Origin of the sequence: Streptomyces tateyamensis, assembly GCF_003205575.1 — a bacterium.
Lineage (GTDB): Bacteria > Actinomycetota > Actinomycetes > Streptomycetales > Streptomycetaceae > Kitasatospora > Kitasatospora tateyamensis.
In genome coordinates, this window is sequence record NZ_PYBW01000043.1 from 122,994 (window position 1) to 169,222 (window position 46,229).

Sequence of the window (46,229 nt, forward strand, 5' to 3'; positions counted from 1 at the left end):
CGGCGCCGGGCTGACCCAGCTCCGCTTCTGGCAGGCCACCGGCGACAAGGAGTTTCGGGAACGCGCGGTGAGCGCCGCCGAGCACCTGCTGAGCACGGCGGCGAAGGGGCGGTCGGGCGTGGTGTGGCCGGTCCCGGCCGACTTCGACTCCGAGCTCGCCGGCATCACCCATCTCGGCTTCGCCCACGGCGTCGCCGGCGTCGGCACCTTCCTGCTGCTCGCCGGAGTCGCCGCGGAGCGGGAGGACTTCGTCCACGCGGCCCGGGCGGCTGCCGAGACCCTGCTGGCCACCGCACGCGTCCGGGACGACGGAGCGGGCTGGCCAGTCGACGATCGTCACGCGGATCGCGGCGAGCACCGGGGCGAGCACCGAGGCGGGAACCGTGGCGAGCACCGCGACGCCGAGGCCCCCGTCCACGCGCCGCACTGGTGCAGCGGTGCCTCCGGCATCGGCACCTTCCTGGTCCGCCTCTGGCAGGCCACCGGGGATCCCCGGTACCGCCGGAGCGCCGAACAGGCCGCGACCGAGGTGTACCGCTGGCGCTGGCGGAGCACGCCGGCCGCCTGCCACGGCCTCGCCGGCAACGCCGAGTACCTGCTCGAACTGGCGCAGGCCCTGAACGACCCCGCCCACCGGCGCCGCGCCGAGGAACTCCTCGCCTGCGCCCACGCACGTCACGTCGTCCACGACGGACTGCTCCTGATCCCCGACGAGACCCTGACCAGGGTCGGCGTCGGTTACGGCACCGGACTCGGCGGGCCGCTCGGCCTGCTGGTGCGGCTCCACCACGGCGGGCCACGCCCCTGGCTGCCCGCCCTCGACCTGGCCGGAAGGAGGTGACCACCATGACCGACGACGTCAACGCCCTGCAGCTGCTGGACAGCGAGGAGGAGACCACCACGGGCTACGTCTGCTACCCGTTCTCGATCTTCACCTGCGGGAACTGGAGCATCAACGACGCGTGAGCCCGACCGGGCGGACCTGAGTGCGGGAACCTCCCGTGACCGCGGACCGCCCCACGACGGCGCGGGTGACCGAGACTCCCCCTCGGCCACCCGCGCCGTCGGTCCGACGAGCACACGTGCACACGAGCACGAGCGCACGAGCGCACGGCGGTCCTGCCCCGGTACTTCGTGGCTGACTTCCCGTCACCGATAATGGGGCCACCCCAGCGAAAGGTGTCGTGCCATGTCCCACGAGGTCAGCGGAGTCATCGCCCCCGGCAAGGGAGAGCCGGTCCGGGTGGAGACGATCGTCGTCCCTGATCCGGGCCCGGGCGAGGCACTGGTCGCGGTGCAGGCCTGCGGCGTCTGCCACACCGACCTGCACTACCGCGAGGGCGGCATCAACAACGACTTCCCGTTCCTGCTCGGCCACGAGGCCGCAGGGGTGGTGGAGGCGGTCGGCGACGGCGTCACCGAGGTCGCCCCCGGCGACTTCGTGATCCTCAACTGGCGTGCGGTCTGCGGGCAGTGCCGGGCGTGTCTGCGCGGGCGTCCCTGGTACTGCTTCAACACCCACAACGCGAAGCAGCGGATGACGCTCGCCGCCACCGGCCAGGAGCTGTCCCCGGCCCTGGGCATCGGCGCCTTCGCCGAGAAGACCCTGGTCGCCGCCGGCCAGTGCACCAAGGTCGACCCCGCCGCCTCCCCCGCGGTCGCCGGCCTGCTCGGCTGCGGCGTGATGGCCGGCATCGGCGCCGCCCTCAACACCGGCGGCGTGAGCCGGGGCGACACGGTCGCCGTGATCGGCTGCGGCGGGGTCGGCGACGCGGCGATCGTCGGCTCCCGGCTGGCCGGTGCGGCGAAGATCATCGCGGTCGACATCGACGAGCGCAAGCTGGTGACGGCCCAGCGGATCGGCGCCACCCACACGGTGCACTCCGGCGAGGCCGATGTGGTCGAGGCCGTCCGCGAGTTGACCGGCGGCTTCGGCGCCGACGTGGTGATCGAGGCGGTCGGCCGCCCGGAGACGTACCGGCAGGCCTTCTACGCCCGCGACCTGGCGGGCACCGTGGTACTGGTCGGCGTTCCGACCCCCGAGATGAAGCTGGAGCTACCGCTGCTGGACGTCTTCGGCCGCGGTGGCGCGCTGAAGTCCTCCTGGTACGGCGACTGCCTGCCCTCGCGCGACTTCCCGATGCTGATCGACCTCTATCTGCAGGGCCGCCTGGACCTGGGGGCCTTCGTCACGGAGACCATCGCGCTGGACGAGGTCGAGCAGGCCTTCGAGCGCATGCACGGCGGCAACGTCCTCCGCTCGGTGGTGCTGTTCTGATGGCGGCCCGCATCGAACGCCTCGTCACCTCGGGGACCTTCTCCCTGGACGGCGGCACCTGGGAGGTCGAGAACAACGTGTGGCTCGTCGGCGACGAGGTGCAGGTCCTCGTCATCGATCCGGCCCACGACGCCGAGGCCATCGCCGCGGCCGTCGGCGACCGGCAGGTGACCGCGCTGGTGTGCACGCACGCCCACAACGACCACGTCAACGCGGCGCCCGCGCTCGCGGACCGCACCGGCGCGCCGATCCTCCTCCACCCGGACGACCTGCCGCTGTGGCAGCAGACCCACCCCGACCGCGCGCCCGACGGCCGCCTCGCCGACGGTGGCCTCCTCACCGTCGCGGGCACCGAGGTCCACGTCCTGCACACGCCCGGCCACGCGCCGGGCGCGGTCTCCCTGCACGTACCGGCCCTGGGCACCGTCTTCACCGGCGACACCCTCTTCGCCGGCGGCCCCGGCGCCACCGGCCGGTCCTTCTCGGACTTCCCGACCATCATCCGCTCGATCCGCGACCGGCTCCTGGTCCTCGCGCCGGACACCGTCGTCCACACCGGGCACGGAGACTCGACCACCATCGGCGCCGAGGCCCCCCACCTGCCCGACTGGCTCGCCCGCGGCCACTGAGGCGGCGGGTCTCCGGCAAGGCCGTTCCGGGGACGTCAGGACAGGGCAGCAGCAGCCCGACCGGCCCGGGCACGCTCCCCCGTGGCGTGCCGGGCCGCCGACTCGTGCCGGCCCTCGGCGCCCGGCCGACCGGTCGGGCGCGAGTGGGCAGGCGACGTGCCGCCGCGTTCTTGGTCGAGGATGTCAGGGCGCCGTCGGGTCGTGTTGGCGCTGCGTCGACAGTTCCTTGGCGCTGCGTCTACTCAGCTACTCGCTCTCGCCCCCGGACAGCGCTCGCTGCCGGTGCTCGGTGGGTGAGAGGCCGTACGCGGCACGGAAGCCGCGGCTGAAGTCGGCGGCACGGGGGATGCCCCAGCGGGCGGCGACGGCGTGCACCGGCAGGGTGCACAGCGCGGGGTCCGCCAGGTCGCGGCGCGCCTTCTCCAGCCGCTGCCGACGGATCCAGGCGGCGACCGTCTCGCCCTGCGACTCCTGGGTGAAGAGCCGGTGCAGGTAGCTGACGGAGATGTGGTGCGCGCCGGCGATCGCGGACGGCGACAACTCCGGATCGTGCAGGTTCCGTTGGATGAACGCCGCAGGCCGGGGGTCGGGCTGGACGGTCACCTTCCTCGGTGGCGATGGCGGGCGGCGCCGGTGCGGCGTCCGCCGAGTCCGCAGCGTGGTGCCGGCGAAAGCGGACCCGGGCAGCAGGCTACCGGCCCCCGGTCCTCGGCCAGGTGGTCGAGGACCGCAGGCATCCGGTGTATCGGAGTGTGCGGTCGGCCGGGCCTCGGCCGACCGCACACCACTCGAGCCTGGTGCCGTCCTGGAGCGTGGGGCTACGCGGTCAGCCGAGGTGCCACTGCTGGTTGCTGCCACCGTGGCAGGTCCAGAGTTCGACCGGGGTGCCGTTGGCGGTGGCCCCTCCGGTCACGTCCAGGCAGAGCCCGGACTGCACCCCGGTGATGGTGCCGTTGGAGTTGAACTGCCACTGCTGGTTGCTCGCCCCGTTGCAGGGCCAGATGATCACCTTGGTGCCGGCGCTGGTGCCCTGGCCGTTGGCGTCCAGGCAGTCGGTCGTGCCGTTGTTGGTGACGGTCAGCTGGTTCGACGGGGTGTGGGTCCAGGTCTGGTTCGTCTGCCCGTTGCAGCCCCAGATCTGCAGTTGCGTGCCGCCGGTCGTGGTGCCGTTCGGGTCGTCCAGGCACTGGCCCGCGCCGTCCGCGTGCAGGGCCCCGGTGGTGGCGCCGCCACCACCGGCGGGGGCGTATCCGGCGGCGGTGATGTTGGCCTGCACGGCGTTCTCGGTGGCGTCGGAGGGGTAACCCGCCGTCATCGCGCCCTCGTAGAAGGTGCCGGCGGCGCCGTTGCTATTGTCGCCGCCGATGCCCAGCAGGATCGCACCCTCCTTCTTCATCGGGTTGTAGCCCGCCGGACGCGCTCCGCTGAAGAGGGTGGACAGGCCCCCCGACTGGGCGTCACCGCCGCGGAGCGCCCACTGGTTCGACTCGCCCTTGACCACCGCGGTGGTGAACCGGTGACTGATCGACGGGTTGTTGGGGTTCTGGCTGTTCACGTTGGAGCCGGAGAACAGGCCGTTCTCCAGGTCGGCCATGACCCACGGGCCGTTGCCGGCGCCGGTGTCCCAGTACGTGGCGTTGCCGAAGTAGAGGGCCTCCATGGTGCCGTTGCCGTCGTCGTTGTTGGTGGTCTCGGCGTTGCCGTAGTCGAAGCAGCACTGGTTGTTGTAGTGCGTGCCGTCCACGATGCCGTAGATGCCCTCGGGGCTGTCCCCGGTGGCGACGCCGTTCGTGCTGTCGTCGCGGTAGCCGACGCCGGGGGAGATGAACACGCCGTACGCCTTCTGGCCGCCGACGGTGACCGGCGCCGAGGTGGCGTTGGCGGGGTTGTCGGGGGTCTTCACGTACCCGCCGGCCGGAGCCGGTGTCAGGTTGTTGCCCCGCCCGGACTGGTCGTAGATCACCGTGATCACACAGCTCGTGCCGGCGCAGAACGAGTCCTGCGCGGCCGCGTTGGCGACCCCGCCCTGGGCGAGCAGGCCGATGTTGGCGGTCGCCCCATCCGAGGCGCGCTTGACCTGGTACAGCGCACCGGAGTAACCGGCGTACAGCGCCCGGGTGGTGCTGTGTGCCGCCACGCACGGCGTGCCGCCGGCCTGGTAGATGTCACACGGCCCCTGCGCGGCGGCCTGCGCCGCGCCGGTCGAGGCCGCGGTGCCGACGAACGCACCGAGGATGACCACCATCGAGGCGCCGAGACTGCCGAGCTTCCGGCGGCCACCCCATCCGCTTGCCCTCATGCCGACTCCCTGCTCTACGTTGAGCCCGTCAGTTGTTAGCGCTAACATCCTGTCCCGCACTGCACCACCGAACGAGGCAGGCGGCTGGAGGCGGGGCGGATGTTCCGTCACAAGACGCTGCCCGACCCTCCGCTGCCTGTCAAGAGACATGACAAGCAGCAGTGGTCCCGGCCTGACGCGCCCTCGGCGGACCACCGGATCACGTGCCGGAGCCCGCTGCCCCTCCGCCTGGAGGCGGTGGAGGGGCAGCGGGCGACGGGTGACCTACCGGCAGGTCAGCTCCAGGGCTGGTCGACCAGCCAGCTGGTGTCGTCCTTCCAACTGGTGCTGCTGTCCCAGGCGTTGCTACCGCCGTTGCTGGCGATGTAGACCGTGAAGTCGTAGTGGCGCAGGTACTTCGTCGGGTAGTTGGCGGACTGGAACGAGAAGCCCGTACCGCTGTTGCCCGTCCCCGGGCAGAAGGTGGCGTCCTGGGCGAACGCGGCACCGCCGTCGTCCGGGCTCAGGTGGAGCTGGAAGTTGTAGTGCCGCAGGAACTGGCCGGGGTCGTTCGCCGACTCGAAGGACAGGCAGGAGCTGTTCGCCAGCCCGGCCCGCACGATCCAGGACGCGTCGGCCTTGAGGGTGGACGAGCTGGCGGAGTTGACGGCCGAGATGACGACATTGTTGTCCGCGTCGTCGTGCGTAAGGTAGTCGCCGGTGCAGCAGGCGGTGGTGGCCTGCAGCGAGACGCGGGAGCCGGGCGTCAGGGTGGTGCCGGCGGTGCTGGTGCTGCTGTAGCCGGCCGCGGTGACGTTGGCCTGGACGGCGTTCTCGGTGGCGTCGCTCGGGTAGCCGGAGGTCATCACGCCCTCGTAGAAGGTGCCCGAGGAGCCCTTGCTGTTGTCACCGCCGATGCCGAGGATGATCGCGCCCTCCTTGTGCATCGGGTTGTACCCGGCCGCGTTGGGCCGCGCCCCGCTGTAGAAGGTGGACAGGCCGCCGGACTGGGCGTTGCCCGCGCGGATCGCCCACTGGTTCGGCTCACCCTTGACGATCGCGGTCAGGAAGCGGTCGCTGATACTGGGGTCGTTGGCGTTGAAGCGGGTGTTGGCGCCGGAGAACAGGCCGTTCTCCTGGTCGGCCATCACCCAGGGGCCGTTGCCGCTGCCGTAGCCCCAGACCTTGATGTTGCCGAAGTAGATGGCCTCCATGTGGCCGTTGCCGGTGTCGTGGTCGTTGGTCTCGGCGTTGCCGTAGTCGAAGCAGCAGCCGCCGTCGTAGTGCGTGCCGTCGAGGATGGCGTACATGCCCTCGGGCTGGTCACCGGTGGCGATGCCGTTGGTGTGGTCGTTGCGGTAGCCGGAGCCCGGGGCGATGTAGACGCCGTACGCCTTGTGGCCGCCGACCGAGATCGGCGCCTCGACGGCGTTGGCCAGGTTGTCGGGGCCGCCGGCGGCGCCGCCGGCGGGCGCCTGGGTGAGGTGGTTGCCCTTGCCCGACTGGTCGTAGATCACCGTGATCACGCAGCTGGTCGCGGCACAGAACGAGTCCTGCGCGGCGGCGTTGGCGTAGCCGCCCGCGCTCAGCAGGCCGATGTCCCTGGTCGCCCCGTCCGAGGCGCGCTTGACCTGGTACAGCGCGCCGTTGTAGGCGCCGTACAGGGCGCGCGTGGTGCTGTGCGCCGCCACGCACGGCGTGCCGCCGGCCTGGTAGATGTCGCACGGCCCCTGGACGGCGGCCTGCGAGGGCGTAGCCGTACCGGCGATCACACCGGCGGCCAGGGCGAGGGTCGCCCCGACCCCCATCAGGGTGCGCCGGACCTGGCGCACCCACAGTCTCATGACCATGGTTGAACTCCTCCGAGTGGGAAGGAAATCGGATTGAGCGGTGGGGGATGGAGAATAGTGAGCGCTAACAATTCGGCGCGGCCCGGCGGGCCTGCGGCTGCCGGGGAGGCGGCCCGGTGGGGTGCGGGAGAACCCGGCACCCCCGTGGAGCAGCCCCCGGGAGCCGCACGCCCGCCGCGAGTGTCGCGGCGGCAGGCCAGTAGCGGCGTCAGGCCCGTCGCGGCATAGCGTCAGCTCGGCGTCGTGTCAGTTGCGGCGTCCTGCCGTTTGCGGCCTCGGGCCCGTCGCGGCGTCGGGCCTGGAGGCGTCCGTCAGGCCTGACACGAGGTCAGGCCTGTCATGACGTCAGGCCCGGCTGGAGAAGTGCTTGGCGCGGAGCCGGTCGGCGAGGATCGCGATGCCGAGCACACCGCCGAGGACGATGTTGGTGTAGTTCGAGTTGATCTGCAGCGTGGTCAGGCCGTTGGTGATCAGCTCCAGCAGCACGGTGCCCGCCACGATGCCGAGGATCCGCCCCTGCCCGCCGGTGAGGCTGACACCGCCGATGACGGCGGCCGCGATGGCCTGCAGCTCCCACCCGACACCGACCCCGCTCGCCGAGCCGACGCCCATCCGGCCCAGCACCAGCATGGCCGCGAAGCCCGACAGCAGCGAGCTGGTCACGTACATCGACACGATCCGCCGGTCGCCGCGGATGCCCGCCAGCCGCGCCGCCTCGGGGTTGCCGCCGACGGCGTAGACTTGGCGTCCGACGAAGGTGCGCTCCAGGAAGAACCAGGCCGCCCCCGCCACGATGACGAAGAGAATCAGCGGGACCGGTAGCTGGGCGATGTACGACTGGCCGATGTTGCCGAAGAAGCCCGAGATGCCGACGATGGACGTCCCGGAGGTGATCGCCAGGGTGATGCCCTGCGCCACGGTGTAGGTCACCAGCGTGACCACGAACGGGGGCATCTTCAGCCTGGTGACCGCCAGGCCGTGCCATAGGCCGATCAGCCCGGTGATGGCCAGGGTGGCCAGCATCGCGACGCCGGCCGGCAGTCCGGCCCGCACGTTGAACCAGGAGATGAGGATCACCGAGGTGCCCAGCAGCGCGCCGACCGACAGGTCGATGCCGCCGGTGAGGATCACCAGCGACTCGCCGATCGCGATCAGGCCGTACTGGGCCAGGTCGAACCCCATGCCCTGCAGGTTGACCGCACTCGCGAAGGTGTCCCTGGCCAGCGCGAGCGCGATGAACACCGCCGCGCACGCGACGACGACGCCCACCTCGGGAGTCTCGACCAGCGAGCGCAGCCGGTTGCGCGAGGTCACTCCTGCCCCCCTGGCGGCGGGGGTGGTCTGCGTGGTCATGCCGTTGCCTCCGAGCCTGCGGTCAGCGGCTGCGTGCCTGCCGCCGCTGTCATGATCCGTTCCTTGCTGAACTGCTCGCGCGGCAGGTCGGCGACGATCCGACCCTGCGCCATCACGACGATCCGGTGGCACATCCGCAGCAGTTCCTCCAGCTCCGAGGAAGCCACCAGGACCGCCAGGCCGTCCTGCGCGGCGTTGTCGATGAGCTGGTAGATCTCGGCCTTCGCCCCGACGTCCACACCCCGGGTGGGCTCGTCCAGGAACAACAGGTCGGGGTCCGCGTGCAGCCAGCGCCCGAAGACGACCTTCTGCTGGTTGCCGCCGGACAGGTCGCCGATCGGCTGCTCCTGCGAGTGCATCCGCACCCCCAGGTCCTTGACGATCCGTCGCGAGCGCTCCTTGTCACCGCCGGGGGTGAGGATGCCGCGCCAGGAGTCGCGGCGCAGGGTGGCCAGGGTCGCGTTCCACCGGACCGGGTGCTGGAGCAGCAAGGACTGCTCCTTGCGGTCCTCGGGGACCAGGCCGATCCCCGCCGCGACCGCGTCGGCCGGGTGCCGCGGACGGAACGGCCTGCCGTTCAGCTCGGTCTCGCCGCCGGTGCGCGGTTGGGCGCCCATGATGGTGTGCAGCAGGCGGCTGCGGCCGGAGCCCATCAGGCCGGCGACGCCCACGATCTCACCGGCCGTCAGCTCCAGGTCGACCGGGCCGAGGCCGTCGGCGGTCAGCGAGCGGACGACCAGGACGGTGCGGTCCGTCCGGGAGTCCGGCGGAGCCCCGTCGGAGTGGGCCAGCTCGCTGCCGACCATCTCGCGGATCATGCGTTCCTCGGTGGCCTGCTCCGGGGTGAGGTCGGCCACCAGCTTGCCGCCGCGCAGCACCACCACGCGGTCGGCGATGTCGCGGACCTCGTCCAGGCGGTGGCCGATGAACAGGACCGCTCCGCCGCTCGCGGTGTGCCGGCGAGCCAGGTCGAGCACCTTGCCGGCTTCGACGGGACCGAGGGAGGAGGTGGGCTCGTCCAGGATCAGGACCAGCGGGCGGTTGCCCCAGCCCTTCGCGATCTCGATCATCTGCCTTAGCGGTACCGGGAGTTGCTCGACCGGGCGGTCGACGTCGATGCCGTCCACCCCGACGTCCGCGAGGAGTTCCCTGGCCTCCTGGCGGGTTCCGGAGCGGTCGAAGAGCACCCGCCGCAGCCGGCCTGCCTGCTCGGCGGCCCGACTGTGGCGGCCCAGCAGCAGGTTCTCGGCGACGCTGAGTCCGCCCACCAGGGGGAACTCCTGGGCGACCATGCTGACGCCGAGCGCCTTGGCGTGGTCCGGCCGGCCCGGCTGCAGGGCCTGCCCCGCGATCAGGATCTCCCCCGAGGTCGGGGAGACGGTGCCGGAGAGCACACCCATCAGGGTGGACTTTCCGGCGCCGTTCTCCCCCACCACGCAGGTGATCTGACCACGCTTCAGCTCGAGCTCGGGGATGTCCAGCACGGTGACCGGCCCGTAGCTCTTCTGCACCGCGCGCAGCACCACGGCCGGCCCGGTACGGTTCGGGGAAGCGTTGGTGATCACCTAGCTCACCCCGTGATGCCGAGCTGGGTCTGCTTGGCCTGGTAGTCGCTCTGGTTGCCCTGGGTGACCACGCCGACGCCGGAGCTCAGCGTCGTCCCGTCGGACTCCAGGTACTGCTTGACCAGCGCCATGGTGGCGTCCTTGCCGAGCACCTTGAGCGCGGCCAGCAGGTAGGCACCGGTGTAGCCCTGCTGGTAGGGCGACTGGACCACGGTGGCCTGGATGACGCCCTGCTGGATGAACTTCAGGGTCTGCGCGTCGGAGTCGTCCGAGATGACCTTGACCTTGCCGGCCTTGCCGGCGGCCTGCACGGCCTGGGCGGCGGAGGGACCGTCGTAGGAGTAGACGCCGTAGAGGCCGGCCACGTTCGGGTCGGTCTGGATGGCCGTCTGCGCGTTGGTCAGGGCCTTCGAGGCGTCCATGTTGTCGGACAGCTTGTTGACCACCTTGATGTCGGTGCCCTTGAGCGAGTCCTCGAAGCCCTGGATCCGCTGCACGGCGTTGGACGCGGTCAGCGAGCCGACCAGCACCACGACCTCGCCCTTACCGCCCAGCGCGGCCTTCATCGCCTCGCCGGCCTTCTGCCCGGCCTGGTAGTTAGGGGTGCCCAGGTAGAGCGCGGCACCGTCCTCGGGGGGCAGCGGGGAGTCGATCGCCAGCACCGGGATGCCGGCCGAATTCGCGTCCTGGATCGGTGCCTTGATGGCGGTCGGGTCGATCGCCGAGACCGAGAAGGCGGATATGTTCTGGCCGCGCAGGGTCTGGATCATCGACAGCTGCTGGTCCAGCCGGCCGTTCGCCGGGGCCTGGAAGGTGCCCTGGACGCCGAGGTCGGCCAGGCCCTTGTTGAAGCCGACCTTGCCGGCGTTCCAGTAGTCCACCGAGACGTTGACCACCATGGCCAGGTCCAGCTTCGACAGGTCCTTGCCCTGGAGGGCGCCCTTGAGCGCCTCGTCCAGCTTGGACAGGTTCGCGTCGTTGAACGTGATGTCGCCCTGGATCACGGGGGCGGCCGCGGCTCCGCTGGAGCCGGAGCCACTGCCGCTGCTGCTGCTGCTGCTTCCGGCCCCCTGCTTGGAGCAGGCCGTCGCGGTCAGGGCGAGTGCGGCGACGGCGGCGATGGCGGCGAGGCGGAGGCCTCTGTTGGAGCGGATGCTGGTGGCGGGCATGGTGTCCTCTTCTGGTCTTTGCCGGGTGGTGTGAAGGGGTGGGTGGAAAGCGGGTGGTACGGCGGTGTTCCGGTCTTCGACCCGGCTGCTGCGCGGACCGAACGGATTCGCATCCGACGGAGGTCAGCGGCCGGGCCTGGCGCTGCTGGCTCTGACGATCAGCTCGGGAGCGACGACGGCCACCTGGTGGGCGCCGTCGACCCCTGCGGCTTGCGGGTCGGGGAACTGGACGCGGCGCAGGAGCAGTTCGAGACCGCAGCGGCCGAGTTCCCCGAAGTGCTGGCGGACGGTGGTGAGCGGCGGGGTGAGGAACGCGGCCTCGGGGATGTCGTCGAACCCCACGACGCTCACGTCCTCCGGCACCCGCCGCCCCGTTTCGTGCAGGGCCCGCACGACCCCGAGGGCCATGTGGTCGTTGGCGCAGAAGACCGCGGTCACCCGCGGGTCGTCGACCAGTCGCAGGCCTGCCCGGTATCCCGACCGTGCCGACCAGTCCCCCGGTAAACTCTCGGGCACCGGCCGCTCGTGGTCCTCCAGTGCACGGCGCCAGCCCGTTCGACGGGCCTTGGCCTCCAGCCAGTCGTCCGGTCCCGCGACGTGGTGGACCGTGCCGTGCCCCTGGTCGAGCAGGTACCGGACCGCGGTCCGGGCGCCGGCCTCGTTGTCCACACCCGCGCCGGGCAGCCAACCCGGGTCGGTGGGGCCGACCGTGACCATGGGGACGGTGGCGGTCTGGCGTGCCAGCGCCGCCATCGCCGAGACGCGCGAGGCGATCACGGCGATTCCCTCGACGGCCTGGTCGCGGAGCCGGTCCACGGCTTCGTGGACGGACCGGGCGTCGTGGTTGCGCAGGCTCGCGATGGTGATGAAGTAGCCTGCGCCTCGAGCGGCCTGCTCGATTCCGTAGAGCATCTGGGAGGGCCCGTAGAGAGTGGTGTCGAAGCTGATCACACCGAGGGTCTGGGAACGGCGGGTGACCAGCGCCCGGGCCGCGGTGTTGGGACGGTAGTCCAGCTTCTGAATTGCCGCAAGCACCCGCTCCCGGGTCTGCGCCCGCACGTTCGGGCTGCCGTTGAGCACCCGCGAAACGGTCTGGTGGGACACACCGGCCAGCGCGGCCACGTCCGCCATCACCGGCTGTGCGCCGCTGGCGGTTCTAGCTTCCGGCATGGCCTCTCCCGAATCAGGGCTTGCGAGTTTCTCAAGAACGGTGCGCGGGCGGCCTGTTGCCGCCCGTTCCGACGTCCGTATTGTTAGCGCTCACAAAACCTTCCGTCAATGGGGCGGGTGGGTCACGTTTGGGTCACTGCTACCCCTCCGCCCAGGGCCGGCCCATGGCCCCACGGGGCGCGCGCACGGAGGACGGGGGGCTCGACGGCGAACGGCCGGCACGCCCGGGGGCGCGCCGGCCGTAGCGGGCGGAGGTGGGTTGCGTGCGACGTTGCACGCCCTCCACCCACTTGCCGGACCTGCCGCACACACATGGCGACAGGACCGCTGCCGGTGGCCGCTGCGGGAAGCGGGGCAGCCATGGGCCACCGGCAGACACTCGGGTACTCGACAGCCAGGCCCAGCCTCGACGGCGGTCCCGCCATCAGCCCCAGCAGGGGCGTTGACCGGGGGCGACCCCGCCCCTGGAGGGCCTGCAGCAACGCGCGGCCAGGGCCTGCAAATTGTTAACGTTAACAGCTGCCCGAGTCAACCCACCGTCAGCTGACCCCGCAGCAGATCGGTCCGGCGCACGGCCGCCGGCCGCGAGGACTCCCCGCGCCGGGCGAGGGTACGCCCGCCACGGCCTCCCGGGGGTGCGCGGGCTTCCGCGGCCCGCCCCGACGCGCGTCGCGTGCCGCGGGGTCCGCCCGGGCCGGGTTGAGTAGGCTGCGCTGGGCAGCTGGTTCGTGGGTGCCGCAGTGGGACAGAGCCGTGGAGGGGCATGTGAGCGAGGCCGCCGACAGGCGCGCGCCGACGATGGCGGATGTCGCCAAGGTGGCGGGCGTGTCCCACCAGACCGTGTCACGCGTCCTCAGCGATCACCCCAACGTGCGCGAGTCCACCCGCGCCCGGGTGCGGGAGGTCATCGCCGAGCTGGAGTACCGTCCCAATCCCGCCGCGCGCGCCCTGGTCACCAAGCGCTCCCGCACGCTGGGCGTCATCGCCGCGAACACCACCCTGTACGGGCCGGCCAGCATACTGGCCGGCCTCGAGCACGCCGCTCGCGCCAAGGGGTACCTGATCGCGGCGGTGAGCCTGGACGAACTGAGCGAGACGGCGCTGCGCAAGGCCCTGGAGCACCTGGCGGCCTGGGGGGTCGAGGGCGGCGTGGTGATGACGCCGCACGAGCGGACGGTCGCCGCCCTGCTGCGGCTGGCGGCGCCGTTCCCGATCGTGACCGTCGAGGGCGGCCACGACCTGGACGTGCCGGGCGTGGCACTGGACCAGTACGCCGGCGCCCGGATGGTCACCGAGCACCTGCTGTCGCTCGGTCACGCCTCGGTGTGGCACGTCACCGGGCCCCGCGAGTGGCTGGAGGCGGAGGGCCGCTTCCAGGGCTGGCGCGCGGCCCTCGACGACGCGGGAGCTCCGGTCCCCCAGTGGCTGGGCGGGGACTGGAGCGCCGCCTCCGGCTACCGGGCCGGGCAACTGCTCGCGGCGGCCCACCGCAGCCTGGACCAGGCCTCGAAGCCGACGGCGGTGTTCGTCGCCAACGACCACATGGCCCTGGGGGTGCTGCGGGCCCTGCGGGAGGCCGGGCTGCGCGTCCCGGAGGACCTGGCCGTGGCGGGGTTCGACGGACTGCCGGAGTCGGAGTACTTCGCCCCGCCGCTGACCACCGTCCGCCAGGACTTCGCGGCCGCCGGCCGGGCGGGGATCGACCTGCTGCTCCAGCGGATCGAGGACCCCTCCGCCACTCCGGTGCACACCACCCTGATGCCGGAGCTCGTGATCCGCTCCAGCACGGCTGCCAGACCCTAACCCACCGGAACGGTGCCGAAGCGGTAGACGGTGGTGGAGCGGTACCGCTCCCCCGGGCGCAGGACGGTGGAGGGGTAGTCGGGGCGGTGCGGGGAGTCGGGGTAGTGCTGGGTCTCCAGGGCGATGCCCGCGTGGCGTCCGTGCGGCGCGTCGGCCGGCCCGGTGGTGCCGTCGAAGTGGTTGCCGGTGTAGACCTGCACCCCGGGCTCGGTGGTGTGGCACTCCAGGCGGCGGCCGCTGGCGGGGTGGTCGAGTTCGGCCACCAGGCGCGGGCCCCCCGCGTCCGGTCCGGGGCGCAGCAGCCAGTTGTGGTCGAACCCTCCCCCGGCGAGGCGCAGTTGCGGGTGGTCGGCGCCCAGGCGGTCGGCCAGCCGCACCGCCCTGGTGAGGTCGAACGGCGTACCCGCGACCACGGCGGGCGGCCCGAGCGGGATCAGCTGCGCGTCGACGGGCAGGTACGCGTCCGCGTGGACCCGCAGCGTGTGCTCGCCCACCGTCCCGCCGCCCGCGAGGTTGAAGTACGCGTGGTTGGTGAGGTTCACGACCGTGGGGGCGTCGGTCACCGCGCCGTACCGGATGGTCAGCGCACCGAACGCGTCGAGCAGGTAGCTGACCTCCACCTCCAGGGTGCCGGGGAACCCCTGGTCCCGGTGCGGGCTGGTCAGCTGGAACCGCACCCCCGCGCGGTCCTCCTCGTGGATCGGGCTGCCCCGCCAGACCCGGGTGGCGAACCCGTGCGGGCCGCCGTGCAGGGTGTGGCCGGTGGCCTGGCGGTCCAACTGGTGGACGGTGCCGTCCAGCGGCAGTTCACCCCTGGCGATCCGGTTGCCGTACCGGCCCACGGTCGCCCCGAAGTACGCTCCGGCATCGAGCAGTTGGTCCCACCCCTCGGCGCCGAGCAGCACATCGGCGGTGCGGCCGTGCCGGTCGGGGGCGCGGACGGCCTGGAGCCTGGCGCCGAACTCGTGCAGTTCCGCCGTCACACCGGACGGCGAACTGACGGTCCAGCGCGCCGACACACGCCCGTCGGGCAGCGGATCCGTGCCCGTCCGGTGCACGGTGGGGCTTCGGTCGGACATGGGCGCGGTTCCTCGGGGTGTCGGTGTCTGGTGGGAGGGAGGCCGCCCGGGCCGGTCCGGAGGTCGGGGCGGAAGCACGGACCCGGCCCGGGCGGCAGACGGGGTGGGGCTAGAAGCCCTGGGCGAGGCGGTAGTAGGCCTGGTTCCAGCGCAGTTCGCGGGTGAACCGGCGGATGCTGGTGCTCTCGTCGATGACGACGAGCTCGACGGCGAGCATCTCCGCGAGGTCGTCCAGCGCGTCGACGCCGAGGGCCCGGGTGAGCACGGTGTGGTGCGGGGCACCGGCGGTCAGCCAGGCCTCGGTCGAGGTGCGCAGGTCGGGCTGCGGCTTCCAGACCGCGCGGGCCACCGGCAGGCTGGGCAGCGGTTCGGCGGGCTCGACCACGTCGATCGCGTTGGCGACCAGCCTGAACCGCTCGCCCATGTCCGCCAGGCCCACCACGACGGCCGGGCCGGGCTCGGCGTCGAAGACCAGGCGCACCGGGTCCTCGCGGCCGCCGATGGAGAGCGGATGGATCTCGCAGGAGGGGGTCCCGGCGGCGATGGAGGGGCAGACCTCCAGCATGTGGGCGCCCAGGATCAGCTCGTTGCCGGGCTCCAGGTGGTACGTGTAGTCCTCCATGAAGGAGGTGCCGCCGGGCAGGCCCTCGGCGGCGGCCTTGAGGGTGCGCAGCAGCACGGAGGTCTTCCAGTCGCCCTCGCCGCCGAAGCCGTAGCCGTCGGCCATCAGGCGCTGGACGGCCAGGCCGGGCAGCTGCCGCAGGCCGCCGAGGTCCTCGAAGTTGGTGGTGAAGGCGCGGAACCCGCCGTCGGTCAGGAAGCTGCGCAGGCCGAGCTCGATCCGCGCGGCGTAGCGCAGCGCGTCGTGGCGCTCGCCGCCGGCGCGCAGCTCGGGGGCCAGGCGGTAGAGGTCGTCGTAGTCCTTGACCAGTTCGGTGATCTGCGCGTCCGCCACCGCGTCCACGACCGCGACCAGGTCGTTGACGCCGTAGGTGTTGACCGAGACGCCCAGCCGCAGCTGCGCCTCGACCTTGTCGCCCTCGGTGACGGCGACGTCGCGCATGTTGTCGCCGAAGCGCGCCAGCTTGAGCGTGGCGAGTTCGGCCCGGCCGGCGGCAGCGCGGGCCCAGTCGGCGATCCGGGCGGCGACGGCGGGGTCGCTCGCGTGGCCGGCGACGGTCTTGCGGGGGACGCCGAGGCGGGACTGGATGTGGCCGAACTCGCGGTCGCCGTGGGCGGCCTGGTTCAGGTTCATGAAGTCCATGTCGATGGTCGCCCACGGCAGGTGCGCGTTGGCCTGGGTGTGCAGGTGCAGCAGCGGCTTGCGCAGCGCGTCCAGGCCGGCGATCCACATCTTCGCCGGGGAGAAGGTGTGCATCCAGGCGATCAGGCCGATGCAGGAGTCCTGGGCGTTGGCCTCCAGGCAGATCCGGCGGATCGAGGCGGCATCGATGAGGACCGGCTTCCAGATCAGCCGGACCGGTATGCCCGCGAGGGCGAGCTGGTTGACGACCTGGCGGGACTGCTCGGCGACCTGCTGCAGCGTCTCGTCGCCGTACAGGCCCTGGCTGCCGGTGAGGAACCAGACCTCACGCCCGGAAAAGACTTCAGTCACTGGGAGTTGCTCCTTCAGCGGGCAGCGGGCTGCTGGCCGTAGACGTTCTGGTAGCGGAAGTTCAGGCTGTCGATGTCGGCCTGGGCGATGGGCAGCGGCTCGCCGAGCTGGCGGGAGATGTGGACCGTGCGGGCCACGTCCTCGCACATCACGGCGGCCTTGACCGCGGCCTTGGCGTCCTTGCCGATGGTGAAGACGCCGTGGCTCTTCATCAGGACGGCGGGCGAGCGGTGGCCGCGCAGGGTCTCGACGATCCCGCGGCCGATCGAGTCGTCGCCGATCAGGGCGAACGGGCCGACCGGGATCTCGGCGCCGAACTCGTCGGCCATCGCCGTCAGCACGCACGGGACGGCCTCGCCGCGGGCGGCCCAGGCGCAGGCGTAGGTGGAGTGGGTGTGCACCACGCCGCCGACCTCGGGCAGGTGCCGGTAGACGTAGGCGTGGGCGGCGGTGTCGGAGGACGGGCTGTGCCCGCCGGCGACCACGTTCCCGTCCAGGTCGCAGACGATCATGTTCTCCGGCGTCAGCTCCTCGTAGGGGACGCCGCTGGGCTTGATGACGAACAGGTCCTCGCCGGGGACCCGGCCGGAGACGTTGCCGGCCGTCCAGACCACCAGGCCGTAGCGGACGAGTTCCTGGTGCAGATTGCTGACTTGACGGCGAATCAGCTCGATGGCGTCGGTCATGGCCGGTCAACCTCGCAGTTCGGGGTCGCTGGAGGCCTGCTGGGCCTCGCTCAGGGCGGCGTTGCGGATGGCGCGCAGGCGGTGCAGTTGCTTGTCGGGGCCGGTGCCGAAGTGGTCGTGCAGCAGCCGGTACTCCGCGTAGAGGGCGTCGTAGGCGTCGGCGCGCGCGGGGTCGGGCAGGTAGGCGTGGCGCTCGACGCTGCCCATCGCGGCGGCGGCGGTGCGCACGTCCGGGTAGGCCCCGGCGGCGACCGCGGCGTGGATCGCGGAGCCGAGCGCGGGCCCCTGCTCGGAGGCGGCCAGGGAGACCGGGCGCCGCAACACGTCGGCGTAGATCTGCATCAGCAGGGCGTTCTTCTTCAGCCCGCCGGCCACCACGAACTCGGAGACCGGCACCCCGCCCTCGTGCAGGGCCTCGACGATGGCGCGGGTGCCGTAGGCCGTGGCCTCCAGCAGGGCCCGGTAGACCTCCTCGGGCCGGGTGGCCAGGGTCAGGCCCACGACGACGCCCGACAGGTGGTGGTCCACCAGGACCGAGCGGTTGCCGCCCATCCAGTCCAGTGCGACCAGGCCGTGGCCGCCGACCGGCTGGTCGGCGATCTTGCGGGTGAGCAGCTGGTGCGGGTCCTCGCCGGTGGCCTGCGCCTCCTGCAGGTAGTCGGCGGGCAGCCCCTGGCGCAGCCACCAGGCGAAGATGTCGCCGACCGCGCTCTGCCCCGCCTCGTAGCCCCAGGCGCCCTCGACGATCCCGCCCTCGACCACGCCGCAGATGCCCGGGACGTCCGCGAGGGTCGGGCCGTTGACGACGTGACAGGTGGAGGTGCCCATGATGGCCAGCAGCTGGCCGTTGTCCACGGCGCGGGCGGCGGGGGCCGCGACGTGGGCGTCCACGTTGCCGGCCGCCACCGCGATGCCCTCGGGCAGGCCGGTCCGGGCGGCGGCCTGCGCGCTCAGCGATCCCACCCGGGAGCCCAGCGCGGCGAGCGGGTGCTCCAGCCGGGTGCGGGCGAAGTCGGCGAACTCCGGGTGCAGCGCGGCCAGGTACTCCTCGCTCGGGTAGCCGCCGTCCTGGTGGATGCCCTTGTAGCCGGCGGTGCAGGTGTTGCGGCTCTCGGTGCCGGTGAGCTGCCAGACGATCCAGTCGGCGGCCTCGATCCAGCGCTCGCAGGCGGCGTAGACCTGCGGGTCCTCCTCCAGCACCTGCAGCGCCTTGGCGTACTGCCACTCGGCGGAGATCCGGCCGCCGTAGCGGTGGATCCACTTCTCGCCGCGGTCGTGGGCCAGGGCGTTGATCCGGTCGGCCTGCGGCTGGGCGGCGTGGTGCTTCCAGAGCTTGGGCCAGGCGTGCGGGCGGTCGGCCCACTCGGCGGTCTCCGCCAGCGGGGTTCCGTCGGTCCGGGTCGGCAGCACGGTGCAGGCGGTGAAGTCGGTCGCGATGCCGATGACGGCGGCGGGATCGACGCCGGCGGCGGCCACCGCCGCCGGCACGGCGGTGTGCAGCACCTCGCGCCAGTCCTGCGGGTGCTGCAGTGCCCAGTCGGGCGGCAGGGGCCGGCCGGTGCCCGGCAGGCGGTCCTCGATCACGGCGTGCGGATAGTCGTGCACGGCGGTGCCCAGTTCCGCGCCGTCGCGCACCCGCACGACCACGGCCCGGCCGGAGAGCGTCCCGAAGTCGACGCCGACCACGTAGCGATCGTCCTGGTCGTCGGCGCCGGTGGCCCGGGCGGAGGTCGTCTCGGTCACAGTTTCGTCCTTCGTGCGGGGCGGGGGTGGTAGGCGGCCGACCGCCGAACGGTCTGGCACGACGGTACGGCGGCCGGCCTGGAGTTCCGCCGCCTCACCCTCATAAGGCGCGGAACCACGACCGCCGGCACCGGAGCGGCCAGGAAGGGGCCGCGAGCCGGCCGGCGGGGTGGGCGGGACGGCAAGGAGCGGGGCGGTCAGGGTTGTTGACACGTTCCCCGCGCTCCGAACCGCGGGATCAGTGAGGATGTTAGCGCTCACAATAACCCGGCACAAGAGCTTGTTCCGCGGGTCCGGCGGCCCGGGCGGCGCGGCGGAGCCGACCGGCGGGAGTCGGCACCGCCGCCGCGACGGGGCGCACCGCGTTCTCTTGACGCCTCCGAGCTCCCCGTGGACACTGCCGGGTGCCCATTGTTAGCGCTAACGCTGCTCAGGATGACGCAGCCCGACGGAGGTCTCATGCGTCGCCACACACCTCGCCGGATGCTGTTCCCCCTGCTCGCGGTCGCGCTGGCCGCCGTGCTGCTCCCCGGCCTGACACCGGATCAGGCCACGGCCGCCACCGGAGCCTCCGTCCTCGACGAGGACGCCGTCCTCGCCGCCCAGGGCCTGGCCGAACCGCAGTGGTACAAGGACAACATCCCCTTCCTGGACACGCCGGACTCGAACATCAACGGCGTCTACTACTACCGGTGGAGCACCTACAAGCGGGCCCTTCGCTACACCGCGCCGGGCACCGGGTACATCGCGACCGAGTACGACCAGCCCGTCTGGTACTCGGGCGGCGCCTCGTACAGCGGCCTGTCGGACGCGGCCGGCTACCACATCCTCGACGGCCGCTGGCTGCGCGACCCGACGTACCTGGACGACTACCTGGACTACTGGCTCCGCGGGTCCGGCGAGGCCGGCGCCCGCGGCTTCAGCGAGTCGATCACCAGCGCCGCGTACCAGCGGTACCTGGCCACCGGTGACGCCACGCAGCTCGAGGCGGACCTGCCGCAGCTCATCGCGCTCTACGACAAGTGGAGCAGCAACTACACCCAGAACATCAAGGTCGACGGAGCCCAGACGTCCGACAGCCTGTACTTCCAGTCGCCGGTGTCCGACGCCACCGAGTACACCGAGACCTCGATGCACAGCAGCAACTGGTTCTCCGGCGGCACCGGCTACCGCCCGACGATCAACAGCTACCTGTACGCGGCGGCCCAGGCCATCAGCAAGGTCGCCGCGATGCCCGGGGACAGCGCGACCGCGAACACGTACGCCGCGAAGGCCGCCTCGCTCAAGGCCGGGGTGCAGGATGCCCTGTGGGACCCGCAGCGCAAGTTCTTCATGCAGGTGTACAACGACAACTCCACCAACAACGGCCTCGCCTGGACCCGCACGAGCTGGCGCGAGGCCATGGGCTACACGCCGTGGGCGTTCGAGCTGCCGGACCCGCAGTACTCCGCCGCCTGGCAGTACGTGGCCGATCCGCAGCGCTTCGCGGCGCCCTACGGACCGACCACGCTGGAGCGGACGCACGACTTCGAGGCCGAACAGGCGGCCGTCGTCCATGCGAACCTGCACAGCAGCCCGAGCGCCTCCAACGGCGGGTACGTCGGGCAGATCGACTACCCCGACAGCTCCGTCTCGTTCACGGTCGACGCCCCCGGCGCCGGCACCTACCCGGTGACCGTGTACTACGCCAACGCCACCGGAGCCCCCTCCACCCACAGCCTGACCGTCAACGGGTCCACCGCGCCGATCACGGTGACGTATCCGCCCACGCCCGCCTGGGGCTCGTTCGCCGGCACGCAGGCCGTGACGGTCCAGGTGCCGATGAACGCCGGTGCCAACACCCTGAAGTTCGGCAAGGGCACCGGCTTCGCCGAACTCGACCGGATCGCCGCGAATCCGTACTTCGACTACCAGGCCGTCCCCGCCGTCCAGAACCACAACGACGCCAACTGCTGCCACTGGAACGGCCCGAGCTGGCCCTTCGACACCTCCTCGATCCTCACCGGGATGGCGAACCTGCTGCAGGACTACCCCGCGCAGGGCTACGTCACCAAGCAGACGTACGACACGATGCTCAGTCAGTTCGCCACGCTGCAGCACAAGAACGGCAAGCCGTACGTCGCCGAGGCGGCCGACGGCGACACCGGCAACTGGATCTACGACGCCTCGGACTTCAGCGAGAACTACAACCACTCCAGCTTCAACGACCTGGTGCTGACCGGCCTGCTCGGCATCAAGCCGCAGGCGGACAACACGCTGGTCCTCAAGCCGCTGGTGCCGGACAACTGGAACTACTTCGCCCTCCAGAACCTGCCGTACCACGGCCACACGCTGACGCTCCTGTGGGACAAGGACGGCACCCACTACAAGCAGGGCTCGGGCCTGCAGGTCTTCCAGGACGGCACCCGCATCTACCAGTCGGCCGGTCTCGGAAACGCCACGATCCCGGTGGCCGCCCCGGTCCGCCCGGCGCCGGCGACCCGGTTGGAGAACGTGGCCGCCAACGCCTGGACCGCCGACCAGGAGTGGTTCAAGGCCTGGGACAACCGCAGCTACACCCCCACCTACCCGAAGGCGTTCGCCTCCTACACCAACACCGCCGCCAACGGCCTGCGCTGCCGCAGCGCCGACAACCCCCGCTGCACCCAGGCCTACGACTCGCCGTTGAAGGCCATCGACGGCTTCACCGGGTACGACCCGATGCCCGACGACCGGTGGACCAATGCGGGATCGCCGAACAGCACCGACTACCTCGGCGTCGACTTCGGATACCAGCGGCCGGTGGACGAGGCGAAGATCTACACGTACGACGACGGGCAGAACGTGCGTGCGCCGCAGAGCCTCGACGTGCAGTACCTCTCGGGCGGCAGCTGGATCTCGGCGCCGGGGCAGACCAGGAAGCCCGCCGCTCCCGCTGCCAACGGGCCGGTGGAAGTCACCTTCCAGACGGTCACCACCTCCCAGCTGCGGGTCGTCTTCACCCCGCAGCCGGGCAAGTCCGTGGGCGTGACCGAGCTCGAGTCCTGGTACCCGCGGACCACCGTGCGGCTCGTCAACAGGAACAGCGGCCTGCCCCTGGGCGTCTCCGGCGCGTCGACCGGTTTCGGTGCCGCCGTCGTCCAGCAGGCGGCCGGCAGCGGTCTCGACCAGCAGTGGCAACTGGAGCCGGCCGGGAGCGGCTACTACAAGATCATGAACCGGAACAGCGGCCTCGTCCTGGGAGTCTCCGGCGCCTCCACAGCCGCCGGCGCCGCCGCCCTGCAGTGGGGCGACAACCTGACCCCCGACCACTTGTGGAGCCTGGTCGACGCCGGCGGCGGCTACAGCAAGCTGGTCAACAAGAACAGCGGCCTGCTGCTCGGCATCCAGAACGCCGCCACGGCCGCCGGAGCCGCCGCGCTCCAGTGGAACGACAACGGCACGCCCGATCACCTGTGGAAGCTGGAACCGGCCGGCTGACGGACCGCCGGGACGGCCACCCCCGCAAACCAGGACCCGGGCAGTGCTCCGCTGCCCGGGCCCTGGCGCGCAGACCCGCTCCCGACGAGAACAACCCCGCCTCGCTGCATCGCGGCGCCGCGGGCGGACCGGCTCAACGGCCGTGCCGGCGCCGGCGGTCGGTGCCCCCGTGCCGGCGCCTGGGGACCAGGGTGGCGATACCGGCCGCGGCTGCCAGGGCCACGGCCACCGAAGCGAGCACCTCACGGCCCTGGCCGCCGTGGGCCGCCGGGGAGCCGGCGGCGGTGGACCCCGCAGGGGCTGAAGCGCCGGTCCGGCCCGGAGGCGCGCTGGTTGCGCTTGCCGAGGCCGAGGCCTGGGCGCCCGCCGCCTGGGCCGTCAGCTCGAGGTGACCGCCCGTCCGGGCGATCGAGAAGACCGCTCCTCCCACGCTGAGCGTGTCGCCGGAGACCTCCACCTCCTGGGAGCCCACGGTGAGGCTTCGGGCTCCACCGGGCAGGATGACCTTGGCGCCCGTGACCACGTCGAGCTTGCGCAGCGTCGTCGACGATGCCGCGCCGAGATCGAGGACTGCCGACCCGTCGGTGAGGGCGACGCCACTGGACGAGGAGAGCGACGCGCCGACCACCGCGAGCGTCCCCCTGGCCACGGTGGTGGCGCCGGTGTAGGAGGCGGCGGTCAGCGTCGTCGTGGCGGTGCCGTCCTGGGTGACCGATCCGGAGCCGGACACGGCCGGCAGCGTCACGGGTGTCCGGACGTTCTGCACGATCAGCGAGCCGTTGTCACTGACCGCGTCGAGCGAGCCCTTCGCATAGAGACTGCCGTCCGGTCCCGCGGTTCCGGATCCCAGGCGCAGCGTGGCGCCCTGCTGGATGGTGGTGGAACCGTCGTAGAACTGGGCGGCGGCGAAGGTCACATCGTTCCCGGCGGTGCCCGCGATGACGATGTCGCCCGCCCCCGGAGCGGCCAGGGTGTCGTGGAACCTTCCCCCGCCGATGGGCAGGCCCAGGGTGACGGGGCCGTTGTAGTCGAAGGTCAGCCGCGAGCGCTGCGAGTTGGCGTGCAGGTTCACGTAGGCCGTTTCGGCCGTGCCCGGCATGAAGATCTGGTGGGTGGTGCCGTCTCCCCAGTGGACGTCGGCGCCCTCGATGTTGGTGCCGCGCTTGTTCAGCTGGTGCGCGACCGTCACCCAGTTCAGCTTGCTGTCGCTCAGGGCCGGCACGGTGGTGCCGGTGTTGTCGCTGTAGCTGTAGGTGCCGGTCAGGACGACCTTGCTGCCGGGCCGGGAGTGGACGTTGACGTCGTTGCCGTATTCACGGCTGAAGAAGTTCTGGCGTTGGACGACCGTCTGGTTCAGCGGGGTGTCGATGATCCATGAGCCGCGGTTGACCACCGCGCCCGCGTTCGGCAGCTCCGCCGCGCAGGTGGTGCTCGCGTAGTTGGCGCCGGTGCCGATGTCGAACACCCCGGAGAAGGGACTGCTCCCGCACAGTTGGAGCGTGCCCCACATGCCGCGGGGCTGGACGATCGTCCCGGAGCCGCTGATGGTGCCCAGGTCGAACAGGCGGGTGAGCGACAGGTTCAGGGTGCCGTCCACCCTGATGTTGTCCTGGTTCTGCTGGTAGCCGGGCGAGTTGTAGGGGAAGGCGCCGACCAGTCCGGTGGTGCCGCCGTTGCCGTACTGCAGCGTGGCCCCGGCCTCGACCGTGATCGCGGGCTGGTCGGGATTGCTCACGACCACGTAGGGGTGGTTCCCGCCGGGGATGCTGACGGACTGGTGCTGCTGGGAACCGGGAAGCGTGAAGGTGCTGTCCTTGGTCAGCACCAGGGTGCCCGTGCCGGAGATCCGCAGGGTCCCCTGCCCGCTGATGACCCCCGCGTACGTGTGGGTCCCGGGCGGTACGTTCACGACGGCGTTCCCGCCGAGGACCACGTCACTGTCGGCGAGTATCGACGAGGTGATGTCGCCGTCGGCCGCGACGGCACTCGCGGGTGCCAGGGCCGCGGGAACGGTCGTCGTCCCCGCCACCACCGCGGACGCCAGCAGTGCATGCCATGGACGCTTCATCGAGAGTGCTTTCTGGAGTGCTGAGACGGGTTCCCGGGACAGGCCGAAGGCCCGGCGCGCCCCCACTGGCGGATGGGTGCTGCTGCCGGGCCGTCGGCCTGACGGTGTGCCACCTACGGTCACTGCCCGTACTGCGGATCCTTGTTGATCAGCAGCCCGTTCGGGCCTGCGCCGCAGGTGCGCACGGCGTGCGGCGGTGCGTGCGGCCCTGCCGCGAGGGCTGTTTGGCGGTGGTCGGGTCGTCAGGTGACACGGGTGGCTCCCGATCGGAGGTGCGTGGATGCGGCCGGGCGGGGCGGCCTGACCGCGGCTCGCCCTCGTCCGTCACCCCTCAGTGGCCGCCCGGCGCGAAAAGGTTGCCGTCCGAGCGGAAAATTTTTGAGCAGTGGCTGCACGGGAGCCCCCCGGCCCCCGTGCGGCCGTCCTCCTCGCTACTGCCGGCCCCACTTCTGGTTCGTGCCACCGTTGCAGGTCCACAGCTGGACGAGGGTGCCGTTGGCGCTACCGGCGCCGGAGACGTCCAGGCACAGTCCGGACTGGGCGCTGGTGACGGTGCCGTCGCTGTTGACGTTCCACTGCTGGTTGCTGCCGCCGTTGCAGTCCCAGATGACGGCCTTGGTGCCGGGGGAGGTCCCCGCGCCGTAGGCGTCCAGGCACTTGCTCCCGTAGACGCGCAGCTCCTTGGCGGAGCTCAGGGTCCACTGCTGGTTGCTGCCGCCGTTGCAGTCCCAGATCTCGGTCTGCACGCCGTTGGTGGTGGCGGCGTTGGGCACGTCCAGGCAGCGGTTGGACCCGGCGCCGCGCAGCACGGTGCCGGAGCCGGAGCCGCCTCCGCCGCCCGGGTTGGTTCCGGTGCCCCAGCCCCACTGCAGCCGGTCGAGGCCGGACTGGTTGGTGACGGCCAGTGAGAGGTTGGTGCCGCTGCCGTTCAGCGAGGTGATGGCGCACGAGGCGTTCTCGCACGGGCCGGGCCCCTGCGTCTGGGTCGGCCCCTTGACGCCGGTCCACAGCACGGAGCCCATGCCGAGGCTTCGCACCGTGTCGGTGATGGCGTAGAGGTAGGACAGGTCGTTGTTGCCGTCCTTGGGCCCGTTGTAGTTGGCGCCGGTGTTCATCGGGACGCCGAACTCGGTGAGCACGGCCCGGTCGGCGTGGCCGCAGAGGGCGCCGGTGAAGTCGTTGACCCAGTCGGCCTCGGTGGTGTGGCTGTCGCCGAACATGCCGTAGATGTGGATCGACAGCAGGGTGCCGGACAGCCGGGAGTCGGAGCCGACGGCGCACAGGTTGCCGTCGGACCACAGGCCGGGCACGACCACGTGGCCACGCGGGAGACCGGGGTAGCGCGCCAGCCAGTTGGCCTCGAAGTCGGTCAGGTCGGTGGCGCTGTAGCCGTAGGGCTCGTTCATGATGTCGAAGTAGAAGTTGCCGTGCGAGCCGTACTTGTTGACGACCGTGTCCCACATCTTGTTGAAGGACGCGAGGTCACTGACCTTGCCGCCCTGCAGCCAGGGCGCGACGATGACGTTCATGCCCAGCGCGGTGGCGGCGTCCAGCGCCGCGGTATAGCTGTTCCACCAGGACCCCGACGTGGTCGCCGAGTTGAAGCCCAGGCGGACGGTGTTGGCGCCGAGGGCCTGGAATCCCTTGAGGATCGCCGTGGACTTCGTGTACGTCGTCGCGTAGTCGTCCGAAGTCGACAGGCCCACGGGCACGTTGGGGCCGGTGATGAAGTTGTCGTCGGGGTCGGCCCAGTTCACGCCGTGGAACTGGCTGGTGGCGGATGCCGCCGGGCCCGGCTGTGCCGCCGGCACGGCCTGCGCCGCGCCGGCGGTCCACAGGCCCGACAGCGCCAGGGCCGCGGCCGCCAGGCCGGCGACCAGGTGTCGGGCGGCCCGCCGGCGGCTGCGGCCGGGGCGCGGTCGGGGCTCGCGGAAGCGGTTGCCTGTCGTGGTGTCCACGCAGTCTCCTTGGAGGTGGGGTGGGAGCTCGGCAGAGCGGAAGGTGAGCGTTAACAGTGCGGCCCGGGCGGGTCACCCGGCCGTGCGGGCAGGGCGTTCAGGTCACCCGGCGGTCAGCGCCGTCCACTGCTGGTTGGGGCCGCCGTTGCAGTCCCACAGCTGGAGTTGGGTGCCGTCGGTGGCGGAGTAGCCCGGATCGTCCAGGCAGCGGCCGGAGACCGGGTTGCGGTAGCTGCCGTTGTAGGGCCGCCAGACCTGGTTGGCACCCCCGTTGCAGGTCCAGAGCTGCACCTTGGTGCCGTTGGCGGTCCCCTGGCCCGCGGCATCCAGGCACTTGCCCAGGGAGCGCAAGGTGCCGTCGGTGTACGCGGACCAGAGCTGGTTGGCGCCGCCGCCGCAGCTCCAGATCTGGACGGACGTCCCGTCAGCAGTGTGCGCGCCGTTGACGTCGAGGCACTTGCCACTGATGCCGGAGCGGACAGCGGCGGCAGCGGGCGCCGGATTCCGCAGCCACCCGGCGCTGTCCGCGGCCTGGATGCCCCGGTGGAAGGCGTCCGCCATCTTCTGGTAGCCGGCGTCGTTGGGATGCAGGGAGTCGGCCAGGTCAGCCGTTGTCAGCGTGCCCATGTCAACGTATCCGACATGCCTGCCCGCCGCCTGCTCGTTGCTCACGATGCCCGGGACGGCCTGGTTGTACGCCGCGCGGTACGGCTCCTCGCTGGAGCTGGTGGACACGATCAGCGAGGCGACCAGCACGGTGGCGTCCGGGACATCGGCGGCGATCTGGTCGATGAGGGACTTCAACCGCGCACTGACGGTGGAGAGTTGGTAGTTCTGGTTGAGATCGTTGGTGCCGATCTCCAGCGTCACGACATTGGGCCGGTACCGGCCCAACGAGGCGTCCACCAGCGGGGCGATCTGGTCGATGCGGTATCCGGAGTGCCCCTCGTTGTCCGGGTCGGGCATCGAGCCGTTGCGTACCGTGCCGACGAAGTCCAGCGGGTGGCCGTCCGCCGCCAACTCTTTCCACAGCGGCCCGCGGTAGCCGTTGCCCGTACTGCTCCCCACGCCCCAGGTGATCGAGTCGCCCAGCGGCATCACCCGTAAGGGCGTGTCCGGCGCGGCGGAGGCCGGGGCAGCGCCGGTGGTCAGACCACCGAGCACGGCGACCAGGAGCGGGACTAGGAGCCGGGCGAGGACTGCCGTCCGGGGCTTTCTCATCAGATGTCCTTCTCTGTCGGCGGATCCTGAGTGGGGCCGGACCTGTTGGCGCTCGCATCGTAGAGATATCACGCCAACCAGGTCGGTGAACATCCCATGTATGCCGGAACTTCGGGCTCCGTGACAAGGGGACGATCCGGCAGATCTCATTCCACCTTGCTTACTTCAGCCATGCGGCCTGGATCGACGGCTCCACCCGCCAGCCGGGATACATCCCATGTATCGGGACAGCCAGCTCATCCTGTCCGATGTCTTGACAGTCGCCCTGAGGCTGCCAGAATCGGCTGGGCCCCGGTCCTGTTATCGCTCACATCGCGCTCCTGCGCGCTGCAGGCCGTGCCGAGCCGCACGATCCGCGCCACCCGAGCCCCGGTGTCGTGGACCGGCACCTCCCCCACCCAAGGACGAAGGATCCAGCCATGGCGATCAGCAGACGTGCGTTCCTGTCGAGTGCCGCCGGCATCGTTGCCGCCGCGACCGCGAATCTGACGATCGGTACGGCGCGGGCCCTCGCGGCTCCGTCGTCCTACTCGCCCACCTGGGCCTCGGTGGACCAGCACCCGGCGGCGCCGGAGTGGTTCCAGGACGCCAAGTTCGGGATCTACTTCCACTGGGGCGCCTTCAGCGTCCCCGCCTACGGCAGCGAGTGGTACCCGCGGAACATGTACATCGGCGGGAGCGACGTGAACAACCATCACATCGCCACCTACGGGGACCCGTCGGTCTGGCCCTACAACAACTTTCTCGACGGGGCCCGCGACAAGGCCGGCAACTGGGTGCAGTTCGCGCCCAAGCTGGCCTCCCAGGGCGGCAGCTTCGACCCGGACGCCTGGGCCCAGCTGTTCGTCGACGCCGGCGCCAGGTTCGCCGGACCGGTGGCGGAGCACCATGACGGGTTCTCGATGTGGAACAGCTCGGTCAACGAGTGGAACTCGGTGCAGCGCGGACCGAAACTGAACCTCCTGCAGATCTTCCGCGACTCGATCCGGGGCAAGGGCCTGAAGCTGCTGGTGGCGATGCACCACGCCTACAACTTCAACGGCTACTACGACCACGCGCCGGCCCAGCCCACCGCCAGCCTGCAGAAGCTCTTCGGCCAGTTGGGCAGCACGGCGGAGAACCAACTCTGGTACGCCAAGCTCAAGGAGGTCATCGACCTGGCCCAGCCGGACATCCTGTGGGAGGACTTCGACCTCTCCAGGGTCGACGAGACGCAGCGGCTGAACTTCCTGTCGTACTACTACAACCAGGCCCTGGGCTGGGGCCGGGAAGTCGTCGCCACGTACAAGGACGGCTACGACAACCTCGGCGAGGTCTTCGACTACGAGCGCGGCGGCCCGGGCGACATCGCCAACCCGTACTGGCTGACCGACGACAGCATCAGCAGCTCCAGCTGGTGCTACACCGTCGGCATCGGCTACTACTCCACCCAGCAGATGCTGCACTCGCTGATCGACCGGATCAGCAAGAACGGCAACATGCTGCTCAACATCGCTCCGATGGCGGACGGGACGATTCCGCAGGGCCAGAAGGACGTCCTGCTGGGCATCGGCGACTACCTCGGCCGGTTCGGCGAGTCCCTGTACGCCACCCGGGCCTGGACGGTCTACGGGGAGGGGCCGACCAAGATGGGAGGCGGCTCCTTCACCACCCCGGTGGCGGGAACGAACAAGGACTTCCGGTTCACCCGCAACAAGGCCGGCACCGTGCTGTACGCCACGGTGCTGGGCTGGCCCGGGAGTTCCACCACCATCAGCACGCTGGCGAGCGGCCGGATCGACCTCAGCTCCCTGACCTCGGTCCAGTTGCTGAACTCGACCACCGGCACGTACCTCGGCCTGCCCGCCCCGACCCAGGGCAGTGACGGCCTGCACGTCACCCTCCCCTCGTCCTCGGCCCCGTTCGGTGCCCTCGCCTACGTACTGAAGTTCACCTTCTCCGGTCAGATCCCCGTTCTCCAGGCCGGGGGCACCGGCGTGGTCACCGCGTACAGCGACGTCTCGTACGCGGGGACGGCGGCCGGGCTGGTGCTGGGCACCTACACGGCCGCTCAGCTGCAGAGCGCGGGGCTGAGCCCGCGGACCATCTCGTCCCTGCGGGTTCCGGCCGGCTACCAGGTGACCGGCTACTCCGGCGACAACTTCACCGGGACGGCGTGGACCTTCGGCGCGGACAACGCCGACCTGCGCAACACCGGCAACAACGACGCCATCACCTCGCTGAAGGTGGCCTTCGATCCGGCCGCCTACTTCCGGATCAGCAACGTCACCGACGGCCTGGCGCTGGACAGCGGCGGCAACGTCGCCTCGGGCAGCAACCTGAAGCAGTGGAGCTGGAACGGCAGCACCAACCTCCAGTGGCAGGCCGTCGACCTCGGCAACGGCTACTACAAGCTGGTCAACCGCACCAACGGCATGGTCGCCGACGGCTGGGGCTCCACCGCCGACGGGTCGCCCGCGCAGCAGGCGGCCTGGAACGGCGGCAACAACCAGCAGTGGCAGATCACCAACCGCGGCAGCGGCCTGTACAGCATCGCCAACCGCACCACGGGCCTGGTCCTGGACGGCGGGGGCCAGGTGGCCTCCGGCTCCGTCACCAAGCAGTGGAGTTGGAACGGCAGCCCGAACCTGCAGTGGTCCTTCATCGCCCAGTAGGCCTCGGCAGCGCGGCAGGCGGCGCCGAGGGCCGGCCCGGCAACGGCCGGCACTCGGCACCGCCGCCTTCACCCTTGTTCTCCCACCGCTCCATCGCTCCTGACACCGGGCCGGTGCCGCCGCAGCCGGGTGCTGCCGCGGCACCGGCCCGGCGGAACGAAGTTGTGGCACCGGTCGGTCGTGGCACAGATCAGGAGAAGGTCCACGTCTGGCTGCCGGCGCTCTGGCTCCCACCGGGCTCCTGGTCCACCGCCGCGCCCTGGACGGTCGAGCCTGCGAGCCCGATGTTCAGGCCGCTGCCGATGCTCACCAGCAGGTAGGTGCTCCCGGTGTAGCTGCCGGTCAGGTCGAGGGCCCACTGCTGGTTCGTCCCGCCGTTGCAGGTCCACTGCTGCAGCTGGACGCCTGCGGTGGTCGACCTGCTCGGCACGTCCAGGCAGAGCCCGCTCTGCACGCTCGTGAGCGTGAAGATGTTGTCCGCCACCCGCGTCAGCGTCCACTGCTGGTTGGCGGCACCGGTGGACGCCCACTGGATGATCTTGCCGCCGTTCGCCGTGGAGCCGCCCGACACGTCCATCAGCATGGCGGTGCCGACGTTCTTCAAGGTGTGGACCCCGGCCGACGGGATCCCACCGCCTGGCGTCCAGGTGCCGGCGGCGGCATCGAGGGACCAGCTGGGGTACTGGCCGAGGTTCACCGTCGTGCCGCGGATGGTGAGCGGCAGCCAGATCAGCTTCGAGGCACCCAGGTCGGCGGTGTCCCAGCGGTCGCCGGCGTACACGTAGGTGGTGCCGGCGGTGCCCTGGACGGTGATGACGTTCGCCGTCTGGCTGCCGTACGTGTGGGTGCCGGGAGCGGCGAAGTCGCGCAGCGGCGACCACGGCCCGCTCAGTGAGGTGGCGGTGGCGTAGATGTTGTCGTTCAGGTTCCAGCTCGTCAGGTGGGAGCCGAGGACGTAGTACCTCCCGTCGCTCTTCACCATGGCGGGCGCCTCGATGCTGCCGCCGCTGCCGCCGCTGCCGCCGCTGCCCAGCAGCGCCACCGCGCTGTCCACGGAGAGGTAGTCGGCGGCGAGCCGGTAGACGTGCAGGCCGTTGTTCCGGTCCTCGCTCAGGAGGTAGCCGGTGCCGTCGGTGTCCTGGAACAGGCCGAGGTCGCGACTGAGGTTGCCCATCGGCCGGAAGCTGCCCCGGTAGGTGTAGGGGCCGCAGGGGGTGCTGCTGGTGGCCACGCCGACCTTCGCCTCGGCGTAGTTGGTGCTGTCGATGTGCGCGTACATCACGTACGTGCCGGTCGACGCGTTGTAGATGACCTTCGGCCGCTCGACGATCCGACCGGGGCCCAGCTCCCCGTCGCTCTGCCTGCTCAGGGCCTGGCCCCGGTAGGTCCACTCGGCGAGGTCGGTCGAGGTGTAGCAGGGGATGTCCTGGAAGGACGTGTCCGCCGCCGTCTCGCCGGTCTTGTCCTCGCCGAAGCCGTACCAGGTGTCGCCGGCCCTGACGATGCCCAGCCCGTGGAGCTGGAGGGCGTTGCCGTTCTGGTCGGTCCGGGCGGCGCCGGTGGTGAAGGTCACCGCGGCCGCCCGTGCCTGGGCGGCGGGCACCAGCAGGGCGGCGAGGCAGCCGACCAGGGTCAGCAGGGCGGCGGCGCCGGTCCGCCAGCGGCCGTGCGGTGACTGTGCGCGGCGCGAGGTGGTGAGCGCCGGACTCGCCTCCTGCGGAGGACGGTTCATCGGGTCTCCTCGGTACGGGTGAGGTGGTAGAAGGCGCTCGCGGTACCGGCGAGGATCGCCGAGGTCTCGTCGGCGGAGCACCCCTCGATCAGGACGTCCACGGTGGCGGCCCAGCGGTTCCAGCCCCCGGCCAGGTTCGCCACCGGCCAGTCCGAGCCGAACATCAGCCGGTCGGGGCCGAAGGCGCTCAGCAGCACGTCCCACACCGGCCGGATGTCGGCGACGGTCCAGGCCTGGTGGTCGGCCTCGGTGATCAGGCCCGAGACCTTGCACACCACCTGGGGATGCCGGGCCAGCCGGCGCAGCCGGTGCTCCCACTCCCCCAGTTCGCCGCCGGCGATGTCCGGTTTACCCGCGTGGTCGAGCACCTGGGGCAGGCCGGGGAAGCGCTCGGCGAGCCGGACCGCTTGGTCGAGCTGGTGGCTGCGGACCAGCACGTCGTAGCCCAGCCCGCGCTCCTCGATCGCCGCCAGCCCTCGTTCGACGTCGGCCCGTTGCAGCCAGTGCGGGTCCGGCTCGCCCTGGACCAGGCTGCGCAGCGACCGGAGGTAGCTGCCGCCTGGCCCGGCGAGCAGCCGGTCGAGCTCGTCGCCGACCGCGGCGGACCTGAGGTCCACCCAGCCGACCACGGCCCCGATCAGCGGCTCCTGCGCGGCGAGCGCCAGCAGGTCCTCGGTCTCGGGCACCTCCGGGACGCACTGCACGGCCACCGTGCGGTGCAGCCGCCGGCCGGCCACCGTCCGGGTGGCCGTGGCGCGCAGGTCGTCAGGGGTGAACCTGCGGCGGATCGAGGCCAGGGCCGGGTCGTCGAGCCAGGGTTGCGGGCGCTGTGCGAGGTCCCACAGGTGGTGGTGGGCGTCGATCAGCACCGGCGGCGGGCTGGGAGTGGTCACGGGAGGCTCCGGGTGGGGTTGTCGGGGTGGACCGTCAGCCGGCGGCGGGCCCGTCGGCTTCGCCCAGGTGCCAGACCTCGGTGAGCTCCGTCCACTGGCGGGAGTCGCCCCGGTCGGGCCAGGGCTCCTGGCAGGGGTCGGTGAGCTTCCACCACTCCTGGGTCACGGGGTCGGCCTCGAGTTCCGCGATGTCGGCGTCGAAGTCCTCGCCGTGGTACTCGAAGTACCCGAACAGCACGTCACCGTGGAGGTAGATGCTGTAGTTGCGGATCTGTGCCCGGCGCAGGGCCGCCTCGACTCCGGGCCAGACGGCCGAGTGGAGTCTCAGGTACTCCTCCCGGTGCTCGGGGCGGAGCCTGATGCTCTGTGCGAAGCGCTTCATGCGGATTCCTCCGGTGTCTCGGTGTCCGCCGCGTCGGCGAGGGTGCCGAACGGCGAACGGTAACTGGGGGTTCGGGTGCGCAGTGCGAGCCGCAGCGTCAGCCGGATCCGGGTGGAGGCGGGCAGACGGACCGTCAGGTACGGTCCGTCACAGACCGCCTCCACCTGACGGACCACCGGTTCGGTGTGACCGTAGTCGTACAGGTCGCCGATCCAGCCGTCGTCCGTACAGGTCGTGTACCGGACCGAGCTGATGGTGTGCTCGGCGAGGGCGCCCGCCTGGACGATCACGGTCCGCTCCTCCCCGGGCGAGAGGTTGACCAGTTCGACGGTGGTCGCCGCGGGATCGATGGAGGTGACCAGGGCTGCCACGTCCTGCGGCAGGCCGGCCCGGCGGGCCCGGGCATCGTGGTAGCGCAGCCGGGCCTGCTGGAGGCCGCCGTTGTAGAGCACCTGGGGGCCGCCCCAGGTCAGCTGGACCAGGGCCTCGGTAGCCACCGGGTTGCACTGCTGCCACACGTGGATGTCGGCCTCCGCCACCTCCAGGCCGCGGTAGCGGTCGATCCGTCGCAGCCGGTGGCGGACCTGGGCCTGGGCGGCGGCGAGGATCCGCTCGGGGTAGCCGGGGTCGTCCCCGGCCAGGAAGGCGAACCACGCCTTCTCGTGCCCGGACTCCTCCTTGGCCCGGAACGACCGCACGGTGCTCCAGTCGAGCCCGTCCGCGGCGCGCAGCTTCTCCAGCCGGGTGCGGTCGGCCTCGGAGCCGGTGTGGTGCCACAGCGCCACGGGCACCGGAAGGGTGACCGGGTTGTAGTCGAACCAACCCGAGTCGTTGTGACGGAACGGCAGATGGAGCGTCGGCCGGTCGAGGTCCGAGGCGAGTTCCACCGCCCACTTGGACTGCAGGCTGGAGTCCGCCTCGGTGAAGGGCATCAGTACGGCGCGGGAGATCAGGGCGTCGAGCGAGGTTCCCACCATCGAGAGCCAGTCGTCCTCCCCGGTGGCCACCGCCGCGGCGAGCGCCGCCACGCAGGCCGCGTGGCCCACGCTGTGCCAGCCGTGCGGCCAGGACCAGCCGTAGTGGCCGCCGTACCAGCGCCCTTCGAGCAGGCTGCCGACGACGCCGTCCGGACCGACGTTGTCCGGCAGGAGACCGCCGTTCGCCTCGGTGCGCTCCCGCCAGGCACCGACGTACTCGGCGATCCAGTCGCGGTAGCGCTGCTCGCCGGACAGGACCCAGGCGTTGAGCACCAGGCCGGCCGCCGCCAGGTTGACCGCGGTGTCGCCGGCGCCCATCCGCTCGCGCATCTGCGCGCCCAGCCGCGGGTCCGCGTCGAGCGGGAACGGGCCGCCCTGGGCCTGCGGAAGCCACTCCAGCGGGTAGCCGTAGGTGTCCGCCTCCTTCGGCAGCCACGGGTAGACCTCGCCGTCGGACAGGCCCTGCCGGTCCGGGTCGCTGCCGTTGTGCGGACGGGTGATGATGCGGTGCACGGGGTCGTAGTTCCCGTTGGCCGGGTCGACGAACAGCTCGGCGAACCGCAGGGCCCGCTCGGACCAGCGCTCGGGGTCGGCCATGCACAGGAAGTAGAACAGCAGCAGGCTCTCGCCCTGGTGGAACCAGTCGTAGCCGCGCTCGTACTCGTCGCGCAGCATGTCCAGCTCGGTAAGGTGCCTGGTCACCCCCTCCCAGTGCTTCTCGACGGCGGCCAGCAGGTCGTCGGCACCACCGAGCAGGTAGAGCTGCGGCCAGTTGAAGAACACCTCGTAGAAGTCGTCCACCCCGTCCCTGGTGGTCAGCCGGCCGCCGTAGTCCAGCCGGCCGTCGGGGCCGGTGAAGTCGCGGGCGAAGCGGCGCCAGCTGTGGTCGAGCAGGTCGAACAGCGCCCGCTGCGCCACCGCCCAGCCGGGCGGTTCGAGCAGCGGCACCCCCGCCTGGATCTCGAGTCGGGGCGCTGCGGCGTGCTCGCCCGCGGAAGGGTCGGTGGAGCTGGGTGACATGACGGGGATCTCCGATCGGGGTATCGGCGCGAGCGTCATTCCTTGGTGGCGCCGGCGAGCATCCCGCTGACCAGGAAGCGCTGGGCGAAGAGGAAGACCACGAGCACCGGTGTGATGGCGACCAGGGTCGCGAGAGCCAGCTGCGGGCGTTCGATCGCGAGTGAACCGACGGTCGGGTTGAACTGCGGCACGCTGCTGAGCAGCGTGCCGATGCCCACCTGCACCGGCAGTTGGCCGCTCTCGGGAAGCATCACGTAGGGCAGGAAGTAGTTGGTCCAGTTGGCGACGAAGCTGAAGAAGCCGACCAGCGCGATGACCGGGGTCGCCAACGGCAGTGCCACCAGGCGGAAGACGCCGAACTCGGAGCAGCCGTCGATCCGTGCCGCGGCCAGGAGGTCCTTGGGCACGGCGGTGGAGAAGTAGATGTACGTGAGGTACACGCCGAAGGGGTAGAACGCGTACGGCAGGACGATCGACCACATGGTGCCGATCAGGTGCACCGCGTTGAGCTCCATGAACAGCGGCACCACCAGGGTGGCGCTCGGCATCAGCATGACGACCAGGGTGGCGACCAGCAGGGTCTTCCGGCCGCGGAACTCGGTCATGGCCAGCGCGTAGCCGGCGGGCACCGAGAGGCAGAGCGTGATGACCAGCGAGACGACGGCGTACAGGGCGGAGTTGCCCAGCCAGAGCAGGATCGCGCCGTCCTGGAATCCGGTCAGCGCGTGCCAGTTGTCCGCCAGGGTGCTCCAGGAGCCGAAGGAGAGCGGCTGACCGTGGACCAGCTGATCGTCGGTCTTGGTCGCCGCGAGGAGGAGCCAGAGCACCGGCAGGACGAAGAACACCACGAACACCGTCAGGACCGAACCGGCCAGCAGCCGGTACGAGGTGCGGCGTGCGGGTCGGCGGGGCCGCCGCGAAGTCCGTTGCTGCGCGCGGCTCATGGCGCTCCGTTCCCGTTCGGTACGTGGCGCGGCGGCAATCGGGTGGGCGGGAGTCTCAGTCGGCATCGAAGAACCTCGACCGGGCGATGAAGATGCCGGCGACCGACACGCTGACGACCAGCAGCTCCAGGGAGACCGCGGCGGCCCCGTTGATGTCGTTCATCTGGAAGGCGAAGTCGTAGGTCAGTTGGTTGAGCGAGTAGTCGCGGCCGGCCACGCCCACGCTGGCGAGCGAGAGCAGCTGCGGCTCCACGAAGAGCTGGGCGCCACCGGCGAAGGCCAGGATCACCATGTAGACGATCCACTTGCGCAGCATCGGGATCTGCACGTGCCAGGCGGTCTGCCAGGCGCCCGCGCCGTCGATCCGGGCGGCTTCCAGCACGTCGGTCGGAATGTTGTTGAGCGCGCCGTACATGACGACGATCCAGCCGCCCGCGCCGGTCCAGAACGCGATGACGGTGAAGAGCACCGGCAGGTTGCCGGGCGCGATGACCTGGCCGAAGGTGTGGAATCCCAGTGATCCCAGCATCGAACTGACCGGGCTCACCGTCGGATCGAGCATGAACAGCCAGACCAGCACGCTCGCTGCGCCCGCCAGCGCGCCGGGGATGTAGTAGAGGAAGCGGAGCGCCTGGCCGGCCCACCCGGAGGAGACCCGGTGCAGCAGCAGGGCGAGCCCCACCACGAACACGACCAGCGAGAGCAGCCAGAACAGCAGGTAGAGCGCCACGTGGCCGATCGCGTCCACGAACCGGAAGTCCTGCGCCGTGGTGACGAAGTTGGCGAAGCCGGTGAACGAGCCGCCCCCGTCGGTGAAGGCGAAGTAGATCGCGTAGCCGATCGGCAGGACGCCGAAGGCGAGCAGCAGAAGCACGTAGCCGGCGACGAAGGCCGGGCCGGCCCAGCTGCGGGCGGTGCCACGGGGGCGTCGACCGGAGCCGGCCGGGGCGGCGGTGGCGGTCACTGGGAGACCTTGTACCCGAACGACTCCGCGTGCTTGACGATCGAGTCCTGCCAGGCCGGCAGCAGGGACACCAGGGTCTGGCCCTGGGTCAGGCCGGGCTTGACCGTGGCGGCCCAGATCGCCTCCTGGCTGAACTGGGCCGAGCCCCAGCCCGGCCACACCTGGGAGGAGGCGTCCTTGAGGGCGCCGAGGTCACCGTCGAAGTACCCGGAGGCGGCCTGGGCCTTCAGCCAGTTCTCGGCGGCGGGTGCGTACGCCGGGAAGCCGGGGGCCTTCTCGCCCTGGTAGGCGTTGTCGGTGGTGACCCACTTCAGGAAGTCGGTGGCCGCCTTGAGGTGGGTGGAGTGCTGGGACAGCAGCCAGGTGCCGCCGCCGACGTTGCCGGTGGCCGGCGCGCTGTCGCCCTGCCACTGCGGGATCGGGGCCGCGCCGATCGTCTTCTCCGGGGTCTTCAGGGTGTCGTGGAACACCGCGCCGCCGTACCACGCCGGGCCGGGCATCAGCAGGACCTTGTCCTTCTCGTTCTTGGCGAAGTCGGTGCTGAAGACGCCGCTGATCGACATGGACTTGTTCTTGATCAGGGTGTCCATGAGCTGGGCCATCTTGGTGCACTCCGGACCGCCGGTGTCCGCGGAGACGGCCTTGGGCCCGGTGATGTGGTTGGCCCCGCACTTGCTCGCCCAGAGGTAGATCTCCGGGGTGAAGGTGTCGCCGGCGTCGCCGACCAGGTAGCCCGGGTGCTCGGCGGCCACCTTCTGGCCGAGCGCCTGGTACTCCTCCCAGGTCTTCGGGACGGTGTAGCCGAACTGCTTCATCAGCGGGGCGTCGTACCAGAGCACCACCTGGGAGAGGTCGTTGCGCAGGCAGTAGACGGTGCCGTTGACGGTACAGACGTCGTTGGCGCCCTTCGCGAACCGGCCCAGGGTGTCGGCCGCGATCAGGCCCTTGTCGAGCGGCGCGGCGAAACCGGCGTCGACCGCCCAGGTCACCTCGTTGTTCTGCGAACTGAAGACCACGTCCGGCCAGCCCTTGCCGGTCCGGTTGAAGAGCTGGACCTTGGTCTGCAGGTAGTTCGACCCGTTGGCGTCACCGTCGTAGCTGACGATGTCCAACTTCACCTCGGGGTGCAGCTGCTGGTACTGCTTCGCGGCGGCCGTCCGGGTCGCGTCGACCCAGACCGTCACCGCACCGTCCGTCTGCGCCGCCTGGGCGAAGCCGTCCTCGGTGGTCTTCGCGGGAGCCGCACCGCCGCACGCGGACAAGGCCGTGGCCAGGGCCACGGTGACCGTGCATGCGGCCGGCCACGCCGTTCGTCGCTTGCGGGGCACTGCCTTCTCGTCGGCCAGAGGCTTGTTGACGGTCATGAGCGACTCCACTGCTGACGCCCCGACAGAGGTCGGGTGGTGGGGTGGGGCGACGCCTGGCCGTCGCGGTCAGGCGTCGGGTACCGAGGGCGGCCGTTCCGCTGCCCTCGGGGATAAATTAGCCGCCCTATCGAGAAGAGCGTCAAGGGCTTGCACCGATCCAATCGCAAGCAGGTTGGGACCGAAAACCAAGCATCGCAGTGCAGTTACGCGAGTTCCATGCGGGCTTGCCTGATTTGTCCTCAGACAATGCCTCGGCATCCGCTGGCATATGAGTAGGACTTATTAGTCCGCTGCGCTATGCTGAGCCGGCTCCCATGCGGTCAGTCGGCCACCCGCCAGTCATCCCGGAGGCAGGAAAGATGAACGACACGCCCACGACCGAAGCCACCCTCCCTGCCCAGACCGCTCCCGCTGTCGCGGCAGCGGTGAAGAGCTCGGGCGAGGAGCGGCGGGACTACCGGCCCGGGTACGAGATCGTCTCGGAGCAGATCCTCGAGTTCATCGCCGAGCGACACCTGGTGGCGGGCGACCGGCTGCCCACCGAACACGATCTGGCCAAGACGCTCAACACCAGTCGGGCCGTGGTGCGGGAGGCCGTGAAGATCCTCTCCGCACTCGGCCGGGTCCGGGCGCACAAGGGGCGCGGCCTGTTCGTCGCCGACGACGAGGGCATGCTCATCACCAGCCGCTGGGGCGGCTTCTTCCGGCCGGTCGACCTCGATCACCTCCTGATGCTCTTCGAGTTCCGCAAGGTCCAGGAGACGGCCGCCGCCAGTCTCGCGGCCACCCGGGCCACCCCGGCCGAGCTGCGCACCATCGAGGTCGCCGTGCAGCAGTGCCGGCACGGCGTCGTGCACAGCCAGGTCGACGTGTTCAACCAGGCGGACGACGACTTCCACACGGCCGTGGCCACCGCCGCGCACAACGCCTTCCTGCTCAGCTCGGTGCGCGATGCCCGCCGCCTGCAGCGGCAGTCCAGCGCCATCGGCATCCACGGCATGCTCGGCGAGTCCGCCAAGGCCGCGGCCGAGGAGCACGAGGCGATCTACCGGGCCATTCGCGACGGTCGCCCCGAGGAGGCTGCTGCGGCCACGGTGGTGCACCTCGACCGGACGCTGGAGGACTACCGGCGGGAGATCCAGCGCCGCCTGTTCGGCTGACGGAACGCCAGCGTCCTCCAGCGGGCTGACGGCCCGGCCCGGTTGCCCCGCGTGCCCGCTCAGGACCGGTACCGCGCCACCGGCGGCCCGTCGGCCGCCGCTTGCCGTTCGTGGTTGAGCCGGCCGGAGGCGAAGGCGTCGACGGTCAGCGGCAGTCCGCCGAAGCCCGCCCCGGCCACGGCCTGCGCCAGGTCGGGCAGGCGGGCTGCCTCGCCCGCCACCTCGCCGTCGAGTTCGATCCGGACCCTGTCGCCGAGGTCGCGCACCCGCAGTTGCGCGGAACGCAGTCCGGCCCGGTCGAGCACCTCGCGCACCGCCGTCTCGGCCCGGTCGATCCGGCCCAGCCGGTACCTGGTGACCGGAATGCCGTAGCGGATCCGGCTGGCCAGGCAGGGGGTGGCGGGCTTGTTCCAGGTCGGCAGGGACCACAGCCTGCTGATCGCCCGCACGTCGGCCTTGGTGAGGCCGGCCTCGAGCAGCGGGGTGCGGATGCCGCGCTCGCGCCCGGCCCGGATGCCGGGCCGGAACAGGTCGGCCGCGTCGTCGGCGTTGGTGCCGGTGGCAACCTGTCGGAAGCCGTGTTCCCGGGCCACGGCAGCGATGCTGTCGAGCACTTCGGACTTGCAGAAGTAGCACCGGTCGGGGCCGTTGGCCCGGTAGCCCGCGCTGTCCAACTCCCGCGTCGACCGCGCCACATGCACCACCCCGAGGGAGCGCGCCAGGGCGCGGGCGGCGGTCAGCTCGCCGGCCGCGAGGCTCTCGGACTCCGCCGTCACCGCGAGCACGGCCTCGGCTCCCAGCGCGCGCACCGCTGCCGCGAGCACCAGGGCGGAGTCGGCGCCGCCGGAGTAGGCAACCGCGAGCGGGCCGGTGTCGCGCACCGCCGCCAGCAGCGCCAGCGCCTTCTGCGCGACGGTGGGCCCGTCGCCGGATCCGTTGTTCATCAGGTACCGCCTTCCCGTTCCGAACTGCCGGTCTGCTCCGCCTCGGCGAGGCGCCGGGCGCGCTCGGCCACCGCGCGCAGCGGCAGGCCCAGGCGCGCTGCCGCGACCGCTGCGTCCTCGTGCTCCGCCTTGGCGCCGAACGGTCCGTGCTTGACCCGGATCGGCACGCCGTCCACCTCGACCCGGCGCATCCGGCGGGGCGCCGCGACCCGGGTCTGGCGGGTCTGCCGGATGCCGAGCGTCCCGGTCTCGGCAAGCACCAGAGCCCGAAGCCGCTCGGCGTGCTCCGGCCGGGTCAGGACGTGCAGCACCTGGGCCGGCCGGCCCTTCTTCATGACGGCGGGTGTCGTCCAGGCGTCCAGTGCGCCCTCCGCCATGGCCCGGGCGACGGCGTGGGCCAGGGTCTCGCCCGTGACGTCGTCCAGATTGGTCTCCAGCGTCACCACCTCCTCGACCGCCGCGCCGTCCGTCGCCGGGGGCGGGTCCGGGGCCGGAAAGGGGCGGCCCAGGGTGACGGCCACGACGTTCGGCCGGTCCGCCAGGACGCGGGTTCCGGCGCCGTACCCGGTGGCCACCGGTGTCATCGGCGGCGGCGGGCCGAAGCGGGCGGCCGCGGCCCGCAGCAGCGCGGCACCGGTCGGGGTGACGGTCTCCCCGGCCAGGTCGGTGCCGGTGACGGCCGCGCCGGCCAGCAGCGCCATGGTGGCCGGGGCCGGGCAGGGCAGCAGCCCGTGGGCCGAGGCGACCCGGCCGGTACCGAGCGGCAGCGGGGCGCAGACCAGCTCGGCGACCTCGAGGGCGTGCAGCGCCGCAGCCACCCCGACGATGTCCACCAGGGCGTCGTGGCCCCCGAGTTCGTGCAGGTGGACCTCGGCGGGGTCGACGCCGTGCAGGCGGCCTTCGACCTCGGCGATCGCGGTGAGCGCCGCCACGCTCAGCGCGGCCACCGGCTGCGGGTGTGCTGCGCCGGCCAGCCTGAGCAGTTCGGCCGCGCTCCGCTCGGTGGCGGTGTCCGTGACCCGCACCCGGGCGCTGGTGGCTGCGATGCCGTGCGAGCTCACCCGCACGGCCTCCAGTTCCCAGCCGGTCAGGCCGGTCGCTGCGATCGAGGACCGTACGCGCTCCAGCGGCGCCCCGGCGTCGAGCAGCGCGCCCAGCAGCATGTCGCCGGCCAAGCCGGTGAACGGGTTGATCCAGCAGATCACGCGCGCCGCCTCCCGGCCCAGGCGAGCCGGTGCGCGGCCATCGCCGCGCCGAACCCGGAGTCGATGTTGACGACCGTGACGCCCGCGGCGCAGGAGGCGTGCATGGCCAGCAGGGCGGTCACGCCCTCGAGTGACGCCCCGTACCCCGTCGACACCGGGACGGCGATCACCGGGCAGCCGACCAGGCCGCCCACGACGCTGGCCAGGGCGCCCTCCATGCCGGCCACGACGACGACGGCGTCGCTCCGCCGCAGCTGCTCCTCGACGCGCAGGACCCGGTGCAGGCCCGCGACGCCCACGTCCTGCACGATGCTGACGGCCAGGCCCACGGCCGCGGCCACCGCGGCGGCCTCAGCGGCCACGGGCAGGTCGGAGGTGCCCGCGGAGACAACGGTCAGCGCGAAGCCGTCCGTCGGCGCCGGTCGCCAGACCAGCAGCCCGGCCGGCGCGTCGTAGGCCCCTCCCGGCACCTCGGCGAGCACCTTCGCGGCGGTCTCGGCACCCACCCTGGTGACCAGGACCGGACCGCAGTTGTGGCGCAGCAACTCGCGGACGATCGCGCGGATCTGATCGGGCGTCTTGCCGGGGCCGTAGACGACCTCGGGCAGCCCCTGGCGTTGCTCGCGGCCGAGGTCCAGCTGCGCGAACTGCAGGTCGTGGACACGGGTGTCGTTCATGGGATCCGCTCCTTGCGGTACTGGGGTCAGCCGAACCGGCGGGCGAGTTCGACGCCGGTCTCGTGGAGCAGTCGGCGGGTCTCGGCCATCGCGGCCCTGGGGCTGCCGGCCCGCTCGGTGAGCGAGTATGCGGTCTCGATACCGTGAGCGGCCAGCTCGGCGGGCGACACTTCCAGCCGGCCGGCCACGGCGGCGACCGGCACGCCGGCGCGGTGCGCCCGGTCGGCCACGCCGATCGGGGCCTTGCCGCGCAGGCTCTGGCCGTCCAGGCAGCCCTCACCGACCACCACCAGGGCGGCCGCGGCCAGGGCGGTGTCCAGGCCCAACTCGGTCAGCAGGACCTCGACCCCCGCCTCCCGGTGGGCGCCCAGCACCAGGGCCGCGAACCCGGCACCGCCGGCCGCGCCGGCTCCGGGTCGGCCGGACAGGTCGGTGCCCGACTGCTGCGCCAGGACCTGGGCGAGCCGGGTCAGCGCGAGCTCGAGCAGCGCGACCTGATTCGCGTCCGCGCCCTTCTGCGGTCCGAAGACGGCGGCCGCGCCGGCGGGTCCGAGCAGCGGGTTGTCCACGTCCGAGGCCAGCACCAGGCGGGTGGCGCGCAGTCGGGGATCGAGGCCGGTCAGGTCGACGGCAGCCAGCTCGGCCAGGGCCGCGCCGCCGGGCGGAAGCTCGCCGCCCGCGGCGTCGAGGAACCTGGCGCCCAGGGCGCTCAGCAGCCCGGCTCCGCCGTCGGTGCTCGCGCTGCCGCCGACGGCCAGGACCACCTCCCGGCAGCCCAGGTCCAGGGCCGCGCGGAGCAGTTCGCCCGTGCCGTAGGTGGAGGCGGTGAGCGGTTCGGCTCGGCCGCCGGGCAACAGGTGGAGCCCGCCGGCCTGGGCCAGTTCGACGACCGCCCGGTTGCCCAGCACGGCCAACTCCGCGGTCACCCGCTCCCCGGTGGGCCCGCTGACCGGGACGGGCACGGTGCGGTAGCCGGCGGCACGGAAGGCGGCCACCGTGCCCTCGCCGCCGTCGGCGACCGGCGCCTCGCGGACCCGCAGTCCCGGAGCCGCCTGCCGGATGCCGCCGGCGAGCCAGCGGCACGCCTGGACGGCGGTGGCCGAGCCGCGGAACTTGTCCAGGCAGACCAGGACCTGATGCTCCGTCATATCCGTTCCTCGGTCGGCCGGAGGTAGGGGATGGTCATCGGCCCCTCGGGCAGGACGCACAGCCGGGCCTCCGGGCCGGCCGCGGCGAGCGCCTCGGCCACGGTCGCCGAGATGTCGGAGGTCTGCTCCAGGTGCGCAGTCGCAAGCTCGGCGTCGCTGAGGTGGGAGGTGTGCATCACCACCCGGCAGGAGGCCTGGATCCGTGCCTGGACCTGCACCTGCCACTGGTCGGGCACGGTCCGCGGCCTGGATGCGATGTCGGCGAGCAGGGCCTGCGGGGAGGCGGCCGAGGCGAGCACCTCGCGGTACGAGCCGTGGTCCGGGAACCCGTCGCGGCACTCGGCCGCACAGACGATCAACCCGCCGGGCCGGACCACCGTGTGAGCGGCGGACATGCCCTTGACCGACTGGTAGAGGTTCTGGTCCAGCGGGTGGCCGGCGTTGGTGGTGACCACCACCTCGTAGCGGCGCTCCACCGGACGCATCGCCAGGCGCCGGGCGGCGGCGGTCGCGGCGGCATGCATGGGCAGCAGGTCTCCCCCGAAGGCCTCGACGATGCGCTGGTCGCGGTTGAGCACGACGTCGAAGGCGAAGTCGACCCCGGTGCCCGCGGCGATGGCGCGCACGTCGTCGTGGACGGGGTTGCCGTGGGTGACGCCCCAGGTCGCCCGCGGGTCGCCGATGCGCTTCGCGTCGTGCAGGACCAGGACCGTCTCCAACCCGGCCAGACCCGGCGCCACCAGCTTCGGACCGCCGGAGAAACCGGCGAAGAAGTGCGGCTCGACGAACCCGGTGGTGATCCGGATGTCGGCCTCGACCCACTGGCGGTTGAGCCAGACCGGGACATCGTCGCCCCAGCGGCCCACCCAGGCGAGCTGCGCGGCGTCGCGCGCGTCGTGGTTGACGATCCGGATCCGGTCGACGACCTCGTCGCCGAACATCCGGCGCAGCTCGTGCGGGTCGTTCCCCCGGTGGGTACCGGTGGCGACCAGGATCACCACGTTCTCGTCCGGGACGATTCCCTCGAGTTCGGCGAGGACGGCGGGAATCATCAAGTGGCGCGGCTGCGGCCGGGTGCCGTCGCAGGCCGAGATGGCAACGGTCTGCCCGGGCCGGACGCGTTCGCGCAGCGGTGCCCCCGCGATCGGAGCGCGCAGCGCGGCTCGCAGCACCGCTGCCTCGTCGGCGGCGCCGGGGTGGTGCAGCGGTTCCACCACGGTGGTGCGGGCGGGGTCGACCTCGAGATCGAGCCCCGTCCCGCCGTAGGCGAGTCGGACCCTCATGCCGACAACTCCGTTGCGCCGCACAGCCCGCAACTGCGCCTGTCGGTTCTCACGCGCGATCACTCCTCGGTCGACGGTCGGGTTCGGGCGGGTCCGCGGCGAGTCGTTCACTCTCGGAGAGGTGCTCCCGCAGCCAGCGCTCGGTGGCGCTGACGTGCAACAGCGCCGTGATCCTGGCGACTTCCGGGTCCTGGGCGACGAGGGCCTGGTAGATCGCCTCATGCTCGGTGACGGTCCGGTCCGCCGCGGCGGCGTCGACCGTCCCGCGCCAGATCCGGGCCCGCAGGGTGTGCCCGGAGATGTGCTCCAGGAGCGCCACCAGGGTCTCGTTGCGGGTGGCGCGGACCACCGCCCGGTGGAAGGCGGCATCGTGCAGGTTGAGCAGCTCGATGTCCTCCCCGGCGGCCTGCATGGCCGCCAAGTGCCGCTCCACCTCCGCGAGATCCTCCGCGGTGGCCCGGGTGGCAGCCACGCCGGTGGCCGCCGGCTCGAGCATCCTGCGCACCTCGAAGAGCTCGAGGACGGTGTCGCCCTGCAGGAGTTCGACCACGCCGCCGAGGCCTTCCAGCAGCAGTCCGGGCTCCAGACTGGTCACGTAGGTGCCGGCACCACGCCGGATCTCCAGGACACGTGCCACGACCAGTGCCTTGACCGCCTCGCGCAAGGTGTTGCGCGAGAGTCCGAGCTGGGCCGCGAGCTGCGGTTCGGCGGGCAACTTGCTCCCGGGAGCCAGCTCTCCGTCCCGGATCAGCCCACGTATGCGCGCGATGGCCTGGTCAGTCAGTGACACGGCGGCAACCTCACAGGTGATGCTTCGTCCGGGGAAGCCCGGCGGTGGTCATGCGGTCAGCTCCGTTGCGGGTTCGGTGGTGGTGGAGGCGAGGTCGGCGGTCCAGAAGGTGCCGTGGGGGTAGCTGTAGGTGTCGATGGTGGTCTGGTGCATTTCGGCGGAGAA

General features: G+C 71.6%; 34 protein-coding genes and 1 pseudogene (1 of these 35 only partly in view). 8 read left to right on the forward strand and 27 right to left on the reverse strand.

Annotated elements, in window-relative coordinates; translation table 11 throughout:
- The 4 genes from lanL to C7C46_RS14400 form a co-directional block, all read left to right on the forward strand.
- Positions 1 to 841, forward strand: partial view of a class IV lanthionine synthetase LanL gene (gene lanL / locus C7C46_RS14390; RefSeq protein WP_181442350.1) — the end only. It extends 1,946 nt beyond the left edge of the window; 841 of the gene's 2,787 nt are visible here — the last part of the coding sequence; its start codon lies beyond the left edge, outside the window; its stop codon occupies positions 839 to 841.
- Positions 842 to 846: 5 nt separating this feature from the next.
- Positions 847 to 966, forward strand: coding sequence for an ALQxL family class IV lanthipeptide (locus tag C7C46_RS35925; RefSeq protein WP_220040618.1), 120 nt, complete (start codon positions 847 to 849; stop codon positions 964 to 966).
- A gap of 223 nt (positions 967 to 1,189) precedes the next feature.
- Positions 1,190 to 2,278 carry an S-(hydroxymethyl)mycothiol dehydrogenase gene (locus tag C7C46_RS14395; protein WP_110669557.1) on the forward strand — a complete coding sequence of 363 codons (1,089 nt, stop codon included), beginning with the start codon at positions 1,190 to 1,192 and terminating at the stop codon, positions 2,276 to 2,278.
- The gene (locus C7C46_RS14400) at positions 2,278 to 2,907 is read left to right on the forward strand and encodes an MBL fold metallo-hydrolase (RefSeq protein WP_110669559.1); all 630 of its coding nucleotides are present in this window, start codon (positions 2,278 to 2,280) and stop codon (positions 2,905 to 2,907) included. Before C7C46_RS14395 ends, C7C46_RS14400 begins: the two co-directional genes overlap by 1 nt.
- 246 nt (positions 2,908 to 3,153) lie before the next feature.
- Here the strand turns inward: C7C46_RS14400 and C7C46_RS36475 are convergent.
- From C7C46_RS36475 to C7C46_RS14435, 7 genes and pseudogenes are all read right to left on the reverse strand, one after another.
- Positions 3,154 to 3,489 (reverse strand): annotated as a pseudogene (locus C7C46_RS36475) (helix-turn-helix transcriptional regulator); the annotation flags it as partial.
- 244 nt (positions 3,490 to 3,733) lie between these two features.
- The gene (locus tag C7C46_RS14410) at positions 3,734 to 5,206 is read right to left on the reverse strand and encodes an arabinofuranosidase catalytic domain-containing protein (protein ID WP_110669563.1); all 1,473 of its coding nucleotides are present in this window, start codon (positions 5,204 to 5,206) and stop codon (positions 3,734 to 3,736) included.
- A 275-nt stretch (positions 5,207 to 5,481) separates the two neighbouring features.
- Positions 5,482 to 7,035, reverse strand: a complete 1,554-nt coding sequence (locus C7C46_RS14415; RefSeq protein WP_110669565.1) for an alpha-L-arabinofuranosidase B — start codon at positions 7,033 to 7,035, stop codon at positions 5,482 to 5,484.
- 345 nt (positions 7,036 to 7,380) lie between these two features.
- Positions 7,381 to 8,388, reverse strand: coding sequence for an ABC transporter permease (locus C7C46_RS14420; protein ID WP_110669567.1), 1,008 nt, complete (start codon positions 8,386 to 8,388; stop codon positions 7,381 to 7,383).
- Positions 8,385 to 9,953 (reverse strand): sugar ABC transporter ATP-binding protein, encoded by a 1,569-nt coding sequence (locus tag C7C46_RS14425; protein ID WP_110669569.1) that lies wholly within the window; start codon positions 9,951 to 9,953, stop codon positions 8,385 to 8,387. Before C7C46_RS14425 ends, C7C46_RS14420 begins: the two co-directional genes overlap by 4 nt.
- A 5-nt stretch (positions 9,954 to 9,958) precedes the next feature.
- Complete coding sequence (locus C7C46_RS14430; RefSeq protein ID WP_110669571.1) at positions 9,959 to 11,122, reverse strand: substrate-binding domain-containing protein; 1,164 nt, start codon at positions 11,120 to 11,122, stop codon at positions 9,959 to 9,961.
- Between the two features lie 123 nt (positions 11,123 to 11,245).
- Positions 11,246 to 12,292 (reverse strand): LacI family DNA-binding transcriptional regulator, encoded by a 1,047-nt coding sequence (locus C7C46_RS14435; protein ID WP_245984415.1) that lies wholly within the window; start codon positions 12,290 to 12,292, stop codon positions 11,246 to 11,248.
- Between the two features lie 798 nt (positions 12,293 to 13,090).
- Between C7C46_RS14435 and C7C46_RS14440 the strand changes: the two genes are divergently transcribed.
- Positions 13,091 to 14,095, forward strand: coding sequence for a LacI family DNA-binding transcriptional regulator (locus C7C46_RS14440; protein ID WP_110669635.1), 1,005 nt, complete (start codon positions 13,091 to 13,093; stop codon positions 14,093 to 14,095).
- Here the strand turns inward: C7C46_RS14440 and C7C46_RS14445 are convergent.
- The 4 genes from C7C46_RS14445 to C7C46_RS14460 all read right to left on the reverse strand — a co-directional run bounded on the left by C7C46_RS14445 (position 14,092) and on the right by C7C46_RS14460 (position 19,218).
- Positions 14,092 to 15,174: an aldose epimerase family protein gene (locus C7C46_RS14445; protein WP_110669574.1), complete on the reverse strand. Its 1,083-nt coding sequence runs from the start codon at positions 15,172 to 15,174 to the stop codon at positions 14,092 to 14,094. The genes C7C46_RS14440 and C7C46_RS14445 overlap by 4 nt on opposite strands.
- Positions 15,175 to 15,283: 109 nt before the next feature.
- A complete protein-coding gene (gene araA / locus C7C46_RS14450) occupies positions 15,284 to 16,789 on the reverse strand; it encodes an L-arabinose isomerase (protein ID WP_110669576.1) in 1,506 nt (501 codons plus the stop codon).
- Positions 16,790 to 16,803: 14 nt separating this feature from the next.
- Positions 16,804 to 17,475 (reverse strand): L-ribulose-5-phosphate 4-epimerase, encoded by a 672-nt coding sequence (locus C7C46_RS14455; protein WP_110669578.1) that lies wholly within the window; start codon positions 17,473 to 17,475, stop codon positions 16,804 to 16,806.
- A gap of 6 nt (positions 17,476 to 17,481) precedes the next feature.
- Positions 17,482 to 19,218, reverse strand: coding sequence for a ribulokinase (locus tag C7C46_RS14460; RefSeq protein ID WP_110669580.1), 1,737 nt, complete (start codon positions 19,216 to 19,218; stop codon positions 17,482 to 17,484).
- A 483-nt stretch (positions 19,219 to 19,701) separates the two neighbouring features.
- Between C7C46_RS14460 and C7C46_RS14465 the strand changes: the two genes are divergently transcribed.
- Positions 19,702 to 22,677: an MGH1-like glycoside hydrolase domain-containing protein gene (locus tag C7C46_RS14465; protein ID WP_245984416.1), complete on the forward strand. Its 2,976-nt coding sequence runs from the start codon at positions 19,702 to 19,704 to the stop codon at positions 22,675 to 22,677.
- Between the two features lie 133 nt (positions 22,678 to 22,810).
- Here the strand turns inward: C7C46_RS14465 and C7C46_RS14470 are convergent, their stop codons facing one another.
- The 3 genes from C7C46_RS14470 to C7C46_RS14480 all read right to left on the reverse strand — a co-directional run bounded on the left by C7C46_RS14470 (position 22,811) and on the right by C7C46_RS14480 (position 27,924).
- Entirely contained in the window at positions 22,811 to 24,745 is a 1,935-nt protein-coding gene (locus tag C7C46_RS14470; RefSeq protein WP_110669584.1) for an autotransporter, read from the reverse strand.
- A 431-nt stretch (positions 24,746 to 25,176) separates the two neighbouring features.
- Positions 25,177 to 26,703: a ricin-type beta-trefoil lectin domain protein gene (locus tag C7C46_RS14475; protein WP_220040619.1), complete on the reverse strand. Its 1,527-nt coding sequence runs from the start codon at positions 26,701 to 26,703 to the stop codon at positions 25,177 to 25,179.
- A gap of 102 nt (positions 26,704 to 26,805) precedes the next feature.
- Positions 26,806 to 27,924: an SGNH/GDSL hydrolase family protein gene (locus tag C7C46_RS14480; protein WP_110669586.1), complete on the reverse strand. Its 1,119-nt coding sequence runs from the start codon at positions 27,922 to 27,924 to the stop codon at positions 26,806 to 26,808.
- Positions 27,925 to 28,343: 419 nt separating this feature from the next.
- Between C7C46_RS14480 and C7C46_RS14485 the strand changes: the two genes are divergently transcribed.
- Complete coding sequence (locus C7C46_RS14485) at positions 28,344 to 30,578, forward strand: alpha-L-fucosidase (protein ID WP_110669587.1); 2,235 nt, start codon at positions 28,344 to 28,346, stop codon at positions 30,576 to 30,578.
- 190 nt (positions 30,579 to 30,768) lie between these two features.
- Here C7C46_RS14485 and C7C46_RS14490 read toward each other — a convergent pair whose 3' ends face one another.
- Genes C7C46_RS14490 through C7C46_RS14520 form a run of 7 tightly spaced genes read right to left on the reverse strand, consistent with a single transcriptional unit; the run spans position 30,769 to position 38,854 of the window.
- Entirely contained in the window at positions 30,769 to 32,310 is a 1,542-nt protein-coding gene (locus C7C46_RS14490) for an RICIN domain-containing protein (RefSeq protein ID WP_110669589.1), read from the reverse strand.
- Positions 32,307 to 33,203 (reverse strand): amidohydrolase family protein, encoded by an 897-nt coding sequence (locus C7C46_RS14495; protein WP_245984417.1) that lies wholly within the window; start codon positions 33,201 to 33,203, stop codon positions 32,307 to 32,309. The genes C7C46_RS14490 and C7C46_RS14495 overlap by 4 nt, the downstream gene beginning before the upstream one ends.
- Positions 33,204 to 33,237: 34 nt before the next feature.
- Positions 33,238 to 33,585, reverse strand: coding sequence for an L-rhamnose mutarotase (locus C7C46_RS14500; protein WP_110669590.1), 348 nt, complete (start codon positions 33,583 to 33,585; stop codon positions 33,238 to 33,240).
- Positions 33,582 to 35,582 (reverse strand): DUF8034 domain-containing protein, encoded by a 2,001-nt coding sequence (locus C7C46_RS14505; RefSeq protein WP_110669593.1) that lies wholly within the window; start codon positions 35,580 to 35,582, stop codon positions 33,582 to 33,584. Before C7C46_RS14505 ends, C7C46_RS14500 begins: the two co-directional genes overlap by 4 nt.
- Positions 35,583 to 35,617: 35 nt before the next feature.
- Positions 35,618 to 36,526: a carbohydrate ABC transporter permease gene (locus tag C7C46_RS14510; RefSeq protein ID WP_245984418.1), complete on the reverse strand. Its 909-nt coding sequence runs from the start codon at positions 36,524 to 36,526 to the stop codon at positions 35,618 to 35,620.
- A 55-nt stretch (positions 36,527 to 36,581) separates the two neighbouring features.
- Complete coding sequence (locus C7C46_RS14515; RefSeq protein ID WP_110669597.1) at positions 36,582 to 37,490, reverse strand: carbohydrate ABC transporter permease; 909 nt, start codon at positions 37,488 to 37,490, stop codon at positions 36,582 to 36,584.
- A complete protein-coding gene (locus C7C46_RS14520; RefSeq protein WP_110669600.1) occupies positions 37,487 to 38,854 on the reverse strand; it encodes an ABC transporter substrate-binding protein in 1,368 nt (455 codons plus the stop codon). Before C7C46_RS14520 ends, C7C46_RS14515 begins: the two co-directional genes overlap by 4 nt.
- A 362-nt stretch (positions 38,855 to 39,216) precedes the next feature.
- Between C7C46_RS14520 and C7C46_RS14525 the strand changes: the two genes are divergently transcribed.
- A complete protein-coding gene (locus C7C46_RS14525; protein WP_110669602.1) occupies positions 39,217 to 40,017 on the forward strand; it encodes a FadR/GntR family transcriptional regulator in 801 nt (266 codons plus the stop codon).
- 59 nt (positions 40,018 to 40,076) lie between these two features.
- On the opposite strand, the gene larE is transcribed toward C7C46_RS14525, so the two are convergent.
- From larE to C7C46_RS14555, 6 genes are read right to left on the reverse strand one after another with little or no spacing between them, the layout of a single operon-like run.
- Complete coding sequence (gene larE, locus C7C46_RS14530; RefSeq protein ID WP_220040620.1) at positions 40,077 to 40,961, reverse strand: ATP-dependent sacrificial sulfur transferase LarE; 885 nt, start codon at positions 40,959 to 40,961, stop codon at positions 40,077 to 40,079.
- A complete protein-coding gene (gene larC / locus C7C46_RS14535; protein ID WP_110669604.1) occupies positions 40,961 to 42,166 on the reverse strand; it encodes a nickel pincer cofactor biosynthesis protein LarC in 1,206 nt (401 codons plus the stop codon). Before larC ends, larE begins: the two co-directional genes overlap by 1 nt.
- Entirely contained in the window at positions 42,163 to 42,843 is a 681-nt protein-coding gene (gene larB / locus C7C46_RS14540) for a nickel pincer cofactor biosynthesis protein LarB (RefSeq protein WP_110669606.1), read from the reverse strand. The genes larC and larB overlap by 4 nt, the downstream gene beginning before the upstream one ends.
- A 26-nt stretch (positions 42,844 to 42,869) precedes the next feature.
- Positions 42,870 to 43,991 (reverse strand): glycerate kinase, encoded by a 1,122-nt coding sequence (locus C7C46_RS14545; protein ID WP_110669608.1) that lies wholly within the window; start codon positions 43,989 to 43,991, stop codon positions 42,870 to 42,872.
- Complete coding sequence (larA, locus tag C7C46_RS14550) at positions 43,988 to 45,274, reverse strand: nickel-dependent lactate racemase (protein WP_110669610.1); 1,287 nt, start codon at positions 45,272 to 45,274, stop codon at positions 43,988 to 43,990. Before larA ends, C7C46_RS14545 begins: the two co-directional genes overlap by 4 nt.
- Positions 45,275 to 45,323: 49 nt before the next feature.
- The gene (locus C7C46_RS14555; RefSeq protein ID WP_110669613.1) at positions 45,324 to 46,064 is read right to left on the reverse strand and encodes a FadR/GntR family transcriptional regulator; all 741 of its coding nucleotides are present in this window, start codon (positions 46,062 to 46,064) and stop codon (positions 45,324 to 45,326) included.
- Positions 46,065 to 46,229 lie beyond the last annotated feature (165 nt).

Bases quoted from the DNA above. Each gene is read 5' to 3' on its own strand.
- C7C46_RS35925 (WP_220040618.1), top strand. From the start codon at position 847: ATGACCGACGACGTCAACGCCCTGCAGCTGCTGGACAGCGAGGAGGAG.
- C7C46_RS14395 (WP_110669557.1), top strand. From the start codon at position 1,190: ATGTCCCACGAGGTCAGCGGAGTCATCGCCCCCGGCAAGGGAGAGCCG.
- C7C46_RS14400 (WP_110669559.1), top strand. From the start codon at position 2,278: ATGGCGGCCCGCATCGAACGCCTCGTCACCTCGGGGACCTTCTCCCTG.
- C7C46_RS14410 (WP_110669563.1), bottom strand. From the start codon at position 5,206: ATGAGGGCAAGCGGATGGGGTGGCCGCCGGAAGCTCGGCAGTCTCGGC.
- C7C46_RS14415 (WP_110669565.1), bottom strand. From the start codon at position 7,035: ATGGTCATGAGACTGTGGGTGCGCCAGGTCCGGCGCACCCTGATGGGG.
- C7C46_RS14420 (WP_110669567.1), bottom strand. From the start codon at position 8,388: ATGACCACGCAGACCACCCCCGCCGCCAGGGGGGCAGGAGTGACCTCG.
- C7C46_RS14430 (WP_110669571.1), bottom strand. From the start codon at position 11,122: ATGCCCGCCACCAGCATCCGCTCCAACAGAGGCCTCCGCCTCGCCGCC.
- C7C46_RS14435 (WP_245984415.1), bottom strand. From the start codon at position 12,292: ATGCCGGAAGCTAGAACCGCCAGCGGCGCACAGCCGGTGATGGCGGAC.
- C7C46_RS14440 (WP_110669635.1), top strand. From the start codon at position 13,091: ATGGCGGATGTCGCCAAGGTGGCGGGCGTGTCCCACCAGACCGTGTCA.
- C7C46_RS14445 (WP_110669574.1), bottom strand. From the start codon at position 15,174: ATGTCCGACCGAAGCCCCACCGTGCACCGGACGGGCACGGATCCGCTG.
- C7C46_RS14455 (WP_110669578.1), bottom strand. From the start codon at position 17,475: ATGACCGACGCCATCGAGCTGATTCGCCGTCAAGTCAGCAATCTGCAC.
- C7C46_RS14465 (WP_245984416.1), top strand. From the start codon at position 19,702: ATGCTGTTCCCCCTGCTCGCGGTCGCGCTGGCCGCCGTGCTGCTCCCC.
- C7C46_RS14470 (WP_110669584.1), bottom strand. From the start codon at position 24,745: ATGAAGCGTCCATGGCATGCACTGCTGGCGTCCGCGGTGGTGGCGGGG.
- C7C46_RS14480 (WP_110669586.1), bottom strand. From the start codon at position 27,924: ATGAGAAAGCCCCGGACGGCAGTCCTCGCCCGGCTCCTAGTCCCGCTC.
- C7C46_RS14485 (WP_110669587.1), top strand. From the start codon at position 28,344: ATGGCGATCAGCAGACGTGCGTTCCTGTCGAGTGCCGCCGGCATCGTT.
- C7C46_RS14490 (WP_110669589.1), bottom strand. From the start codon at position 32,310: ATGAACCGTCCTCCGCAGGAGGCGAGTCCGGCGCTCACCACCTCGCGC.
- C7C46_RS14500 (WP_110669590.1), bottom strand. From the start codon at position 33,585: ATGAAGCGCTTCGCACAGAGCATCAGGCTCCGCCCCGAGCACCGGGAG.
- C7C46_RS14505 (WP_110669593.1), bottom strand. From the start codon at position 35,582: ATGTCACCCAGCTCCACCGACCCTTCCGCGGGCGAGCACGCCGCAGCG.
- C7C46_RS14510 (WP_245984418.1), bottom strand. From the start codon at position 36,526: ATGAGCCGCGCGCAGCAACGGACTTCGCGGCGGCCCCGCCGACCCGCA.
- C7C46_RS14520 (WP_110669600.1), bottom strand. From the start codon at position 38,854: ATGACCGTCAACAAGCCTCTGGCCGACGAGAAGGCAGTGCCCCGCAAG.
- C7C46_RS14525 (WP_110669602.1), top strand. From the start codon at position 39,217: ATGAACGACACGCCCACGACCGAAGCCACCCTCCCTGCCCAGACCGCT.
- larE (WP_220040620.1), bottom strand. From the start codon at position 40,961: ATGAACAACGGATCCGGCGACGGGCCCACCGTCGCGCAGAAGGCGCTG.
- larB (WP_110669606.1), bottom strand. From the start codon at position 42,843: ATGAACGACACCCGTGTCCACGACCTGCAGTTCGCGCAGCTGGACCTC.
- C7C46_RS14545 (WP_110669608.1), bottom strand. From the start codon at position 43,991: ATGACGGAGCATCAGGTCCTGGTCTGCCTGGACAAGTTCCGCGGCTCG.
- larA (WP_110669610.1), bottom strand. From the start codon at position 45,274: ATGAGGGTCCGACTCGCCTACGGCGGGACGGGGCTCGATCTCGAGGTC.